Genomic DNA, 57,671 nt, shown 5'->3' with positions numbered 1-57,671 from the left:
TGTCCTCCAGTGCCCAGTGAAGCGCGGCGGTGACCATTTCCTCAACGACGGACATGCCGTCGATCAGGCAAATCGCGAAAATGTCGCCCTCGTCGGACCCGTTGCGATGCTGGGCGCTTGCATTCTCGAAGGTCTGCCGGGCTTCCTTGACCTGCGTCACGATACGGTCGAAGCCGATGGAGGTGATCCCTTCGATCCGCAAAGGCACTGTCAAGAAGTGGTTCTTCGGAAACAGCACGGCGAGGCACTGCCCTGTGTCGCCGTCCGGAGCGCCGATTTCCCCTGCGGTCGAACAGGCGGCATAGGGAAGGCCATCCGCGAATGCCGCCATTTTCCCGGTAATGAGATCGGGGGGAAAGGTGTCCTGCGAGAAAAACAGCAGGCAGAGGCCGAACTGCCCTGACCGCGCAGCCGCGCCGATATCAACCCAGAATAAGTGTTCGTGCGGCTGGCTGGTCGTGATGACCTCCACACCGCAGGCGTGCCGCGTCCCTGATCTCGGGTTCAATGTCTCCTCCCGGCGCCGGCATCTTCTTAGGTTGGGATGTCCGCCGCCAAGGCCAATTTGTAGCTCTTGAAGGAGAAGCTTGTAAAGCTGGTCTCACCCCGGCCTAAAGTACAGTGTACAGCCGCCCGCCACTGTTCTTTTCTACGATGTGAGGAACTTGAAGCAATTCGAGTGGGAGGACACGATGGAAATTTCCGGCACAAGGTTGATACCGGCCGGCAGGGAGAAGGTCTGGCAGGCCCTCAACGATCCCGAAGTGCTTAAGACCTGCATACCCGGCTGCGAGAGCCTGGAAAAGACATCGGATACCGAGATGAACGCCTCGGTCACGACGAAGATCGGGCCGGTCAAGGCAAAGTTCAAAGGTGCCGTCACGCTTGAAAACATCAACGCGCCGGAGAGCTACACGATCGTGGGCGAAGGCAAGGGTGGCGTCGCCGGATTTGCCAAGGGAGCCGCCGATGTCAGGCTTGAAGATGCGGACGGAGGAACGCTTCTCACCTATGAGGCCAAGGCCCAGGTTGGCGGCAAGCTGGCGCAGCTCGGCAGCCGGTTGATTGATTCGACCGCAAAAAAGATGGCCGAGGACTTCTTCACCAAGTTTTCCGATACGGTAGCGGACCAGGAAGCACCCGCATCCAGCGCGGCCCCGGTGGAAGAGCCCGCACCGTCTGTCGCAGATGCTGCGCCGGAAGAAGTTTCCATGCCGGCCGCCGCTGCGATGGAAACGCATTCCACCAAACCTGCAGAGCCTCGGGCCGACACCAATGAGCGGGTCTTCGGCGGACCGCTGATCTGGAGTCTTGTCGGTCTGGGCGCCGTGGTCATCATCTTGGCCGCCGTCTTCTGAAGCGGCGCGCTGTTTGAAATTACGCCGGCGCGAAGCCGGGTTTTCCTGTTTCGGGCCTGAGGTGGAGGCCCTGGAACCGTCTACTGGGAGAGGAATTTATGTCGAAGGTATCGTTTGTTTTGAACGGCAAGTCAGTGTCTGCTGATGTTGAGGACCGGACGTTGCTTGTATCGTTTATCCGGGATGTTCGTGGTCTGACCGGGACGCATGTTGGGTGTGACACGTCACAGTGCGGTGCGTGCGTTGTTCATGTTGACGGCAAGGCGGTCAAGTCCTGCACGATGTTGGCGGCGCAGGCGGACGGGTGTGAGGTTGTGACGCTTGAGGGGATCGGGTCTGCGGATGCGCTTCATCCTGTTCAGGCGGCGTTCCGGGAGCATCACGGACTTCAGTGCGGTTTCTGCACGCCGGGGATGATCATGAGCGCGGTTGACATGATCAGCCGTCACGGTGCTGGCAATCTTGACGAGGCGACGATCCGTGATGAGCTTGAGGGCAACATCTGCCGGTGCACGGGCTATCACAACATTGTCAAGGCGATCAAGGCGGCGTCGGACCAGATGGCGGGGATAGCGCAGGCGGCCGAATAGGGTCTTCGGGTTTGTTTTGAGAGCGGGTTTTCCGCGTGTTTGAGACGAGGGGACCGATCGGCCGGCGCAGCTCTTGAGGAGGGGGTGCGTTTGTGTCTGGTGAGTGTTTCCGGCTTCAGGTTTTGGGAGAGAGAAGATGGCGATTGAGGGGATTGGCGCACGCGCGCTTCGCAAGGAAGACAAGCGCTTCATCACGGGCAAGGGCCGGTATACGGACGACATGGTTCTTCCCGGGATGGGTCATGCGGCGTTTGTGCGGTCTCCGCATGCGCATGCGAAGGTGACGGGGCTTGATGCGAGCGCTGCGCTTGCGATGCCGGGTGTTGATGCGGTTCTGACGGGGGACCAGCTTGTCGGGGACGGGATCGGCAATCTGATCTGCGGCTGGATGATCCATTCCAAGGACGGCACGCCGATGAAGATGGGCGGCTGGCGGGCGCTTGAGCCTGAGGTTGTGCGCCATGTTGGCCAGGCTGTTGCGGTTGTTGTTGCCGATACGGCTGCGCAGGCGCGCGATGCGGCGGATGCGGTTGTTGTCGACTACGAGGAGCTTCCAGCTGTTGTCGATCCGGTTGCCGCGCTTGCGCCCGGCGCGCCGCAGGTGCATCCGGAGGCGGAAGGCAACCTGATCTACGACTGGGAGATCGGGGATGGGGCGGCTGTTGATGCGGCGTTTGCGGGCGCCGCGCATGTGACGAAGATGGAGATCCGCAACAACCGTCTTGTTCCGAACCCGATGGAGCCGCGGGCGGCGCTTGCCAGTTACGACGATGCGGAAGAGCATCACACGCTCTACACGACCTCGCAGAACCCGCATGTGGCGCGTCTTGTGCTGTCGGCGTTCTACAATGTGGCGCCGGAGCACAAGCTGCGTGTGATCGCACCGGATGTGGGCGGCGGCTTCGGGTCGAAGATCTACATCTACCCGGAAGAGATGGTGTGCCTTTGGGCGTCCAAGCGTGTGGGCCGCCCGGTGAAGTGGGTGTCGGACCGGACCGAAGCGTTCCTGACGGATGCGCATGGGCGCGACCACGTGTCGGAGGCGGAGCTTGCGCTTGATGCGGACAACCGGATTGTCGGACTTCGTGTGAACACGGTCGCCAATCTTGGCGCGTACATGTCGCTGTTCTCGTCGGCGGTGCCGACCTATCTTTATGCAACGCTCTTGTCTGGCCAGTACAACATCCCGGCGATCCACGCGAATGTGAAGACGGTCTATACCAACACGACGGCGGTTGACGCCTATCGGGGCGCGGGCCGTCCGGAGGCGACGTATCTTCTTGAGCGGATCATGGAGACGGCGGCGCGGGAGGTGGGGCTGTCGCCTGCGGACTTCCGGCGCAAGAACTTCGTGCGGGAGTTCCCGCACCAGACGCCGGTGATCATGTGCTACGACGCGGGCGACTATGACGTGACGCTGGATGCGGCGCTGTCGGCAGCCGACTATGCGGGCTTTGCGGCGCGCAAGGCGGAAGCGGCCTCGCGCGGCAAGCTGCGGGGGATCGGTCTTTCCTGCTACATCGAGGCGTGCGGGATTGCGCCGTCCGCTGCGGTGGGGTCGCTTGGGGCCGGTGTGGGTCTTTGGGAATCGGCCGAGGTGCGGGTGAACCCGGTCGGCACGGTGGAGGTCCTGACGGGGTCCCACAGCCATGGCCAGGGTCACGAGACGACGTTTGCGCAGCTGATCTGCGAGCGGTTCGGTCTTGACAGCGATGCGGTGTCGATCGTTCACGGGGATACGGACAAGGTCCAGTTCGGGATGGGGACCTACGGGTCGCGGTCCGGAGCGGTCGGCATGTCCGCGATCGTGAAGGCGCTGGACAAGGTGGAGGACAAGGCGAAGAAGATCGCGGCGCACCTGATGGAGGCGTCGGAAGGCGACATCCAGATCGAGGGCGGCGAGCTGAAGGTCGCCGGCACGGACAAGAAGCTGTCGTTCACGGAAGTGGCGCTTGCGGCCTATACGGCGCACAATCTTCCCGAAGGCATGGAGCCTGGTCTGAAGGAGGGGGCGTTCTACGACCCGTCGAACTTCACGTTCCCGGCGGGCACCTATGTGTGCGAGGTCGAGGTTGATCCGGAGACGGGCAAGACGGAGATCGTGAGCTTTGTCGCGGCCGACGACTTCGGCAAGGTGATCAATCCGATGATCGTGGAAGGCCAGGTTCACGGGGGTCTTGTTCAGGGGATCGGGCAGGCGCTTCTTGAGAACGCGGCCTATGACGAGAGCGGTCAGCTTCTGACGGCGTCCTACATGGACTACACGATGCCGCGGGCGGATGATGTTCCCTCGTTCAGCCTGTCGACGCACGAGACGCTTTGCCCCGGCAATCCGCTTGGAATGAAGGGGTGCGGCGAGGCCGGTGCGATCGGGTCACCGCCGGCCGTGATCAACGCGATCACGGATGCGATCGGGTCGAACGATCTGACGATGCCTGCGACGCCGGAGAAGGTGTGGCAGCTGTGCCGCTCGCAGGAGAAGCAGGCGGCCGAATAAGGTTGAAGAGAAACGTTCTTCGGGCAGGCGTTGCCTGCCCGCTCATCTGACATTGAGAGTTTGGGGAGACCCGTCATGTATGAAACAACCTATCACCGCGCCGGTTCGGTCGCTGACGCATCGGATCTGATGTCGAAGGCGGAGGACGGCAAGGTTCTTGGCGGCGGCCAGACGCTTCTGCCGACGATGAAGCAGCGTCTTGCGTCGCCGAGCGATCTTGTTGATGTGACGAAGATCGCGGAGATGAACGGCATCTGCGAGGGCGAGGGCAGCCTGTCGATCGGGGCTGCGACGACGCATGCGGAGGTTGCCGCTTCGGATCTGGTTCGCTCGAAGCTTCCGAGCCTTGCCGGACTTGCGGGCGGCATCGGCGATCCGGCTGTGCGGCACATGGGCACGATCGGGGGCTCGATTGCGAACAACGACCCGGCAGCGGACTATCCGGCGGCGCTGGTCGCGCTGGGGGCAACGGTGGTGACGAGCAAGCGCTCGCTCAGCGCCGAGGACTTTTTTGTCGGCATGTTCGACACGGCGCTGGACGAGGACGAGATCGTCGTGTCGGTGACGTTCCCGCTGATCGAGAAGGGGGCTTATGCCAAATACCCGAACCCGGCCTCGCGCTATGCCATGGCAGGGGTCTACGTGGCCCGGCACCTGGACGGCTCGGTCCGGGTTGCGGTGACCGGGGCGGGCCACTACGGCGTCTTCCGGGTCGACGGCATGGAAGCGGCACTGGCCGGCAACTGGTCGCCGGACGCGGTCGCCGCCATCAAGGTGGATGCCGGCTCCATGCTGCACGACATCCACGGCTCCGCCGCCTACCGCGCAAACCTCGTCACCGTCATGGCAAAACGCGCCGTCGAAAAAGCAGGCTGACAAAAGCTGAACCAATGTCATCCTTATGCGGCGCCCGCATTTCGGGCGCCGTTTTGCTTTGTCTGCCTTTTAAGACCTGCACAAATCTGAATTTGAGCCACGTTGCGTGGCCTGTGCCGTGCGTCACAGGTCCGGGCGCTTGCGGATCGCTATCTTTTGAGTGTCGGAAGGGCAGGTCGTGCACCTGTTCAACGGTATCTTCAGTCAAACCGCTTTAGACTGACGGAAACCGAAACCCCCGATCCGGGCAACAGGAGAGAATGATGTCAGCGCACGTGACGGCAAACGGCCATCAGGACCAACCCAGGGATCTGGACATTTCCACGCCCCGTTACGGGTCTGCCGCCCGTCTGCTTCATTGGGCCGTGGCCGTGCTTGTGCTCGTGACCTGGCCGCTCGGGCTCATGATCGGTTTTGCCAAGAAGGACGTGGTTTCGAGCTTCTACCTGCTTCACGAGAGCTTCGGGTTCGTGATCCTCTGGCTGATGCTTCTGCGGGTCGGCAACAAGCTTGTCGCCAAGGCGCCGCCTCACGAAGGCCCGGCCATCGAGCGCATTGCCGCAGCTTCGGTTCACGGGCTTCTCTATGCGTTCCTGATCATCATGCCTGTCTCGGGGTTCCTGGCGACCAACGCGCACGGTTTTCCGCTGAACTGGTTCGGGATCGTCGAGGTCTGGAGCCCGATCGGCAAGAGCCCCGACATTGCCTGGACGTTGTCCGCCATACACGAATGGAGCGCCTGGATACTGCTCGCTCTGTTCGCGCTTCACATCGGTGCGGTTCTGTTTCACCACATGCTTAAAAGAGACAAGACACTTTACAAGATACTTTAGCCTTTGAAGCTGCACCGAAGAAGCGCGTGGGCGGCCGGTACATTGGAGTGCCGGCCGCCGCCTTTCCTTGCCTCGCAAAAAAGAGCTCTGGTGCATTACCCGGTGTTGCCGGGAGTTTCCGATTCGAGCGGATCTTCATCTGATCGCCACAGGCCGACGGTCAATTCCTGCTGCCGCCCTCGGATCGCGACAGTCTCCTGGCGCGGCGGCACGAATTCCGTTCCGGACATGCCGGCGGTGTGTATCAGGTCGGATGAGAGCACAACCGATGCGTCGTGGTTCTTGGCCACTTCCAGCAGGCGGCTGGCCACGTTGACGCAGTCGCCTGTTGCCGCGATCTGCTGTTGCCTGTCATGGCCGAGGCGGGACAGGACAACCGGCCCGACATGCGCGCCCACCCGCACACGGCTGATGCGCGCACCCATGCCTGCGTTTTCTATCCACTCACGCACGGCACGCTCCAGCAGAAAGCAGCATCGGGCAGCGTTTCCCGGATCGTCTTTTGAGGCGTCGGGGATACCGAACCCGAGCATGGCGCCATCGCCCATGAAATCCAGCACGACCCCGTCGCACTGGCTGACGACATCGACGACAATGGTGTGAAAATCCTTCAGGAAGTCCCTCGTTCTGACCGGACCGAGTTCTTCGCTGAGGCCGGTATAGCCCGACAGATCGATGAACAGCATCGCTGCGGACTGCTCTTTGGGGTCGGCCAGAAAGGAAGGGTCTTCGGCAACGCGGCTTGCCAGTTTCGGCGACTGGAAGCGGCCCAGGGCTTCGCTTGCGCGCGCAAGTTTCTGGGAGCGTAGACGTTCGAACACCTGCCGGGAAAGAAGCAGGACGATGACCGGAGGCAGGCTCGCGGCGAAGGGAAGGGCGGCATTCAGCCATTGCCCTTGTCCGAACAGGACGATTGTGAGCGCGAGCCAGCCCGCAAGGAGGGCGAGATATAAAATGACTGCCGGCGCGAGCGGCAAAAAGGCAACGGAGGCAAGCCCCAGAAGCGTGATCGTCAGGGCTGCCGCTGCGTCGCTGAGACGTATTGCGCCGTTGCGCCGGAGCGCCGACCCGTCAATGAGATTTGCAATGCCCGTAGCCTGTATCTCGACCCCCGGCATGACCGGGTCGAAAGGTGTCGCGAACCGGTCGCCGACGGCCGTCGCCGTGACGCCGAGAACGGCAAGACGTCCCTCCAGGTTGACCGGATCACCGTTCAAGAGGCTTGCCGCGCTGATTGTTTCGATCGCCTCCGCCGGGCCGTAGTAATTGAGGGCAAGGTGCCAGCCGAGATCGAGGGGCTGGACGCGGCCGCCGATGCGGACCCCCTCCTCGGTAACGCTTGGTGTCTGGCCTGAAAAGCGTTCCAGGGCCTTGAGGCTGAAGGAGGGCTGTAGACCTGTTCCGGAAAGAAACAGGAGCGGTATGTGCCGCGGCGTACCGCCGCCATCGGTCACGATGTTCACGAGGCCCACGGAGGCGGCGTCCGTGAACCGGGCTTCAGGGCCAAGCGCTTCGCGCACCACGGGAACCGCGCTCGCCGTCTGTTCCGCTTCGCTGACACGGGCAGCGACCGCAATCACCGCCGGAAGTGTCTCCAGCGCCGCCGCAAGCGCGGCGTCATCTTTTGCCGTTGTTTCTCCCGACAGGAGAATATCGACAGCGAGTGCCTCCGCACCCGCTTCCCGGATCCTTATGATCAGCTCTGCAAGCGTATTCCGGTTGAGGGGATAGGTTCCGATCTCCGACACGGTGCGGTCGTCGATCGCGATGATGGCGATATCCTTCGGAGCCGGCCTTTTGCCGGCAAGTGTTATGCGCAGGTCAAGGAGCACCGTCTCGAAACGGTCAATGACGCTCGCCTTGCCGGCAAGGTGTTGCTGGCACAGCAGTGCCGCCCAGAACAGGCCTGTTAGCAGCGCTATCGCGGCAACCCAGCGCGGCAGCGCAGATGTCATCGCCCGAAGCGGTTCAACAGGTTCGTGACGCGCTGTGCGCCCCATTCGCGCACGACCAGCGGTTCACCGGGGGTGACGTCGACCCCGAACCCGGGACCGAGGACAACCGTGTCGCTGCCATCGGGCCGGGAGACCGAGACCTCGCCCTCGCTGACGAAGACGGCTGTTTTGCTATCTTCCACGTCAACGGCATATTCCGTTCCGCGAACGGCGGCGATCGCGTGCGGTGTCCGGATCTGGAACGGGCCGCTGCCCGGTTCAACCTCGATCAGGACCGCGTCTGACGAAACCTCGACATCGGTGGGCCGGCCATCGGGCGCCGCCGTCACGATGCCGAGCGCAGCCGCAGCTTCCGCTTCTATCACCAGACCGCCCGGACATTGATAGGCGACTCGAGGCGGATCCCCGAGATCGGTTGCCGTGCAGCCCGCAAGCGTTTGTGCCGCCGCGGGATGAGACAACACGATGACCAGGAGCGAGAGCAACGTTGGCAGGACGAAGTTTCTCATTGTCACCTCTTTGAAAAATGCTTTTCAATCGAGTCCGATTGGTATCATACCTGCATGTCGGTAGCAGACCGTGCTTAAAGTTGTAAGAAGCTGATTGCGTCAAATATAGGCAGAAAGAGGTTAGAACATGGAAGCCGACCGGGAATTCGACAAGGAGAAGCTGCTCGGCAAGAGTTTCGTGTTCGAAGCGCTCGATGAGCAGGCACGGCGCGACCTGGCGGCTTTCGCCTATGTGAAACGCTTCCGGTCGGGCGACGTGATCTTCTCCATGGGCGATCCGGGCCAGAGCATGATGGCGATCGCCGAAGGCTCGGTCCGTGTCACGATGCTGACGCCAAGTGCGCGCGAAATCACGCTGAACGATCTGCAGGCCGGAGACGTTTTCGGAGAAATTGCCCTCCTGGACGGCGGCGAACGTTCGGCCGGCGTCAAGGCGCTCACGAATTGCACGCTGATCGTTCTGGAACGAAGATCGCTCCTTGATGTGCTTGGACGCAATCCTGACCTTTCCATTCACCTCATCGAGCTTTTGTGCCAGCGGGTGCGCCGGTCGGATGAGCGCATGATCGAGATCGCGTTTCTGGATCTGCCTGCACGCCTGGCAAGGCTTGTCATCAGGCTGACGGAAGTTGCGCCCGGTTCCCCCGAAAAACCGATGAAGAAACTCTCCCAGTCCCAGTCCGAACTGGCGGGCATGATCGGCAACACCCGCGAGAACGTCAATCGTTGCCTCAGAAGATGGCAGAGGGCGGAACTGGTTACCCTGCGTGACGGCTGGCTGATCATCGACAACCGCGACGCCTTGCTGGACCTCGCCGAAGGTGACTGATCGCCTTGCGTCGCGATCCCGGAATGACAACGCAGTGTCGGGGAAAGGGAACGGCGATGTTCGGGATACGTCTTGCCGTTGACTCGCCAAGGAATTCCGCAAAGCGGGAAATTTCTGTATACAGCCCTGCGTTCAAATTTGTATATTCCGGGACCACGGTCCACTCAGTGGGAAGGATGACCCGTTGACACTTCAGCGCGGCGGCAAGACCGTCTATGGAGCAAATGTCGGAATACTGATGCTGGAAACGCGCTTTCCGCGCATTCCGGGAGATATGGGCAACGCCCTTACCTGGCCGTTCCCGGTTCAGTACAGAGTTGTGCGCGGGGCATCGCCCGATCTCGTGGTCAGGTCCGACGCGCGCCCGCTCCTCGACGCCTTCATTGCTGCGGCAAGGGATCTTGTTGCCAGCGGCTGCGACGGCATCACCACGAATTGCGGCTTCCTTTCGATTCTCCAGGATCAACTCGCCCGTGAAATAGACGTCCCCCTGGCGACCTCATCGCTGATGCAGGTTCCCATGGTCCAGTCGACGCTCCCCCCCGGAAAGCGGGTCGGCATTCTGACCATTTCCAGCGAAACACTCACCCCGGATCATCTGAACGCGGCACATGTCCCGCTGGATACGCCCGTTGTCGGGACAGAAGGCGGTAGGGTGTTCACGCGGGACATTCTCGGCGACGCCGCGGAAATCGACTTTGCCGCCTGCCGGGAGGACATGCGCGATGCGGCCCGGGATCTTGTTTCGAGGCATGACGACATCGGCGCGATCGTCCTGGAATGCACCAACATGGTGCCCTACGCCGCCGATATCCGCAGGCTGACCGGCCTGCCTATCTATTCGATCTACAACTACGTGCTCTGGTTCCAGCAGAGCCTGGCCCCGGCAAGGTTCCCCGAAGAGCTGGACGACCCGCGCTGGGGGTGAGAAGAGACACTGGGACCACTTGAAAACCAGCGCCGAATCGCCGCTTCAGAAACTCGGCACGTAGAGCTGCGAGTAGGCGAGGCGGACGAGCTCGATGGTCTCGCCGCTGCGCCGTTCGATGTGGCTGCGGAGCGCCTTGACGGCGGTGTCCGTGTCCCGGCTTTTCACCGCTTCGACAATCTTGCGGTGCGCCGGCAGGGACGGGTCAAGCTGCTCGCCGTCCTGCATCTGCTCGCGGATCTGCCGGAAATTGATCAGACGGACATAACGGATGCGTTCGTTCAGATTGCTGAGCAGCCTGACCAGCTCGCCATTGCCGGAAAGCGCGGCAAGGCGGAGATGAAACTCCTCGTCCTGTTGCAGCACTTCGGTGAGGTCGGTTGAGGTGAAATAGGTCTTCTCGAACTCGTCGAGATAGTCGCAAAGCGCCTGGATTTCGTCGTCGCTCGCGTTCTCGATGCCCCGTATGATTCCCTCGGTCTCAATGGCGCAGCGCGCCTGGTAGAGTTCCAGCACCTTGGCCGGCTCAAGCGGTCGGCAGAAGAAACCTTGTCCTTTTGCAAGCGTGAGGAAACCTTCTGCAACAAGGCGGTTGAGTGCTTCGCGCAGGGGTGTTCGGCTCGCGCCGAGTTTGGTGGTCAGAGCGGATTCATTGATGCGCTCGCCCGGCTTGAAGTCGAAATTGATCGCCATGTCGCGCAGCGTCTCGTAGACGCGGTCAACGCTGCTGAGGCGCTTTGTCATTGTGGTCCCGCCGTGCACATTCTGTTCGTCCGTCTCCTGATAGATCAAAAACCGCGCTTTGTGAACATTTGCGCCTTCACATTTGCCTACAGAGCTGTATACAATGTTGAGTGCAGGCCAAAAGCCTGCCTGACTGGCGTCTTGTCTGGGGGATATGGTGCAGAACAGTTTGAACGGCGCTGAGGCGATGGTGCGGTCCCTTGAGGCCCACGGTGTGCGTCATATCTTCGGACTTTGCGGCGACACCACGCTGCCCTTCTACGACGCCATGCACAATCTTGACCACGGCATCACCCATGTCCTGACGCGCGACGAGCGCAGTGCGGCCTATATGGCCGATGCCTATGCGCGCGTCACCGGGCGCGTCGGTGTTTGCGAGGGACCCTCCGGCGGCGGCGCGACCTACATCCTGCCGGGCCTGATCGAGGCCAACGAAAGCTCCTATGCTGTGCTGTCGATCACCACCGACATATCGGTTGGTTCCTATGGCAAGTATCCGTTGACCGAGGTTGATCAGGAAGCGCTGATGCGACCCCTCACAAAGTTCAACACGGTCATCAGGCGTGCCGATCACATTCCGCGCATGGTGCGCCAGGCTTTTCGCGCCATGACAACCGGCCGTCCGGGTTCCTCGCATCTCGGGCTGCCCTACGACATTCAATACGATCCGGTGCCTGCCGATGATATCTGGGCGGACGCCAAGCTCTCAACCTTTCCATCCTACCGTGCCGCGCCGGAGCCCGGAGCGGCCGAGGCGGCGGTCGAAGCCATCCTGACGGCGAAATCGCCGCTGATCGTGTGCGGCGGCGGCGTCGTGATCGCAGGTGCAATGGATGAGCTCGACCACCTTGCCAGCCGCCTGGACCTCGCGGTCGCAACCTCTATTTCCGGCAAGGGGTCTCTTGCCGACACGCACCCGCTCTCGCTCGGCGTCGTCGGGTCAAACGGGGGAACCGACGAAACCTGGGAAATGATGGAAGCCGCCGACCTCGTGATCTTCATGGGGTGCCGCGCCGGGTCCACAACGACGTCCCGCTGGGAAGCACCGAAACCGGGTCAACGCATCGTGCATTTCGACAGCGACCCCATGACGATTGGCGCGAACTATCCGACCGAGGTTGGCGTGGTCGCCGATCTGAAGCTGGCCTTGAGTGCGGTCAACGCCTGTCTCGACGCTCGTGACGGCGTGCTGCCAACCTTCGGTGGCGCAGCAAAGGTCGCCGATATCAAGGAGCGCAAGTTCGCAAAGTTCCAGGCACTGGTCCAGAGCGATGCGGACCTGATCATTCCCGAACAAATCATTGACACCTTGAACAAAACCCTTCCTCATGATGCGATCGTGGTTTCGGATCCTGGAACAAGCTGCCCCTATTACAATGCCTATTCGCAGCAACAGCACGCTGGACGTCAGTACATCACCAACCGTGCGCACGGCGCGTTGGGCTATTCGCTGTCGGCGGCCCTCGGGGCGTGGTACGGGCGGCCTGACAAGAAGGTCGTCGCCATGATGGGCGACGGGTCTTTCGCGTTTGCCTGTGGCGAGTTGGAAACGGTCGTGAGATCCGGAGCGCCGGTCACCTATGTCGTCTTTTCCAATTCCGCTTTCGGCTGGATCAAGGCGAGCCAGTATGCCGACTGTGACAGGCGCTACTACAACGTCGATTTCAATCGGACCGACCAGGCCGCCGTGGCCGCCGCATTCGGCTTGAAAACCTGGAAGGTCGAGAAGGCCGCGGATCTCGAAGCCGTCATGAAAGAAGCGATGGCCCATGACGAACCGACGCTTGTCGACGTGATCTGTCAGCCACTTGAAGAAGCCGCCGCCCCGGTGCGGCGCTGGATGGGGTAAGCGATGGGCCCGGCTGCGTCTCCCCATGTTGTCGTGATCGGTGCCGGCGTCGTCGGCGTCTCAACGGCAATCTGGCTGCGCCGGGCGAACATCCCCGTCACGATCGTCGACCGTGTCGAGGCGGGCACATCCGCTTCGACCTCCTATGGCAATGGCGGGGTTCTCGCGGCATGTGCCGTTGCGCCCGTGACTGCGCCCGGCCTGGTGCGCAAAAGCCCGAAGATGCTGCTCAATCCGGACTTCCCGCTGTTCCTGCGCTGGTCCTACCTGCCGAAACTGACACCCTGGCTGTTGAAATATCTGTCGCATGCCAATGACGGGGACACGCGCAGGATTTCCGAAGGCCTTGCACCGATCCTCTACGATTCCCCGTCCCAGCACGACGCCCTGGCAAAGGGGACGGGCGCAGAAGACTGGCTGGTCCATTCCGACTACAGTTTTGTCTATCCCTCGCGCGCCGCGTTCGAGGCGGACGAATACACCTGGATGATCCGGCGGATGGCCGGTTTTGAACCCGAGATTCTCGAAGGGGATGCGGTTCGCGAATACGAACCGAACCTTTCGAAAGACATGAAGCTCCTCGCGGTCATGCACGACCACGGCTTCGTTCGGGACCCGGGCCGCTATGTTGCAGCGCTTGCAGAGGAAGCCAGGAAGCTGGGAACCAACTTCGTCCAGGCCGAGGTGAAGGATTTCACCTTCTCCGATGGCCGGGTGACCAAGGTCATCACGGATGGCGACGACATCGACTGTACGCAGGTGGTGCTTGCGACGGGCGTCTGGTCCGGTTCACTGGCAAAAAAGCTCGGTCTTGCCGTGCCTCTGGAATCCGAACGCGGCTATCACATCGTTTTGCAGGATGCCGAAAACGGCCCGGCGACACCCATGATGGTCACCACCGGCAAGTTCGTCGCGACACCCATGAAAGCCGGGCTCAGATGTGCCGGCGTTGTTGAATTCGGCGGACTGGAGGCCCCTGCCTCCATGGCACCGCTGGAGCTTCTGCGCAGGACAGTTGCGCAAACATTTCCGAAATTGACGTTCGAAAAGGAAGAGAGCTGGCTTGGTCATCGCCCGGCTCCTTCCGACAGTTTGCCACTGATCGGAGAAATCGGGGCATCTGGCGTCTTTGCCGGCTTTGGGCACCATCATGTCGGCCTCACGGCCGGCCCCAAGACCGGGCGCATTCTGGCGGGTCTCATTTCGGGAGACCGCCAGAACATTGACCTGTCGGCCTACGATCCACAGCGGTTCTAGGCAGACGATACGCAAGCAGCGTGTCCCGCAGAAGCGGGGCATGAGGGGACAAAATAACGAGGAGGTTCTTCATGTCCGGAATAACGAAAATCCTTATGGCCGGCGTTGCCGTTTCCACACTGGCGGCAGGCTCCGTGTCTGCTGAAACCTGGGACATGCCCATGGCGTATGCGGCAACAAACTTCCACTCGGCGACCGGTGAGAAATTTGCCGAATGCGTGACACTCGGCACCGGTGGTGCCCTCGAAATCAAGACCCACCCCGGCGGCTCCCTCTATTCGGGTGCCGAAATCAAGCGGGCGATCCAGACGGGACAGGTTCCGATCGGAGAGCGGCTGTTGTCGGGACACCAGAACGAGAATGCGATCTTCGGGTTCGACTCTGTGCCGTTCCTTGCAACCTCTTTCGAAGATTCCGAAAAGCTCTGGGAAGTGGCGAAAGAGCCTCTGACCGAGATTCTCAAGGAGCAGAACCTGCACCTGCTTTATTCTGTGCCGTGGCCGGCGCAGGGCCTTTACTTCGACCGTGAAGTGAACTCACTGGAAGACGTCAAGGGCCTGAAATTCAGGACCTACAACAACGCAAGCGCGCGGATGGCGGAACTCGCCGGCATGCAGCCGGTGCAGATCGAGGCAGCCGAGATCAGCCAGGCTTTCGCCACTGGTGTCGCCCAGGGCATGGTCTCTTCCGGATCCACCGGTTATGACCGCAAGATCTGGGAAAGCCTGTCGCACTACTACGCCGCCGACGCCTGGCTGCCGCGCAACTATGTCATGGTCAACATGGACAGCTGGAACGCGCTGGACGACACCACCAAGAACGTGATCAACGGCTGTGCAGCGATGGCAGAATATGCCGGTGACTGGCGGTCCATCCAGTACAACGAGTTCACCGTCAACGAGCTTGGCAAGAACGGCATGACCACGGGCCGCGTCAGCGACACCATGGCCGAGGAACTGCGGACCATTGGCGAGACCATGACGGGTGAATGGCTTGAGACCGCCGGTGATCAGGGCAAGGCCATCGTCGATGCATTCAAGGCAAAACAATAGTCTGCCCGCATGACAACATCTGCCCGGCGGTCATCGCCGGGCACACTTGCCTATGAAGGGGGAAGGTGGTGGCTGTTTTCAGGCATTTGCGCACCGGTCTTGATGCGCTCTACAAATTCGCCGGGTATCTGGCGGCGGTTTTCCTGATTCTGATCCTCTTCTTCGTGGCCTCGCAGATGGTCGCAAGGTGGGGTGGCGGGATCATCACCGGCGCCCCTGACTTCACGGGCTACTGTATGGCGGCGGCATCCTTCCTGGCCTTGCCTTACGCCTTGAACAGCGGCAGTCACATTCGCGTCAACCTGTTGCTGACCGCGCTCGGGCGTTACCGCAAGTTCGGAGAGATCTGGTGCTGGGCAATTGCCAGTTACCTGACCTATCTGTTCGCGCGCTATGCCATCAAGTTCACCTATGAAAGCTACCGCTTCAATGAAATCAGCCAGGGGCATGATGCCTGGCCAATCTGGATACCGCAGATGTCCATGGCCATCGGAACCGTGCTTCTTGCGGTCTGCGCCTTCGACAACCTGGTAACAACGCTGTTCACGGGCCGGGACAATATCCATGCCCCTGGCGAGAAAGCGCAGGGGGAATAAGACATGGAAGAGATCTACCTCGTTCTCATTTTCCTGTTCGTCCTGTTCCTGCTTCTGGGGACAGGCGTCTGGGTCGGGCTTGCTCTTTTCGGTGTTGCCTATCTCGGGCTCGAAATGTTCACCTCGCGCCCGGCCGGCGATGCGATGCTGACGCGCATCTGGACCGGTTCGTCCAGCTGGACCCTGACGGCACTTCCGCTGTTCATCTGGATGGGTGAGATCCTGTTTCGAAGTCGATTGTCGCAGGACATGTTCCGTGGCCTCAGTCCGTGGATGCAGCGCCTTCCCGGAGGCCTGGTCCACGTCAACATCGTCGGCTGCACGATCTTTGCCGCTGTCTCGGGCTCGTCCGCGGCAACGCTGACAACCGTCGGCAAGATGTCCATTCCGGAGCTGCGCCAGCGCGGGTATCCTGAATACATGACGATCGGAACGCTGACAGGCGCGGCAACGCTTGGTCTGATGATCCCGCCGTCGCTGACGCTGATCGTCTATGGCGTCGCTGTCGAACAGTCGATTTCCAAGCTGTTCATGGCCGGTATCCTGCCGGGTATCGTGCTGGCAGGCATGTTCATGGCCTATGTTGCGGGCTGGTCATTCCTGCGGCCGAGTGAAGTGCCGAAGATTGCCAATCGCATGAGTTTTTCCGCAAAGCTGCGCGAAAGCCGGTTTCTGATCCCGATCATCCTGCTTATCCTTGTTGTGATCGGCTCCATGTATGGCGGTTGGGCTACGGCAACCGAAGCGGCCTCCATTGGTGTTATCGGGGCGTTCATCCTCGCGGCGGCGCAAGGATCGCTCAACAGGAAGACCTTTATCGACAGCCTGCTCGGAGCAACCAAGACATCGGCGATGATCGCGCTCATCCTCATGGGGGCGACGGCCCTGACACTCGCAATGGGCTTCACCGGACTGCCGCGAGCCCTGGCGGAATTCATCGAGAGCCTGCAACTCTCGCAGTTCTCGCTGCTGATGGCGCTGATGCTGTTCTACATCCTGCTCGGCATGTTCCTCGACGGGATTTCGTCCGTCGTGCTGACGATGGCGATCGTTCAGGAAATGGTCATTGGCGCGGGGATTGATCTGATCTGGTTCGGGATCTTCATCGTGATCGTGGTCGAAATGGCGCAGATCACGCCTCCGATCGGCTTCAACCTGTTCGTCATGCAGGGGATCACCAATCACGAAATGGGTTACATTGCGAAGACCGCAATCCCGCTGTTCCTGATCATGGTTCTCATGGTCTTCGTGATGATCTTCGTCCCCGAGTTGGCCACCTTCCTGCCCGAGAACATGCGCGGGCCTCGAGGATGACATTTGCCGGAGATGGCTGAATACCGTCTCCGGCACATACGGGAATACCTTTCAAGAGGATGTCGTCATGGCAAACGTGAAGATCATCGCCGCTGTGGATCTGCACCACAGGGAAGCCGATGCGTGTGTTGTTCAGGAAGCCATCATGCTGGCGCAGAGCCACGATGCCGGGGTCGAACTGGTTTTTGTGATCCCGGATCAGCAGAACACCTATGTCCAGGCCTATATCCCCGACGACATGCGCGACCAGGTGGAAACGGATGCCCGCAAGGACCTGGCCGCCTATGCAGACAAGTTTGACTGGAAGTCAGTTTCCTACACGACGGACGTCCTGCGCGGTGTCGTTTATGAAAAACTGATTGAACATGCCGACGCGCTGTCTGCCCGCTTCATCGTCATCGGTGCGAACCGGCCGAGCGTGAAAGACCTCTTCATCGGACCGAACGCGGCGCGTGTCTCGCGCTTTGCGTCCTGCTGCGTGCTGGTTGTTCGGCCGGAATAGCCGACGGGACGCAGCCAACTAAGAGCCTCACCGGGAGAGATGCGTGAGCGACCACAGAATTCAGACCATTCGGGTTCACCGGATCAACATTCCCGCAAAGGCTGTCCATTCGCATGGCAGCGGCGACGTTGCCGGGATCAACGTCGCAATCCTTGAAGTCACGACAGATACCGGCATTACCGGGTGGGGTGAAGCGTCGCCCTGGCCGGTATTTACCGGAACGGCTGAGGGGTGCGCCGCTGCCCTTCATGTGCATCTGCGCCCGCATCTGATCGGTCAGGATCCCGTGCAGGTCGAAAGGCACATGTCGATGGCGGACAAGATCGTGGTCGGCCATCCGGAAGCCAAGGCCGCGCTTGAAATGGCGCTTTTGGACATCACGGGCCAGATTTGCGGGCTTTCGGTTTCCGAACTCGTCGGCGGCAGACAGCGCGATGATATGGGCATGAGTTTTTCCATCGCAAATCCCGACTTCGCCAAGGATCTGGAAGACGTTGCCGCCATGTGGGCAGACGGGGTCCGGATTTTCAAGTTCAAGACCGGGTTTTCAGACCATCGTTTCGACCTCATGCGCCTCGAGAAAATGCGGGAGATCTATGGCGAGGAAGCCGATATCCGCATCGACTACAATCAGGGCCTGCCGGCCTATGATGCCGTGCGCCGGGTGCGCGACCTTGAAGCCTTCCGCCCGACCTTCGTGGAACAACCGGTCAAGATGCACGAGCGCGAGGTTATGGCGCATATCACGCAGGTGATCGACGCACCGATCATGGCCGACGAAAGCGTTTTCGATCCGAAGGGCGCGCTCTATGCGGCACAGATCCGCATGGCCGACATCTTCTCGCTGAAGATCATGAAGTCGGGGGGCATCCGCCGTGCGCTCGAGGTCGCCGCGATTGCGCGCGCCGCCGGGATTGAGGTCTATGGCGGCTGCATGTTCGAGACCGGTCTCGCACATACCGCCGGAGCGCATCTCATGGCAGCCGTTCCGGATCTGGTTCTTCAGTGCGAGTTCTACATGGCAACCTACTATGCGGAAGACGACATTCTGACAGAACCGTTCCCGGTCAGAAACGGGCGGGTCCATGTTCACAAGGGCAAGGGCCTGGGCGTTCAGGTGGACCCGGAGAAACTTGAAAAATACGCGGTCACCCCTGTGCTTGAGTGATTTGGAGGCGCTCGCGAGAGGTCGATGGCTCCATCGCACCCCCACCCCTGACCCCTCCCCACAAGGGGGGAGGGGAATTCCGCTCTACCGGAACATCACGCCGAGATCTGTTTTGAGTCAGTTTGAAACATCTTTAGGCAACGGCATATGCAGCCTCGTCCCCCTCCCCCCTGTGGGGAGGGGTTAGGGTTGGGGGTGCCGAAGCGGCTCGCGGTTCATGCGACCCCGACAGGCGCGCCGAAAGTCGAAAAGGATCTGCAAAAGATCCGCATTGCCGCCATTATCGTCTTCGATCCCGAAACAGGTTTCAGTTCGGGGGCGTCGTCCTGCTCGTTGCCGCTGCCCAGGTCTGGTAGTCGAGTTCCGCCGCTTCGATCGCCTTGCCGTTCACCAGCCGCCGGAGAAAGGCGATGCTGACGGCACGCGACCGGCTGTTGTAGATCGCGGCCCCGTCCTGGTCGCGGTCGGTGTCCTGGTCGAGCCCGAGTTTCTCGTAGAGCGCCTGCAACCGGCTTTGCACGCTGCGCAGCGAAATGCCGCGCCGTCTTGAAATCGTCCTGTCCGTCAGTCCGAGTGCGATATCGATCAGAACCTCATATTCGGCGTCGGTGAGGCCCTGCAGCCGGTCGTCGGCCCGTTGCTGAACACCGCGCACCGTTCGGTCGATGATGCACTGCTCTTCGACAAAGACGCCCTGCAGGGCCAGCTTCAGACGGTCTTCGGAGGCAGATTTGAGGATATAGCCGTAGGAGGCTCCCGGGGGAACGATCCGGGATATCCCGCGAACGTAAGCCTCGTCCGCATAGTTGGACCAGAACAGGATGCGCGTTTCCGGCTCCTGCCGCCAGATGGCGCGGGCCGCTTCCACCCCGGTCCGGTTCGGCATCTGCAGATCCATGACGATCGCGTCGGGCCGGTGCTTCGCGGCAAGCGCGATGCCTTCATCGCCGTTCTGCGCTTCGGTCAATTCGGTTACGTCCGGTAGTTCCCGTTCCACGACTTCGCGCAGGAAGGAACGGTGCAGGACATCGTCTTCAACTATCAAGATACGCATTGTTTTGTTTTTGGTCTTGTAAGGGGAAGGTGGGCGGATTGCCGAGCGGAAGGGACACGCGGACGCGGGTTCCCGACAAGTCGGCGCAGGGTTCGATTTCGAACTGTGCCGAAATCAGCGTTGCACGGGTGCGCATGTTCTCGATCCCGCCGAAATGGTCGCTGTTTTCGCCTGTGAGCCCGCAGCCGTCGTCGGATATTGCAAGGCTCAACAGATGCTCCGACTGCGAAAGCACGACGCGGATCCGGGCCGCGTCGGCATGTTTGATCGCGTTGTTGACCGCCTCCTGGGCGATCCGGAAGAGTGCGATCTGATGGGTTTCCTCAAGGGCATTGCCGGCCCCGTCGGTCTCGTCGGAAAACTCCACCGAGATCGGCCGTGCCTGCGAGGCGACGGCGCGTTCGAGCAGGGCTTCGATACCCTGTTCGAAGCCGAAAAGTTTCAGAACGCTTGGCCGGGCATCTTCGATGATGCTTCTGAGTTCCTGCAGGCATCCTTCCAGCCGGTCGGTAAGGGTGGTCAGAGTTTCACCCGGTATCTTCGGGGCCTGCCTGAGCCGGCGCAATTCGTGACTGAGCCGGGTCAGGTCCGCAAGGGTCTGGTCGTGGAGGTCCATGCCGATCCTCTGCCGCTCCAGTTCGAGCGCTTCGGTCAGCCTCAGGGCTCCAGCCCGCAGGCCTTCCGCATGTGCATGGATTTCCGCCTGCCGGATGGCCGCTTTGCGGGCACGTTCGCCCTGGTTCAGGGCGTGGATGTAGGAAGACAGCAGGTCGGCGACATATTGCGCGATCGTCACATGGCTGTCTTCGTAGATGCCGCGCGCATGACACGAATAAGACAGTGCGCCGATCACCTTGCCCTCCACCTGCAGCGGCACATGCAGGCGGCTGCGCAGGCGGGCGTCGAAGATCGGATCGCTGAACGCACCGTCGAAATGGAAGCGTTCGTCAAGCTGGGCGTCGGCGGTCAGAATGAAGTCTTCCTCGCCACGCAGGATGCTGCGGATCGGGCTGACGGAGATCGGTACCGGTTCCGGGGCGTCACCCCATCCGGTGTGAAGGCGGGCCTCGTAGGCGACATGCATATCGCGTTCACCAGTGAGGATGCACACGTCAATATGATCGTGCGGCAGAAAATATCCGACCTCTTCAGACACTTTCTGGATAAGCGACTGAAAATCAAGTTGCCCGGCCACTGCCCGTGAAATCAGCAGAAACCGCTGCAGCATGGCCTCGGTGCTAATGGCGTTTGCTCCGGTATGTGTTTTTTTGTCCGTCAAGGATACCGGTCTCCGCGTTTTCTCTCCTGCGTCATTTCCGCTGTGTCGCCGTCGAAACCATCATTCAAACCTGCGGGTTCCCGCAAGAGGTTTGTCGAAACTACAGCATACAACGTGCGGACGGCATGGAAAGCTCATTGGACAACAAAGCAAATGCCGCCGGATCGGCACCCCGAAACCGGTGGTCCAGGGAGACAGCGTCCATTGCATGATGGGATCGAAATTGCGTGCGACCGCATGCGGGATCTTGTAATCCCGATCTGCGGTCTGGAGCGCCTCTTCGAAAACTGCCTGTGGGCGGAGGGGCCGGCTTATTTTGCTGCGACGGACTGCGTGGTCTGGTCCGACATTCCAAACAACCGTATTCTGCAGTGGGTCGAGGGACTGGGAACACGGCCCCTGACGACGTCATCCAATCACGCCAACGGCAATACGATCGATCGCGAAGGCAGGCTCGTCAGCTGCGAGCACCTGACCCGCTCGGTGACAAGGCGCGAACACGACGGGTCCCGGACCGTTCTGGCAACGCATCATGACGGCAAACGGTTGAATTCGCCGAACGACGTCGTGGTGAAATCCGACGGCTCTATATGGTTCACGGATCCCAGCTACGGCATTCTGACGGACTATGAGGGTGAGCGCGCCGAGCCCGAGCAGGACGGTTGCTTTGTCTATCGGCTTGACCCGGAAACTGGCGAGGTTGAACCGGTCGTCAAGTCCATGGAAAAACCCAACGGGCTTGCCTTCTCGCTTGATGAAAAACGGCTCTACGTCTCCGACACGGGCGTTTCGCATCTTGCAGGCGGACCGCATCATATCAAGGTCTTTGATCTTGGGGTCTCCGGCCGTCCCGAAAGCGAAGACGTCTTTGCCGAAATCTCTCCGGGGGTGCCGGACGGGTTCAGGCTGGACGAGTTCGGCAACATCTGGACCAGCTCCGGCAATGGCGTTCAGGTGTTCGCGCCGGACGGATCTTATCTCGGGCGCATTGTCATTCCCGAAGCCGTCGCCAACCTGACGTTCGGCGGCGCGAAGAACAATCGCCTGTTCATTACTGCAACGACGTCCCTCTACGCGATTTATGTCGGCGTTCGCGGGGCAACCAGGAGGAAAGCTGTCTGACTATCCGGAATTAAGGACTGATGATTGGGAGGAAATCATGAGAATACGTCAATCGATACTTCTTGCGACCACCGCTTTGGCCCTGACGGTCGCGGCCGTGCAGCCGTCTGTTGCTGACACGTCCGACAAGCGGATCGCGCTTTCAAACAACTACGCCGGCAACAGCTGGCGCCAGGCCATGCTCAAGTCCTGGGGCAAGAACGCCGAGCAGGCGGTCAGCTCCGGGACGGTTGCTGCGGCAGACGCCTTTACCACCGCCGAGAACCAGGCGACGGAACAGGCGGCGCAGATCCAGAACCTGATCCTGCAGGGCTACGATGCCATCGTCATCAACGCGGCGTCACCGACGGCGCTGAATGGCGCAGTCAAGGAAGCCTGTGATGCCGGGATCGTCGTCGTCTCGTTCGATGGCGTCGTTACCGAGCCATGCGCATGGCGCATCGCGGTCGACTTCAAGAAAATGGGCGAGATCCAGGTCGATTACCTGTCCAACCGGCTGTCGGATGGCGGCGAGCTTCTGGAAATCCGCGGCCTTGCCGGTGTCTTCGTCGACGACGAAATTCACTCGGGCATCGAAGCGGGCGTCGCCAACCATGACAAGTTCAACATCGCCGGGTCCGTTCACGGCGAATGGACGCAGACCGTCGCCCAGAAAGCGGTTGCCGGTATCCTGCCGAGCATGCCGGAAATCGTTGCAGTCGTGACACAGGGCGGCGATGGCTACGGCGCGGCTCAGGCTTTCGCTGCGGCAGGACGGCCGACACCGATCATCATCATGGGCAATCGCCATGACGAGCTGACCTGGTGGAAGGAACAGAAAGATGCGAACGGCTATGAAACCATGTCCGTTTCCATCGCACCGGGTGTCTCGACACTGGCCTTTTGGGTTGCGCAGCAGATCCTTGACGGACAGGATGTTCCCAAGGAACTGATCGTGCCTTTCCTGCAGATCGACCAGGCGGACCTTGAAGAGGGGCTGGCCAACACCGAGCCGGGCGGCGTCTCCAACGTCGAGTATTCGCTCGACGACGCCAAGGCCTACCTGGAAAGCGTGAAGTAAGGCGTGCCGGTACCGTCCGTTCGATTTCCGGAGGAGCAATGACGACGGAAACTGTGAGCCCTCTGATTTCCCTGACGGGAATTCAGAAGGTCTTCGGGGCGGTACAGGCCCTGAGCGGTGTGGATCTGAACATTCACACCGGAGAGTGTCTCGGACTTGTCGGCCACAATGGCGCCGGCAAGTCCACCTTGATGAATATCCTGGCCGGGACCCTGGAGGCGAGCGGCGGCAGCCTGTCGATCGCCGGCAAGGATCTCGGCCAGGGTTATGCCGTCCAGGATGCCGGCCGGCTCGGCATCCGCTGTGTCTTCCAGGAACTGTCGCTCTGCCCGAACCTTTCGGTTGCCGAAAACACGCGCATCATTCACCCGGTGTTGAAGGGGTTTGGCTGGAGACCGCGTGCCGCCGCGCTGATCATCGAACAGCTAGATCTGATCTTTCCCGGACATGGCGTGAGTGCTTTCGATATTGTCGGTGACTTGTCGATTTCAAAACGCCAGATGGTCGAGATCGCGCGTGCTTTCACGGTCACAGATACCGCAATCCGGCTTGTCATTCTGGATGAGCCGACATCGTCGCTCGATGCGCGCGTGGCGGAACAGCTCCTGGACTATGTCGGACGGGTCACGGGTGAGGGTATCAGCGTGATCCTCATTTCCCATCTTCTGGGTGAAATCCTTCAAGTGTCCAGCAAGATCGCCGTCATGAAGGACGGCCGTGTGGTCGCCTTCAGGGATGCGTCGGAATTTGACCGAAGCAGCCTGGTCGAAGCCATGGGCAGCACCGTGGTCGCGGGCGTTGCCCCACGCAGGGACGCCGAGCCCCGCAAGGCCGTGAGCGAAGAACGCATCCACATGCGCCCGCCCGAACAGCCCGATGATCAAAGCATCAGGGCGCAAGCCGGGGAAGTTGTCGGGTTCGCCGGACTGGCAGGCCAGGGCCAGACGGAAGCGCTGCTGCAGATTTTCGACGGCCACGGTGTTCTGCCGTCAGGTGCGCAGGATGCGGGGTGCTGCTTCATTGCCGGGGACAGGCAGGTTGACGGCGTTCTGCCGCTGTGGTCGATCCGCAAGAACATCGGCATCTCCTCGCTGAAGAGACTGCTGTCGGGTGTCCTGATCCAGAACGGGAAGGAACGCGAACTCGCAGATGCCTGGAAAGACCGGATTGGTATCCGGGCACCGGATGTCGAAGCGCCGATCCTATCCCTTTCAGGTGGCAATCAGCAGAAGGTCCTGTTTGCCCGGGCGCTCGGATCTGCGGCGGATATCGTCCTGATGGACGATCCGATGCGCGGCGTTGATATCGGAACCAAGAACGAGGTCTACGCCATCATCCGTCAGGAGGCATCCCAGGGGCGCACCTTCCTCTGGTACACGACGGAAACGGAGGAGCTCGACTATTGCGACCGGGTTTACGTGTTCCGTGACGGGGTCATAAGTGAAACCCTGAACGGCAGCGACATCACCGAGGAAAATGTTCTCAAGGCCTCGTTCAAACAGGTAAGCGGGGCGGCATGAGCGGACTGGGATTTTTTGCTTCGGCCCGTTTCTGGCGGGGGGCATTGCCGGCGCTGTCACTGACCTTCGTTCTTCTCGGCGTATTCTGGCTTCAGCCGCGGGCGATGAGCTATTTCGGACTGAATCTCCTGTTCAATCTGGCCGTGCCGATTGCGCTTGCGACGATCGCGCAGATGTTCGTGATCGCGGTCAACGACCTTGATCTCTCGATCGGCAGCTTTGTGTCCCTGGTTGCCTGTATCGGTGCGACCTGGCTGAACGAAACACCGCTGCTCGGCATCGCCGCCCTGCTTGGATGCATTGCCGTTTATGCGGCCATCGGCGCGCTGATCTATATCCGGCAACTGCCGAGCATCGTGGTGACGCTTGGCATGTCCTTCGTCTGGTCCGGATGCGCGGTTCTGCTGTTGCCGACACCCGGGGGCAGCGCGCCCGACTGGATCCGGTCGCTGGTCACGCTGAAACCGCCCTATGTCCCGATGCCGCTGGTCGCGGCGGCGGTGCTCGCGCTTGTTGTTTATTTCGCGCTGATGCGCACGTCTTGGGGGGTCCTCATGCGTGGTGTCGGCGGCAACGAGAAGGCGATCACGCGCGCGGGCTGGTCCGTGCTCAAATTGAAGATGACCATGTATGCCCTGACCGCGGTCTTCGGCATTCTCGCTGGCCTGACGCTGGTCGGTCTGGCAACCTCTGCCGATGCCAATATCGCGCTCCGCTACACGCTGCTGTCGATTGCGGGGGTCATTCTCGGGGGCGGTGAATTCGTCGGTGGCCGGATCTCTCCCGTGGGTGCGGTTCTCGGCGCGATGACACTGACCCTGACGGCGTCGTTCCTGTCCTTCCTGCGCATCTCTCCGGACTGGCAGATCGGGGCGCAGGGTGCCGTGCTGATCATCGTGCTGGCGCTCAGGGCCATCGTCAACCGGCTGGAGGCGCGCAAATGAAACAGCTCCAGATATACATGCGCCAACACCCGTGGAGCTGGTCCTTCCTGGCGGCGTTCCTGACCTGGGCTGTCACGGCCGCCTATATCAGCGGCACCGGTGGCCTGGCGCTGGCCTCGACCGCGCTCTCCTTCTCCACCTTCTTCGTGATGGTCGGCATCGGCCAGATGTTCGTGATCACGCTCGGGCCCGGCAATGTCGACCTGTCGATCCCGTCGACAATTACCCTGTCGGCGGTCGTATCGATGATGGTGATGGACGGAACCAATGCAATGATCCTGCCCGGCATACTGGCCGCGGTAGCGGTTGGCGGTCTGGTGGGTCTCTTCAACTACGGCCTGATCCGGGTTCTGACAATCCCGCCGATCATCGCCACGATGTCGTCAAGCTTCCTGGTGCAGTCGAGTGCCATTGCGCTTGGACGTGGCGTCAAGATCAAGCCGCCGGCAGCACTGGAGTGGATCTCGACCGCGAAGATGATGGGCGTACCCGTTCTTTCGCTCCTCGTGATCGCCTTTGCGATCATCATGGCGGTTCTTTTGAACCGCACGGTTTACGGACGCTCTGTCACCGCCTTCGGCCAGAACACGCGCGCGGCCCGGCTTGCCGGCGTCCCGATCGAGCGGATCCGCTATCTCACCTACACGCTGTCCGCCGTGCTCGCCGCCGTGTGCGGCGTCTTCCTGGCCGGGTTTTCCGGGGGCTCGTCGCTGAATATGGGCGAGGAATACCTGCTTGCCTCGATCGCGGTCGTGGTGATCGGCGGATCGTCCATTGCCGGCGGCAATTCCAACGTCCCGGGCATCTTCGGGTCCGCGCTGTTCCTGTTCCTGCTCGTCGCCATGCTGAATACGTTCGGCGCGGCCGCTGGCTTGCGGCTGATCCTCACCGGACTGATCATCGTCGGCGTTGTGACCTTTGCAGGCGGGCGCAAGGAAAGCCGCTAGAGCGGTTCAAGCTCTGGCAGTCATCGTGTTTCAACAAAAAGGCCGGAGCCCCAACAAAAGGCCACGGCTTCTTGCGCTTTCAGACGGCTTAGAGCCCGAGCATCTTTCGGATTTGCTCCTGGTCGGTATCGCCTCCGGCGAAGTCGTCGAATGCCTTGTCCGTGACCTCGATGATGTGGCTCTCGATAAAGGGCGCGCCCTCGGCGGCCCCTTGCTCTGGCGACTTCAGGCAGCATTCCCACTCCAGAACCGCCCAGCTGTCATAGCCATACTGGGCGAGCTTGGAGAAAATACCTGAAAAATCCACCTGGCCGTCGCCGAGCGAGCGAAAACGGCCGGCGCGGTTCACCCAGCCCTGGTATCCCGAATAAACGCCCTGACGGCCGTCCGGATTGAACTCGGCATCCTTCACGTGATAGGCACAGATCCGTTCATGGTAGATGTCGATGAAGGCCAGGTAATCAAGTTGCTGCAGCAGGAAGTGGGACGGATCGTAATTGATCTGGCACCGCGCATGTCCCCCCAGTGCCTCCAGGAACATTTCGAACGTGATCCCGTCGAACACGTCTTCACCCGGATGGATCTCGTAACCGACATCGACGCCGTTATCCTCGTAGACATCCAGGATCGGCTTCCAGCACCGGGCGAGTTCGGCAAAGGCTTCTTCGATTAGGCCAGCCGGCCGCTGCGGCCAGGGATAGAGATACGGAAACGCCAGTGAGCCGGTGAAGCTGACGGAAGCGGTAAGACCCAGCCTCTTGCTGGCAACCGCGGCCTTCTTCATCTGATCGACCGCCCATTCCTGGCGCCCGGCGGGATTCCCATGAAGATGCGCCGGGGCGAAGCCGTCAAAGGCGAGATCGTAGGCCGGGTGGACGGCAACCAGCTGGCCTTGCAGATGGGTCGACAATTCGGTGATCTCGACACCGGCATCTGCGCAGATCCCCTTGATCTCGTCGCAGTAGGTCTGGCTCTCGGCCGCCTTGTCGAGATCGAAGAGCCGGCTGTCGAAGGTCGGGATCTGAACGCCCTTGTACCCGAGGTCCGCTGCCCATTTCGTGATAGCGGGCAGACTGTTGAAGGGCGGCTCGTCACCGCCGAATTGCGCCAGGAAAATTGCCGGTCCCTTGATCAGTCCTGCCATTTTCGTCCTCCCAGTTTGTTTTGAACAGGCAGCGTTGCCGCGCCTTCAGGTTCCTTCAGGTGCATATGTGAAGTGTTCGAATTCCGCCGCGTTGCCTCCGCCGGTCACGTCGAAGGCAAGCATTCCGACGAAAGCACCGGTGAAGGAGGCATGTTCTCCACGGCCACCTTCGTCCGAAATGACGCTTGCATCAAGCTCCGGACCGGCGGGCTTCCAGTCGCCCTTCTGCCGCCAGTAGAACTGTTGACGAGCGCCATCGATTTCAACGGCAAGGTCGATGGGGCCATCTTCGATCGGCACAAACTCGGCCGGAAATGTCATGCGTCCGTCGGGCCAGTCGCCGGGACAGGACATCAGCATCAGGCAGCGGCCCAGGGCTTCGGTCCGGCTGATCGCAAGCAGGTGAAATTTGTGCCGGTTGTAGTAGGTCGTGAGCCCCGCCGCCTGCTGATAGGAGTCCGGTTCGAACGAAGTCAGCCTGGTCTCGGCACGATACGCGTGGTGTTCCTGCCGCCGCGCAACAAGGGCCTGTTCGTTCCAGCTGCCGACGCTTTCCCGTCCGATGAGACGCAGGGTGGATCCGGTCAGCGAAAACAGCCGGTCCGGGTAAGGTGTCCTGAGCCACTGGAATTCCTCCGGCAGGATTGTGCCGTTGAAAACACGTTCGACTCTTTGAGACGGCCTTGGCGTTGCGTTCCCGAGACCGGCGACCTCGACCTGAGGCAACGGGCTGCCGTCCACCAGAAACAGCCAGTCGTCTTTCCAGACACACTTTTGCAGGCCCGTTTCCCGGCCCATGGGCGAAAAGCGTCCGGGCAACGGCCGCGAACAAAGATGCGTGTGATAGGTTTGGCCGTCGGGCGTCTCGACGATCTGGCCATGCCCGGCCCTCTGCAGCGGCCAGTCGCGTGCGTCTTTTGCCGTGATGAGATGCGTGTCGGGATGCAGCTCGTAAGGGCCATCGATCGAGCGGGACCGAGCCATGGTGACCGCGTGGTTGTATCCGGTGCCGCCTTCCGCGACGGTCAGATAATACCAGCCATTGCGCTTTAACAGATGCGGTCCCTCCGTCAGGCCGAGGGAACTGCCTGAGAAGATTTTTTTCGGCTCACCGATCAGGCCTTCTTTTTCAGACCACTCCTGAAGCAGGATGCCGTCAAAGGCGGAGGATTTCGGCTTGCCCCCGACCGAGCTTGAAATGTGGTTCCACTGGAGGACCAGGTACCATCTTCGGCCATCGTCATCGTGAAACAGGGACGGGTCGAACCCGTGCGACGAGAGATAGATCGGGTCGCTCCAGGGTCCGTCGATCGATGAGGAGGTCACGACATAGTTGTGCGCATCCTTGAAGTTGCCGTCCAGGCGTTTGACGTCGGTATAGACCAGCCAGAACCATCCGTCCGCATGGCTCAGGCAGGGAGCCCAGATACCGCCGCTGTCAGGGTTGCCGCGCATGTCGAGCTGTTTGGCCCTGTTCAGAGGCCGGCTGGCCAGTTTCCAGTTCACCAGGTCTTTCGACTTGTGGATCTGGACGCCCGGGTACCATTCGAATGTCGATGTGGCGATGAAATAGTCATTGCCCACACGGCAGATCGACGGATCCGGATTGAAGCCCGGCAGAATCGGATTGCGGATCATTTGCGCGAGGGCCCCGGACGCTCGGAGGAGGCAGCCCAAAGATTGACATTCGCCTCAACCGTGGTGTCCTCGATTTCCTGCAGCTCGGATTCGCTGAACGCCATGTTCTTGACCACCGCCGCACAGTCGATCACCTGCTCCGGACGGCTGGCGCCGATGAGAGCCGTGGTCACGCGTCCGTTGCGCAGGACCCAGGCGAGGGCCATCTGGGCAAGAGTCTGCCCGCGCCGTTCGGCGATCGCATTGAGCGCGCGGATCGCAGCGAGCGTTTGTTCACTCAGAAACTCGTTCCGGAGCGACTTGCCCTGTGTCGCCCGGCTGCCTTCGGGGATGCCCTTGAGATACTTGTTGGTCAGCATGCCCTGCGCCAGTGGCGTGAACGCGATGGATCCGATCCCAAGGTCGTCCAGAGTGTCGAGCAGCCCGTCCTCTTCGACCCAGCGGTTGATCATCGAGTAGCTCGGCTGGTGGATCAGGCACGGCGTGCCGAGGTCCTTCAGGATCGCGGCCGCTTCCCTGGTCCGTTTGGAATTGTAGGACGAGATGCCGACATAAAGCGCCCGCCCGGACCGGACGATATGGTCGAGAGCCATCATGGTCTCTTCCAGCGGCGTGTCCGGGTCGAAGCGGTGCGAATAAAAGATGTCGACATAGTCGAGCCCCATCCGCTTGAGGGACTGATCGCAGGAGGAGATCAGGTATTTCCGGCTGCCCCATTCTCCGTACGGGCCGGGCCACATGCCGTAGCCTGCCTTGGACGAGATGATCAACTCGTCCCGGTACGGTGCGAAGTCCGTTTTCAGGATGTCCCCGAACGCCTCTTCTGCCGAACCGGGAGGCGGGCCGTAATTGTTGGCAAGATCGAAATGCGTGATGCCCTGATCGAAAGCGGTGCGCGCAATGTCGCGTTTGAGTGTATGCGCGGTGTCGCCTCCGAAATTATGCCAGAGGCCGAGCGAGATCACCGGCAGTTTCAGGCCGGATCTCCCGCAGCGGCGGTATTCCATGGTGTCATAACGTGCTTGCGCGGCTTGCCAGGTCATGAGGTTTCCTACTACGCCAAGAGGTCTTGCGCCGCCTGGGGTCCAAGAGCCTCGGGCCGGTCGCATGTGGTGAGAATATCCTTGTACTCACCCGTCTCGCCGGAAGCGAGAATAGATGTCATAACATCCACGACATGCAGCGAAAATTCCAGCGAACACCGGTGCGGCCGGTTCTGCAGGATCGCGAGCCCCATGTCGGCGAGCCCCGCCGCCCTGTAGTTGGCATGCGATCCGTCATTGGCGACAGAGAATGGATGCTTCCAGTCTTCCGACACCGTGACGAAACTGTCCTTTGCGGTCATGCGGATTTCGCCGCCGAAGAAATTCGGGTCCGGAACGTGAAGTGTACCGTCGCGGCCGTAGAGTTCCATGTTGGAATGACCGTGCTGCCAGACGTCCCAGCTTGCGCAATAGGTCACCTGCGCCCCGGATTGGAACTGCATGACGGCGTGGATCGTCGTCGGTGTCTCGACCTTGATCTTTTCGCCGTGGCGCGGCTCGGAGGTGATCGTGCGGTATTCCGATCCCGAGGAGCTCATGGCGGTGACGCGTTTGACCGGACCCAGCAGCTGGACGAGGTTGGAAACATAGTATGGACCGAGATCCAGGATCGGACCGCCGCCCGGTTGGAAGAAGAAGTCCGGATTGGGATGCCACATTTCCATGCCCGGGCTCTGCACGAAGCATGTTCCCGATGTGACAAGACCGACCGCGCCATTGTCAATCAGATGCCTGGCCAGCTGGTGTGATCCGCCCAGGAAGGTGTCGGGCGCAGAGCCGACGCGGAGCCCTTTTTCCGCTGCCAGTTTCTGAAGCGCCTGGCCTTCCGTCACGCTCAACACGAACGGCTTTTCCGAATAAACGTGTTTCCCGGCCTTCAGAATGTTGCTGGAGACCTCGTAATGCGCGGCCGGCACGGTCAGATTGACGATGATGTCGATGTCGCCCGCGGCGAGGAGACCGTCGACGGTTTCAGCCCTCAGATTGAATTCCTCCGCACGCGACTTCGCCGCGTCTTCGTTGAGGTCGGCGCAGGCGCGCACTTCGATTCCCTTGAACAGGGGGGCCAGACGCATATAGGCAGCGGAGATGTTTCCGCATCCCAGGATGCCGATACCAAGCTTGTCTGTCATGTCTGATCCTTAGAACTTCCGGAATGCTTCGATCGAACGGCTTGCGAAACGTTCGACGTTGGAGGGGTTGTCGTGTTCCATCACGAAAAGGTCGACGCCGGCTGTGCGCAGTGCGGCCGTGAGGCCCTTCCAGTCCATGACACCGTGGCCGACATCGGCCCAGCCGTCCTCGTCGGTGCACTCTCCTTCCCGTGCAATGTCCTTGACGTGAGCGGTGGTGATACGGTTCGCATAGCGCTCGATCCAGGTCAGCGGGTCCTGGCCGCCGCGAACGATCCAGGCAATATCGGCCTCCCACTCGATCGACGGCGCGCTTTCAAGCAGGATGTCCATCGGCAGCCGGCCATCGGTGCAGGCAGTGAATTCGAAATCGTGGTTGTGCCAGCCGAAACGAAGTCCGGCATCGCGCAGCTTCTTGCCGATGTTCTCCAGGTTCTGGCCGACGGCCACCCAGGCGTCCGGATTGGTCACGCGCTGCTCTGGCGGAAGTGCCGGACAAAACAGGCGTTCCATGCCAAGCGTCTTCGCCGTTTCAATGACGCTGCCAAGATCGTCGGTAAACTGTTCCAGCGGAAAAAAATGGCCGGACGGCATTGCAAGACCGTTCTGATCGAGCAGTCCCTTGAAGGCACCAGCATCTTCATAATTGCCGCCGAAGCCTTCCACCTGGGTGTAGCCGAGGCTGGCAATGTTAGCGAGCACCTTGTTCCAGGGGGTGAAGTTGCGGGCCGAGTAAAGTTGGAAAGAAACGTCCATGACGGGTGTCCTGAAGGTTGGAGAATGTCTGTCAGAGGCGGTTTTCGGTTGTTTTGTCAAAGAGATTGGCGCGCTCCGGATCGAAGCCAATGGCGATGCTGTCGCCGTCACGCACATCTGCCTGTCCGTCCATGCGAACCCAAAGGGACCGGTCCCCGGTCGAAACCCGCGCGAGCGTGTCCGATCCGAGCGGTTCAACCAGTTCGATCTGCCCGTCCAGGCGGATTTTCGCTTCCGCCGCTTCCGGGCCGGTGCTCATGTGTTCCGGGCGAATTCCGAACCACGCGGTTCCCTGGACCGGTGCAGCGTCCCGAAACCCGTAGCCGTCGAGCGAGAACGCGTGATCGCCGGTGGAAAAGCGCAGCCCGTCTCCTGCGATGATTTCGCCATCGAAGAAGTTCATGGTGGGTGAGCCGATGAACTCGGCAACGTATTTGTTCGCAGGCCGGTTATAGATTTCGTTCGGCGTTGCGAGTTGCAGGATCTGGCCGCCGCGCATGATCGCGATACGGTCCGCGAGTGTCATGGCTTCGATCTGGTCGTGGGTAACGTAGATCATCGTGTTGCTCAGCTTCTGATGCAACTGCTTGATCTCGACCCTCAGGTCGGCACGCAGCTTTGCATCGAGGTTCGAAAGCGGCTCATCGAAGAGGAAGACATCGGCGTCGCGCACAAGGGCGCGCCCGATCGCGGCGCGTTGCCGCTGTCCGCCCGAAAGCGCGGCCGGCTTGCGCTTCAGCAAAGGTTCGATCTGGAGGACTTTCGCGGCGCGGTTCACCCGTTCCTCGATTTCCGCCTTGGGCAGGCCGGCGTTCTTGAGGCCGAAACTGAGATTGCCGGCAACGGTCATCTGCGGGTAGAGCGCGTAGCTCTGGAACACCATGCCGATGCCGCGTTTCGACGGTTCTTCCCAGGTGACGTTGCGGCCACCGATAAAGATCTGGCCGTCCGAAACATCCAGAAGCCCGGCAATGCAATTGAGCAGCGTTGACTTGCCGCATCCGGAGGACCCGAGCAGAACGAGGAATTCACCGCGCCCGACATCGAGATTGAGATCCTTCAGAACGTCCAGGGCGCCGAAGCTGAGCGCCAGGTTCTTGATGGAGATGCTGTGGTTGTTTTCCATGGAACGCCTCTTCAGCCTTTCACGGCGCCGGCGGCGATGCCGCGGACAAAGAGTTTGCCGGAGATGAAATAGATGGTGAGCGGAACCAGTCCGGTCAGGATCGTCGCCGCCATGTTGACGTTGTATTCCTTCACGCCCTGTGTGGAATTGACGATGTTGTTGAGCTGAACGGTCATCGGGTAGAGATCCGGCTTGGTGTAGATGACACCGAACAGGAAGTCGTTCCAGATACCTGTCACCTGCAGGATCATCGCGACCACGAAGATCGGCAGGCTCATGGGCACCATGATCCGGAAATAGATGCCCCAGAAACCCGCCCCGTCGACGCGGGCGGCCTTGAACAGTTCCTGCGGCACCGATGCGAAGTAGTTCCGGAACAGGAGCGTGAGGATCGGCATGCCGAAAATCGTGTGCACGATCACGAGACCCGTGAGGCTGCCGTAGAGACCGATTTCGCGCAGCATGATCACGATCGGATAGATCATCACCTGGTAGGGAATGAAGGCCCCCACGATCAGGATGGTGAAGAAGGTCTCCGAGCCCTTGAAGCGCCAGTTCGCGAGCGCGTAGCCGTTGACCGACGCGATCGCGATGGACAACAGGACCGAGGGGATGAGGATCCTGACCGAGTTGAAGAACCCGCGCGAAAGCCCGTCGCAGTTAAGACCGGTACAGGCCTCGGCCCAGGCCTTCACCCAGGGCTGGAAAGTGATTTCGACGGGCGGCGAGAAGATGTTCCCGAGGCGGATCTCCGGCATGCCTTTCAGCGACGTGACGATCATCACGTAGAGCGGCAGCAGATAGTAGAGCGACACGATGATCAGCGTGCCGTAGATCATGATGTTGCGGCGGGACAGGGCCTTGCGCGGCTTGCGTCCGCGCGGTCCGGTCATCTCCGGCTGAGCGGATGCAAGCTGGAGTTCCGCTGAGGTCTTGGTGACGTTACCCACGGCGTTTCCCTCCGAATTCGAGATAGGCCCAGGGCACGACAATGATGATGACAGAGAGCAGCATCATCGTCGACGCGGCAAAGCCCTGTCCGAGGTTTTGCGACAGGAACATGGCGTCGTAGACATATTTCGCCGGAACTTCGGAGGCAATTCCCGGACCGCCGCCGGTCTGGGCCACGACCAGATCGTAGACCTTGATGATGCCCGATGCGATCAGCACGATGGCTGTGATGAAGATGCCGCGCATCATCGGAATGACGATGAAGATATAGGTCTTCCACATCGGAATTCCGTCGATCTTTGCCGCTTTCCAGATGTCTTCGTCGATCCCGCGCAGACCGGCAAGCATGAGGCACATGATCAGGCCGGTCCCCTGCCACAGGCCTGCAATGAGAATGCCGTAGATAACGATTTCCGGATCGTAGAGCGGATCGAAGGAAAAGGTCTCCCACCCGAGGTTGCGCACCACTTGCTGGACCCCGAAGTCCGGGTTGAGAATCCACTGCCAGGCAAGGCCGGTGACAATGAAGCTCAACGCGAACGGATAAAGCAGAACTGTGCGGAACGTGTCTTCAAAGCGGATTTTCTGGTCCAGAAGTGCCGCCAGGACAAAACCGATCAACAGCGAGAACACCAGCGAAAACGCGCCGTAGATGGCGAGGTTCTCGATGGAGATCAGCCACTTGCTGCTGCTCCACAAGCGATCGTACTGGGCAAATCCGACGAATTTTTCCTTCGGCAGAAGTTTCGAGCTGGTGAACGAGTAGAGAACTGTCCAGGCAGTGCCGCCGATGAAGACAACGAGTGCTGTCGTTATCATCGGTATCGCGGCCACTTTGGCACTCAGGTTCTTGTGCCACCTTGTCGGCCCGGTAGCTGCAGCCATGGCGTTGTGTCCTTGTCGAAGAGGTCATCCGGCACGCACCAGGGGTTCCCTGCGCGCAAGACTGCGCGCAGGGCTGGAGGACGCCGCCCGGACGAGCGTTGACGACGACTGTCCGGGAGGCGGAGCGCTGTCGGATCAGTCGGCGCCGCTGATGATGGACGCAAACTGTTTTTGCGCGTCTTCAGCCGACATGCCCGGATTGTTGAAGAACTCGACGAACAGGTCGTTGACCTGGGTCAGGCTGTCTGCCGAAAGCAGCTGGTCCGGTGCCTGGATGATGTTGCCGCCGGCCAGGATGTCGAGACCTTTGCGCATGCAGTCATTGGCGGCATTGAGGTCGACATCGCCGCGCACCGGCAACGAGCCTTTTTTCAGGTTGAACGCAACCTGTGTTTCGGGCGAAATCATGACCTTGGCAAGTTCACCCTGCGCAGCCGTCACGTCAGCATCGTCTACTTTGGGGAAATAAAATGCATCCCCGCCCGTCATGATGACTTCGTTGACGCCGAGGCCCGGCAGACAGGTGTAGTCCTTTCCGGCCACTTGCTCCGCAACGGCAAATTCGCCTTGTGCCCAGTCACCCATGATCTGACCGGCGGCCTTGCCGGTGATCACCATGTTGGTGGCATCGTTCCAGTTCTGGACATTGGAGTTTTTGGCCATGTCGCGCGCCTTGTCAGCCGCCGCGAACACCTTCGCCATTTCCGGCCCGCTGGCCAGGTCTGCGTCTTTATCTCCGAATACGGCGGTATAGGCCTCAGGACCAGCCAGGGCGACAAGAAGAACCTGGAATGCCAGCGTCGTCTGCCAGGGCTGTTGTCCCATCGCCAGCGGTACGATGCCGGCTTCCTCGAGTTTCGGCGCGGCCGCGACGTATTCGTCCCAGTTCGTCGGCACGGCAAGTCCGGCGTTTTCAAACACGGAGTTGTTCAGCCAGAGCCATTGCTGGGAGTGGATATTGACCGGAACGCAATAGATCTTGCCGTCGAGCGTGCAGCTGTCCAGCAGGCTTGAGGGACGAACGATCTCGGCCCAGTTGCCTTCAGAGGCGATGTCGCTGAGGTCGCGCATCAGCCCGGCTTCGACAAGCTCTTCCGCCTGGCGGCCGTGGTTGAACTGGGTGGCACCCATCGGGTCGCCGCCGGTGATACGGCTGATCATGATCGGTCGGGCGGTGCCGCCGGAGCCGGCGATGGCACCGTCGACCCACTTGTTGCCGGTCGCGTCGAATGCCTTTGCAAACTCGGCAACGGCCGCGGCTTCGCCGCCGGATGTCCACCAATGCGTGACTTCAAGGTCTGTCGCGTGAGCGGCAGTGGCGGCACAAAGAGCCGTGGATGCGGCAAAGATTACGCGTAGTGCTTTCATATTCTCCTCCCATCGAACCGGAAACTGTTCGATTGATCTTCGAATGTGGCTGACGCCTCATTTTGTAATCGATTACAATTTGGTGTATCATTCTCATGTAATCGATTACATTTATAATTCTAGGGAAACGGTTTGATGTCAACCCGGAATATGCACAAAGGCAAAACAATCGGTCCCGGGGAGCCGGTTCAGCAGAAAAGTGTACGCATTCGCGACGTGGCTGTTGTTGCAGGCGTGTCGACGGCAACCGTCAGCCGGGCACTCAGCAATCCGGACCTTCTGACCGAGACCACGCGCAATGCCGTCTTTGCGGCCATCCGGGCCACGGGCTATCGCGTGAACAGGGCCGCGCGCACCCTGAGAACGCGACAAGCGGGCGCTATCCTCCTTCTGGTCCCCAACCTCGGCAACCCATTCTTCTCCCAGATCCTGGCCGGTATCAGCGAGAAACTCGGCGACCACGACATGTCGGTCCTGATCGCCGACACCAAGGATCTCGTTACGGAAGGCAAATTCCTGGTGGACCATTTCCTGAACGCCCAAATTGATGGTGTTGTTTGCCTGGACGGGTCATTACCCGAGGCCGAACTGGAGCAATTCAGAAGGAACGGTGTTGCCGACAAGATCGTCTTCGCCTGCGAGTGGGTCCATAGCGCTGGCTTGCCGTCGGTAAGAAGCGACAATGTCGAAGGCGCCCGCCTCGCGGTTCGCCATCTGCACGAACTCGGACATCGGAAGATTGCGCATGTAACAGGGCCGGGCGACAATGTTCTGACCTACGCCCGGCGGCAGGGAATGCTGGAAGAGCGAGCAAGGCTTCAGCTGCCTGTGCGCGACGAGTGGATTGTGCGGGGCGACTTTTCGCTCGAATCCGGCAGGCGCGCAGCCACGCAAATCCTGGGTTTGGCTGAAAGGCCGTCAGCGGTCTTCTGTGCTTCCGATCAGGTGGCTTTCGGTCTCATGTCGACACTGGAGGCAAACGGACTGAGCATTCCGGACGATATCTCGGTGGTCGGTTTCGATGATATCGAACTGTCCGACTTTTACATCCCGGCCTTGACGACGATCCGTCAGGATCGCCGGGCGCTCGGGACAAAGGCCGCGTCTTTGCTGTTGGAATGTATCGAGCCGAAAACCACGGTGCGGTCCGACAGGATGAAACCTGTCGTCGTCGGTGTCGAGCTTGTTGTTCGAAACAGCACGGCACCGCCGAAAAGCAAGGCTCGGGTCTCCTGCAAATGATCACCGCAGGTTGTTGAAGGCGGGCCTGTGCGGCGCGTTTAACGTTTTTTTGGGCGCGTTTTGCGACTTTTCCGTTTTTCGGCAGGTTTCATGCCGGGTTGTATTGGCCGTTCATTATGAAACATCCGTACCGTCAGCTTTCCCTGGAATCGATCTGAATTATCCTGATTGCAGACTGCAAGGTGGACTAGGAAAACTTTACCCTGCGGAAAATAGTTCACATTGTAAAGTTGTAGTCAAGTTGTATTGGCCTTCGTATTTATTGCATTCATTAATTCTGACAACATGCCAATTGTAAAAATTATCGGTAGTTTAGCTCTTAATTAACTTGGAGAGGGCATCTTCATAGCCAAAATTAACGTGGGTGGCCTGAATGCATAGATCAGTTTTTGGCCTGGCAGTATCGCTGGGCATGATATTTTTCCACACGGGTGGTGCGGCTGCTGAAGCCGGCCTGACCGTCGTCGGCACGGGTGATGGACTGGAAATGCTCCGTGAGATCGGCGAAGGCTTTTCGGCGCAGCATCCGGAAATAGAACTTTCCATTCCGCCGAGCATCGGATCGGGTGGCGGTATCGCTGCGGTCAGCTCGGGAGCTGAAAGGCTTGGGCGCGTCGCGCGGCCTCTCAAGGAAAGTGAAGTCGCATTCGGCCTGGTTTACATACCGATCGCGAAAATCCCGAGCGCCGTTTTCACACATCCTTCGACAGGTGTCTCTTCCCTGTCGAGCGGGGACCTTGTAAAGCTCTATTCCGGCGAGATCACCAACTGGTCCGAACTTGGCGGCGCCGATTTGCGCGTCAAGCTGGTCAGGCGTGAAGATGCCGACAGCACGCTTCAGGTGCTGCGCGGATCGATGCCGGGTTGGGAGGATCTGAAATTCTCGGCCCGCTCCAAGACGGCAGTCACAACCCAGGATGCCATCAACACCGCGATGGATGTGGAAGGTGCGATCGCGTTTGGTCCTTATTCCCAACCGCTGGAATCCGGTCTCTCGGTGCTGAAGGTCGACGGACACCATCCCACCGACGAAGACTATCCGAGCGCGGTCACGCTTGCCTTGATCTACAAGGACGGCACAATGGACGGCGAAATGGAAGCCTTTGTCGACTTCAGCCGCTCGGAAAAGGCACATACTCTGATAGAGAATTACGGCGGCGTTCCTGTAACCAATTGATGCGCTAAGCAACCATGATACGGCACTCCTCACTATTCTGGCATTTTACATACGGCGCTGTTTTCACAGCGCTGTGTGCCTTTGCCGGTCTGATCGGCCTTGTGGCTTATCAGCTTGAGGACAGTATGACCCGCCAGCAGGGAGAATTGCTGAAGCTGTCTCAGACCCGCCTGCTCGAAATGCTTACTGCCGACGTCAAGCTGGCGGGGAAGCGGCTTGAGTTCCTGTTCGAGGACAGGGTGCGCAGGGTGAGCGCCATCGCGTCCGACCCCAACATCGTCAAGGCGATCGAGTCGCGCAACAATGTCGCCATGTCGGAGCTGCTCGGGCCGTTCGCGGAACTCGATGACATTGATGGCATTGTCGTTCTTGACGACAAGGCAAGGGTCATCGGAGCCTAGTCATACGAAAGCGACCTCGTCTCGCTCGGATCGAAACTCCCGTCTCTCGCCTTTTTCGACGAGATCGAGCGGTCGCTTGCCGAAAGCATGCCGGGCGAGTCGCTGACCTATTCCGGCGTTCTTCCGAAGGACCAATCCCGGGTATTTGTGCCCGGCAGGAACGTGAATGCTGTTTCACAGGTCATTTTCGTGCCGGTTTATGATGATTTCGGGTACGTGATCGGCGGTCTTCTTGCGCAAAGATGGCTCCGTGAGACCGAGCCGATGCTCACCAACCTCACTGATATCAACGCCTTCGGCCTGGCAGTTGTTCACGACGGCGAAATCATCTCCAGAGCGAGTTTCGACGGCAAGATCAGCGACATAGATCGGTCTGCCGACAACCACAACATTACGTCCAACGGCAACAACGTTATCAAATGCGGCATACCCATCAGTCCGCTGTCGATCTGCGCCCTGCTGCCGATTGAGCAGTTGACGGAAACGCAGAACGAACTCACCAGGATCGGCACGGAAGAAGAAGCAAAACTTCTCAAGCGCCTGTTTCTCTTCGGGCTTCTGGCCCTGCTCGCCTTCGCCGCCGTCGCATTCCTTCTGTCCCGCCAGATCACGCGTCCTCTGACCAAGATCACCCGGGTTCTGTCCGGCATCGCCGCAGGAGACTTCGAGAACCAGGTGGTCGGGACGGAACGTCTTGACGAGGTCGGGGACATCGCGCGCTCGGTCGTCTCGCTGCAGCGATCCGTAAAGGAACGGGACGCCTTGCGCGTCAGGGTGCACGAAAAGAACTCGATCCTGAGATCTCAGGAAGCCAAGTTGCGGGAACAGAACGTTTTGTTCGATGCCGCGCTGAACAACATGTCGCACGGCCTGTGCATGTTCGATTCCAAGGGCAAACTGATCGTTTCCAACCAGCGTTACGCGGAACTGTTTGAACTCGATGCGGACATCGTCAAACCCGGAATGACATCGGCCGAAATTGCCGATGTTCTCGACGTGGAACTTGTCGAAACGGAAGCGCCGGTTCCGTCCGCGCTCAGTTTCTCGCTCGTGCGTACGAAAGGTGCAACCCAGAGCACGGAAATGGTCAAGATCCGCTCCGGGCGGATCGTCCTTACAACACGGCAGCCGCTATGCGACGGCGGCTGGGTGGCCATCTCCGAAGACATTACCGAACGCCAGGAGGCACGGGATCGTCTGGCATTCCTCGCCCGTCACGACATGCTCACCCAGTTGCCCAACAGGATTGAGTTCAAGGATCAGCTGGAAGCGCTGCTGAACCGCCAAAAAGTTCAGGGCGGCGAATTCGGCATCCTGTGTCTGGACCTGGATGAATTCAAAACGGTGAACGACTCGCTGGGTCACCCGATCGGCGACGAACTCCTCCGCCAGGTCGCGGAGCGGCTGAGAGAACTGATCAGCGAGCGCGAACTCGTCGTTCGGCTGGGCGGCGATGAATTTGCAATCCTGACCAACCTTCCTGCGGACTTGTATGCCATTGATGAACTGGCCCAATCGGTGATCTGGGAACTTTCCAAGCCGTTCCAGGTGGCCGATCATGAAATTGTTATCGGGGTCAGTGTCGGCATTTCCGTTTCCAGGGGCGGTGTTGTCGAAGCCGACGAACTGTTCAAGCAGGCTGACCTGGCTCTCTATCAGGCAAAGGAGGACGGGCGGAACACGCATCGCTTCTTCGAGGCCGAAATGGGAACCGCGGTCAACGAGAGAAGAGAACTGATTACGGATCTGCGCCACGCGATCTCGAACGACGAACTCGAACTATACTTCCAGCCGCAATACTCGCTGGCAAACCACACCGTGACCGGTTTCGAAGCGCTGGTGCGCTGGCGGCATCCGGAGCGTGGCATGGTTCCTCCGATGGAATTCATTCCGCTCGCGGAAGATACCGGCCTGATCGTGCCTCTCGGGGAGTGGGTTCTGAACGAGGCCTGCCGGCAGGCGGCACATTGGCCTGATCATCTCAGAGTGGCGGTCAATCTGTCCCCGCGCCAGCTGCGTGGACATTCCTTCGGGCCTGTGCTGATCAGCGCACTCACCAGGTCTGATCTGCGCGCGGACCGTCTTGAACTGGAGGTGACGGAAAGCGTTCTTCTGATTGAATCCGATGAAATTCTCGACGCCCTGCATCAGGCCAAATTGCTCGGCGTGAAGATCTCGATGGATGATTTTGGAACCGGCTACTCGTCGCTGAGCTATCTGCGCAGATTCCCGTTCGACAAGATCAAGATCGATCAGTCCTTCGTCAGATCAATGGCGTATTCGGACGAATCCGTTTCGATCGTCAAGGCTGTCATAGACCTTGCGAAAAACCTCGACATGACGACGACGGCAGAGGGCGTCGAAACCGAGCTCTTGCTTGAGATGCTGAAGGATATCGGCTGCACGGACGCACAAGGGTATTTCCTCGGACACCCGATGCCGGTGACGGATCTGGACGAGCTTCTGTTCGAATGCCGGGAAGTCATGTCCACGGCGGCGCAGTAGCGCCGGGCAATCCGATTTGAACATCACGCAGGTTGGTGGACGGCATGCCGGCCTAGGTAGCAACGGCGTTCCGTCAGCCCCGAACGTCCGGGTAACCCCTGTTCAACCGGCCGCAGTCGCAGCGAAGGGGGTCTTTGCCTTCCTCAGCAGGGAAGAGGCGAGCAGTTTCAGATTGCCGCTTTCCTCCGCCACAAAAAACGGATCCGCATAGAAAGTCGCGCCGGCTTGCCTCGCAACATCCCGGGTCGCTTCAACATGCGAGGGAGCGCCTGCGGAATAGATCACATGGTCAGGCGTCAACTCGCCAAGCAGCTCATAGGGTCGCGCCGCCATCACGGTGTCACCGTCGCCGTCGCTGGCCGTCAGTGTCACGGAAACACTGCGATTGCGAAGCCATCGGATGGCATCGCGCATGTAAAGCCCGTCGCGGGTCCTTGAGCCGACAATCAGTCTCAGATCCCGGTCCGGCTGACCCAGAATGGCCGCAACGGCGATCGCCCAGATCGGCGCAAAGCCCGTTCCGGTCGATGTCAGCACAATAGGCTCCGGCTGCCGCCGCAGGAAACCGTTGCCGAACGGGCCGCGCAGTTTGACCTTGTGACCGGGCGCGATCTCCGTGCCGAGTTTCGAGGACACGATGCTGTTGGGGTAAACCTTGATGTGAAAGACGATAACGTCCTCTTCTGCATCGAGATTGAGCGGTGTGGTCGGGCTGTAGTCCCTTGCCGGGTAGCCGGAAAACGTCGCCCGAAGATATTGTCCGGGCAACCAACTGACCGGCCTGACCGTTTTGACCCGGACTTCGAGGTAATCGTCCTTGATCTTCCGGATGTTAGCGACCGTGCCTTTTACCGTCTTGACGATGGGCACGGGGTCGTACGAGATTTCCGCGTCGCCCTCCAGGACGGCAAGACAGCCGAGGACGGTGCTCTTTTCTTCCGTGCCGAAGGAATCGACCTTGCCGTTCAGCACGCGCACACGGCAGGTTTCGCACTGGCCTGAACAACAGTCATGCGGCAGGACCAGACGCCCGCCGAGGCCCGCGTCTATCAGGGTGTCACCGACATTCGCCTTTATTTTCTTTCCGTTGATGGTAACGGTGCAGGTGCTTTTCGACATGAGGGGTGTCCGTGCTGGTGCGTTGCTTTGTCAGTTGAATGTCAGGCGAACCGGGCGCGAGTGGCGGGTGTGGCGCGTCTGGTTGTGGTCGAAGACAGAAAGCCAGACGAAGAGCCCGTCCTCCATGGGCAGGTCCTGGTCGTTCCCTGTATCCATGTCCCTGATCACTTCCAGCGTCCAGTAGCCGTCTTGCCATTTCGCGCCGCCGTCGAGATCGGCACGGCTGCCGAGATATTCTCCTGTTATCAAGACGCCGGGAATGACGGTGTTGACCGGGATTTCTGCATCCTTTTCAGCAGAATATGGAACGCTCTCGGCGTCGAACATCCACCATTGAGAGCCCTCGTCGTCGGTTGCTTCGATCGACATGTCGAGATGACCCATAAGGGCGGCAGTCTTCCTGAAGTCGACCGGAAGACGCAGAACGTCCACGGTGCCCTGATAGTCCGAGCCAGCCTGTTTCTTGTAATTGTAGACGTAAAAGGATTTTCCTTCGTCGGCACCGTATCCGGCGCTGTAGCGTTTTTTGCCGGCAACCTGCGCCTCGCTTGGCTCAAGCGGTGTGCCGAACCACATGTCATCGACCTTGCCCAGCATGCCGCCGCGCGAGGCCTTCCACTGCCAGACGTCGATGAGGCTGCCGTCCGTTGTGTAATGCAGACCCCGCTTGTGCAGGGAAGCCGGCTTGTCTCCCAGAGGCTTGGGACCCATGTGTGTGGAGTCGCCGCCGCCGAAAGCATCTGTCTTGGAAAATGCGACGGAAAACTTGTCCTCGTAATAGGCGGTCTCGTCCGAGATGTCGGCCCGGTTGTTGAGCATTTTCCAGCCGGCCTCGGTCTTGACGAGCGGATGCCGTTTCAGGGACCGGTTTGCATCCTCCCAACGGAAGGCGAAGGCTATCTTGTCGCCGACCTGCGCCGCGCGCACCTCGACGGTGGACTCGCCTGTACCTTCCAGCCCGGCGCCCTGGTGCGTGCGGACGAACACCGGTCGCGCGTCCTGCCACGCGTCGTCGTCGAGCACACCGTCGAGTTCCGGAAGCGCTGATGCCTGCGAGACATAGAGATCTCCGCGGGTACTGAGATCAAGCGCGACCGCACCTGCAAGCACAACGCCGCCGAGAGCCAGGGACTTCAGCAGTGGATAGCGCCCCATACCGGCAAATTGACGCAGAGGTTGCGGCCTGAACAGGCGCAGCAATTGCGCGACGCCGCCGTAGAAGTAGTGAAGGACGACATGTGCCACGATGTAGCCCATGACGGTCAGGGCGGAAATGTAGTGCACGGTCACCCACAGGCCGCCGTGCCCGAGATAGAGAAGAACGCCCGTCACCGTTAGCGTAAGCACGGCGCCGAACAGCAGCCAGTAGGCAATGACGTTCACGGCTGCAATGCGCAGCTTGTTGCTTGCCGGAAGTGACAGGACAACGATCTTCTTGGACGAGATGCGCCGCTTGAGACGAGCCGCCGACATATAAGCCGCGTATGAAAAAATCAGCGCCAGAACAAAAACGGCGGAAAGATAGTGCCACGTCCAGATCTCGCCCTGGGGCAGGATCGGTTCGAATATCGGGGAGAACCAGGCACCTTCGGCATCCGCGGACAGCCTTAGCCCGGTTACGAGACTCGTGACGATTGCGATGACAAGAGTCCAGTGCAGCAGGATCGTGCCCAGGTCGCTTCGCACGATCGCCTTCTTGTCATCAGGCCCGCCTGAGCGTTGACCGGATCGTTCGCGATTCGAACTTGAAAACGTGCGTTCTGTCGAGGTTGGCGGCGGGGTAAGTTCCAGGCTGTGATCGTTCGCTTGGTCCGTCAATTTGCTCTCCACACACGCAGTAATGGCAAGAATCACGAAAACATCCGAATTCGAGCAAAACTGATTTTTTTCTATAGTAGCAAGTTAACAGAACATTAATTTAACAAAAAAAGAAATAGAAAAATGAGAAGCATACCCAAGTTTATGCAAATCCGAACTTAATGAATGCATTGTCCGTGTTCATGAGTTACGTATGGGAAGTTATAACCAATAATTGTATATCAGGTTGTATTGGTTTCTGAAAAAATGCCAATAGTTTACCGCGTTTCTGCGTGAATACATTTGCTATTCTGGGATATCACAATGTTTGACCTTGTCAGTATGGTCACTGCTGTGCGTGGAAGCAATCCCGTGGGAGCCGGTCAGGAAGCTCGTTTCCGCTCGCAGGAGACGCAGGGGAGTTCCGCGCTTGCGCGGAAATCTTCGCCGCACGTTTTTTAATTTCGCCTGCGAGACAAAATGCATCCGGTAAATGATCCAGGTCATACGCCCGTTGTCATTTGGCGGTTAACTTCGTTCAGGTTGATATCTGAGGACAGGTGTTTTGGCGCCGGCAGGTTGTGCCGAAACGGAATTGATGCCTAAGATATTGCATTGGGGTGCAGTGGACAGCGGCCGCTGACTGCTCACTTAAAGACTGAGTTTAAACGCGATTCATCCCCGGGGAGTAGCAATGCTCGTCTCTCATACCCGCATCGTCGACATCGTGGGCGACATCATTCGGATACAGGTTTCGGCGTCCAGATCCGAGTCGGAAGGGCGGCCTTGCCTGGGGGACCTTGCCCTGGTTGAAACCGGCGAAGGCGCTTCGTCGCTTGCCCAGGTGATCAACATCGAATCCGACATGGTATCCCTGCAGGTCAATTCCGGCACAAAGGGTCTGGCCAACAATGCGTCTGTGCGGTTCCTCGGCGAGCCGGCGAAAGTCACCTATTCCGACAATATTCTTGGCCGGGTCTTTGACGGCGCCGGCCATCCGATCGATCAGGGCCCCGACCTGTCCAGCGATCCGACCGTGCCGATCGGCGGACCGTCCGCCAATCCGATGAAGCGTGTCCTGGCGTCGCGCATGATCCGCACGGACGTGCCGATGATCGATATCTTCAATTGCCTGGTCGAAAGCCAGAAGATCCCGATTTTTTCCGTGTCCGGCGAGCCTTACAATCCATTTCTGGCGCGTATCGGAATTCAGGCGGATGCCGACATCGTCGTCTTTGGCGGCCTTGGACTGATTTTCGATGACTACGCCTTTTTCAGAAAACAGTTCGAGGACGCCGGGGTCTTCCCGCGCACCGTGATGTTCATCAATCAGGCGTCCGATCCCGTGGTTGAGCGGCTGCAGGTGCCCGATATGGCACTGGCTGTCGCGGAGAAATTCGCGGTTGAAGAAGGCAAGCGTGTGCTTGTGCTCCTGACGGACATGACCGCCTTTGCCGATGCCATGAAGGAAGTCTCGATCGCCATGGAGCGGGTCCCCGCGAACCGCGGATACCCTGGAGACCTCTATTCCCAGCTTGCACGGCGTTATGAAAAAGCGTGTGACTTCAAGGGGTCCGGCTCTGTAACGATCCTCACCGTCACGACGATGCCCGGCAACGACGTCACGCACCCGGTTCCGGACAACACCGGCTACATAACCGAAGGCCAGTTTTATCTCCATAGCGGTGTGATCGATCCCTTCGGCTCGCTGTCCCGCCTCAAACAACATGTGATCGGCAAGGTTACCCGCGAAGATCACAACCAGATCATGAATACGATGATCCGGTTCTATTCAGGTGCCCGCGACGCCGAACAGAAACAGTCCATGGCGTTCGAACTGTCTGACTACGATCACCAGTTGCTCAAGTTCGGTGCGCTCTTTCGCAAGCGGTTTATGGACATCGAGGTGTCCAAACCTCTCGAAGAGGCCCTGGACCTGTGCTGGCAGACGCTTGCCGAGTGCTTTGAACCCGAACAGCTTCTCATGAAGCAGGGGCTGATCGACAAGTATTTCCCGAAAAGCCCGTCCGGGATCGCCAGGATCGATGACGAGGCGGTCGCCTGATGGCCAGGCTCGCGCTGAACAAGTCTTCCCTTGCCCGGGAGAGCACGCAGCTTGCCGAATACCGGCGTTTTTTGCCGTCCCTGGAATTGAAGCGCCTGCAGATCATGGCAGAGCGTGCCAAGGCGAAGGAGACCCTTGCGCGGCTCGAGCGCGACTATGAGCAGCGGTTCATCGATCTGGCAGCGTCCTTGCCGATGATTGCCAACACTCATGTTCCGCTCGAAGGGCTGGTGACACTCAAGGACGCTGTGCGCGGCGAGCAGAACCTCTCCGGGACCATTCTGCCGGTTCTTGAAGACATCGATGTCGAGACGAAGTCCTATTCGCTTCTGGCACGTCCGCACTGGGTTGATCCCTATGTCGAAGGCATGCGGGATCTTCTGCGCATGAACATCGAACGTGACGTCGCGCGCGAGCGTATCACCAGGCTTGTCGAGGCGGAGGCCGTGATCTCCAGGCGTGTCAACCTGTTCGAGAAGGTTCTGATCCCGAGGGCGGAACGGAACATCAAGAAGATCCGCATGGCGCTCGCCGACGCGGAACGCGATGCCGTCGTGCGCGCCAAGATTTCCAAGCGCAAGACAGCTGCCCGCAGCGCAGAGGAAAGGATGGCTGAGCTTTGACCATCGTTCCGCTCACCAAGGTCAATCTGGTCGGAATCCTGGACGACAAGGAAAAGGTGCTGGATGCGGCCCAGTCATTTGGCAAGCTGCACCTGATCCCGTTGAGCTCGGCGCAAAAGGAGCTCGAGGCGGTTCCCGCCGGATTGGGCCGCGAATCCGTCGAAGCCTTGCGTTGGCTCGTGGAATGTCCCGTTCAGCGCCGGCCCGTGACAGAGCCCGACGATTTCGATCTCGATACCGTGGTCTCGCAAACGCTGTCGAACCGTAAGGCGCTGAAGTCATGCCGGGATCAGCTTGAACAACTGGGCAATCGGATCAGGGATGTGGAACCGTGGGGTGAATTCAGCTTCTCCGAACTGGCTGAGATCGGCGACAACCGGCTGTGGTTCTACGTCGTTCCGGCCGGCAAGCTGAAGCAGGTCGACCCTGCCGGCAAAATCATGGAAATCGTCCACCGGGACAAGTACCGGGCCTATGTGGTTCTGCTGTCTCCCGAAGAACCGCCGGCCGGGGCCATGCCGGTGGCGCGCGTGCATGTCGGCGCGCTTTCGCTCTCGCAGCTCAGACGCCGTTATGAGCAGGCCGCCGTCGAACTTGAGGAACTGGACCTGCAGCGCCAGCTGCTGACGAAGTGGCGTTTCCTGCTGGCGCAGAACCTTGCGGCTGCACGGGATCAGTCTCGCCGGCGCCGCGCCGCACTGGAGACCGCGGACAGCGACCGGCTGTTCGTGATGCAGGCCTGGGCGCGAAAGGACCAGAAGGACGAGATTCAGCACCTTGCGGACAGTCTTGGTCTTGCTGTCCTATTTGACCAAGTGTCCGATGAGGACAAACCTCCGACCCTTCTGGAAAACGCGCGTCCGATGGAAGGCGGCGAAGATCTGGTCGAATTCTACCAGACCCCCGGATACAGGGACTGGGATCCGTCCGCCATCGTCTACGTGTCCTTCATTCTTTTCTTCGGCATGATCATGACCGATGCCGGCTACGGGTTGCTGCTGTTGCTCCTGCTGTTCCTGTTCCGCCGGCGGTTCACCGGATCTCCTCTCGGACAGCGCATGTTCCGCATGTCCGTCTGGCTGATGATCTCCACCACGGCCTTCGGGATCGCAACGGGCAGCTATTTCGGGATCTCCCCGCCTCCCGGCACCTTTCTCGGGCATCTCAAGGTCATGAACCTGAAGGATGTCGACACGATGATGAAAATCACGCTGACGATCGGCGTGGTTCATATCGTCCTTGCCAATCTCTTGCGCGCCGTGCACGAAACGACGCCAAGCGGCCGCTTCCAGCCTGTGGGCTGGTCTCTGGTCGCGCTCGGAGGGCTCGCAACATTCCTGGGCCAGGAGACGGTCCTGGCCACGTTGGGTCCGGTGGCCGTTGTCGCGGGACTGCTCATGGTCGGTTTCTTCGGCAGTGACCGCAAGGTGAACTCGGTCAAGTCCGGCGGCCTGCGGCTCTTTGATGGCCTTGCGGCACTCGCCCGCATCGTGAACATCTTTTCCGACGTGCTCAGCTACATGCGGCTGTTTGCGCTGGGCCTGGCGGCCGCGTCGCTTGCGGAGACCATCAACTCGCTGTCCGGACAGTTGAACGAGGCCGTGCCCGGGATCGGTATTCTGATCGCGATACTGGTTCTGGCCATCGGCCACGCCATCAATATCGGGCTCGGCCTGATCGCCGGCTGTGTTCACGGACTGCGCCTGAATGTCATTGAGTTTTTCAATTGGGGTCTGAAAGACGAGGGCAAGCCCTTCCGGTCTTTCAAGAAAGAGGAGACACGCCTGTGAACGAATTCGTTGTGGCTCTCGGTTGGTTTGGACTTTATGCGCCGGTGGCGCTCGGCGCGATCGGAAGCGCCTGGGGGTGTGCGCTCGGCGGCAGCGCTGCCATTGGCGCCATGCTGGACAGTGACGGCGGGTATGGCCGGTTCATTGGCGTATCGCTCATGCCGTCGTCGCAGGTGATCTACGGCATTGTCATCATGTTCTCGTTGCAACAGTCGAGTGTCGACGCGGCGAACGGGGCGGCTCTCTTCGGGATCGGCGTCCTGTCGGGGTTCACCATGATGATCACCGGTATCCGCCAGGGCGAAGTGCTCGCCTCCGCGATCCACGCGTCCAAGGCGAAGCCGGAGATTTTCGGAATATCACTGGCGCCGGCGGCGGTGCTGGAAGGCTTCTCGGTTTTCGCGCTGGTGTTTGCACTGGTTCTGGCCGGTTCGATCCCGAGTTAGGAGGCTGTCATGTCCAAGGAAAACGGATCGGCAGATCTTGAAAACGCAGCCGGGGCCGGCGTCCAGGCCCTGATCGACCGTCTGAAGTCCGAAGGCGTCTCCGCCGGACAGTCGGAGGGCGACGAGATCCTGTCCAAGGCCAGGGCCAAGGCGGACGAAATCGTCTCGGACGCACAGAAACGGGCCGAAGCCATGCTTGCGGAGGCCAGGGCCGAGGCGGCGAAGGAAAAGGCGGCGACCGAGGACGGTCTCAAGGTCGCGGCCCGCGATCTGGTCCTGAGCCTCAGGAATGAACTCGGCGACAGGATCCAGCAGGAAGCCGGACGCCTCGTCGGTACCACGCTCGGCGACGAACAGTTCCTGGAAAAACTCATCCTGGCGATGGCGGGCAATGCCAAGGACAACGCGTCGGTCGTTGATTCCGAGCCCATGGAAATCGTGCTTCCCGAGAAGGTCGTAACCTTCGAGGAACTGAAACAGTCGCCGGAAGCGGTCGAACCTGGAACCCTGACCCATTTTGTGATTGCCCTGGCCGGAGAAACCTTGCGCGACGGCGTCACCTTCTCCACGGCGCCGGGCTTTGACGGGATCAAGGTGAAGCTGACAGACCGGAATGTTTCGATCGATCTCACCGAAGAAGCAATCGCCACCTTGTTGAAGCGGCATCTGCAGCCGCGACTGCGTGCGGTCATGGAAGGGGTGCTCAGGTAGCCATGTCCCACCCGCACCAGTACATTTCGCTCGTCACCAGCCTGCCGCATCTCGGCGAACTTTTCACGCGGAAGGAAGTGCCGATTTCACAGTTCCGGTTAAAGCAGCGCCTGTCGATGCTCGAAGACGCGCATGAGCGCCTGCTGAAGGAACTGGTTGAGATCACCGCGTGGGCAGGAGTTGCGAAATACGACCGGGACCTTGAGGTCATCGCGCGGGCGAAACAGGTCATGAACGATCTCAGCGATTACCCGGATCTTCAGCACCTTGTCGGCACGCGCATGGAAACCCGTACACTGATTGCAGCGTTGCGCCGGCGGCACGCGGGCCAGGAAACCTCAGGTGACATAGCGGTGTGGGGATATGGCCGCTGGTGCGGCCGGATCAAGGCCAACTGGAGCGACCCGTCATTCGGCCTGGGCCACTTCATGCCCTGGATCGCGGAGGCGCACCGGCTGATGCGCACCGGTGATCACATTGCCCTTGAGCGCCTGACCCTGACTGAAGTGTTCCGGCAGCTCGATCACTATGGCGCGTTGCACGAGTTCGATTTCGAAGCCGTTGCCATCTATGTGCTGCGGTGGGTGATCGTGGAACGCTGGTCCGGATACGGCGAAGAGGATGCAAAGGCCCGGCTGCAAGCGCTTGTATCCGCGGCGCTCAGCGGGACTGAACCACCTGAACCGGCTGCGGCGGCAAATGATTTTCTTTCAGACAAGACGCCATCCTTGGAGGGAGCCTCTTCATGACCAGCCATGTCCAGCTTCCGGAACCGACTGCCCAGATCATTGCCGTTCAGGATGATCTGGTAACGCTTGCCCCGCTCGAAGACGCTCCACTGATCAAGAACGAAGTGGTTTACATCATCCCGCATGGTCCGGAGCGTGACGGTAAACCGAGGGAATACCTCAAGGCCGAGGTGCTGCGTGTGCGCGGCAAGTCGGCGGAGGCACAGGTCTTTGAAAGCACTTCGGGCGTAAGGGTCGGCGACAAGGTCATCCAGAGTGGTGAAATGCTGTCGGTCGCGTTGGGTCCGGGCTTGCTCAGCACTGTTTTTGACGGCCTGCAGAACCCGCTGGCCGACATTGCCGCCGAACACGGGTTTTTCCTGCCGCGGGGCGTTTTGACCAACGTGCTCGACGAGAACAGGAAATGGGCATTCGAACCGAAGGTGAAGGCCGGCGATGCGGTCAAGGCGGGCGGCACGCTGGGCACCGTCCCTGAAGGCCGCTTTGAACACAAGGTCATGGTTCCGTTTTCCCTGCGTGGCAACTGGTCCGTCGAACGTATTCGCGAGGGCACCTTCACGATCAGCGAGATCGTCGTCACGCTGAAAAACGATCGCGGCGAGACCCGGGACCTGACCATGGTTCAGCACTGGCCGGTGCGGCGCGCCATCCCTGAAGGCCTCGTCAAGGCCGGGCAGAGCGAACGTCTTTATCCGAGCGAACCGCTGATCACCACGCTGCGTCTGATCGACACGTTCTTTCCGATAGCGCGCGGCGGGATGGGCTGCATCCCCGGTCCCTTCGGTGCGGGAAAGACGGTTCTGCAGTCGCTGATTTCGCGGTTCTCTGCGGTCAATATCGTGATTGTCGTCGCATGCGGCGAGCGTGCGGGCGAGGTGGTCGAAACCATTACCGAATTCCCGCATCAGCCGGATCCGTCGGGCGACGGCACGCTGATGGATCGGACCGTTATCATCTGCAACACCTCGTCCATGCCGGTGGCGGCGCGCGAGGCGTCGATCTATACCGGTATCACCCTCGGCGAATACTACCGCCAGATGGGATATGACGTCCTGCTGATCGCGGACAGCACGTCGCGCTGGGCCCAGGCGATGCGTGAAACCTCAGGACGCCTGGAGGAGATTCCGGGCGAAGAGGCTTTTCCCGCCTATCTCGATTCCTCGATCAAGGGCATCTACGAACGGGCCGGCGTCCTGAAGACGGCCACCGGCGATACCGGCAGCCTCACCATGATCGGAACCGTTTCGCCCGCAGGCGGTAACTTTGAGGAGCCGGTGACCCAGTCGACTCTCGGCACCGTCAAGACCTTCCTCGGGCTCTCGTCGGAGCGCGCTTACAAGCGTTTTTACCCGGCGGTCGATCCGCTCCTGTCCTGGTCGCGCTACCATGCACAGCTTGGAGACTGGTACGCGGACAACATCGGGCCCGACTGGGTGCCGAGGGTCGAGGAAATGATCGAGCTTCTGCGCAGGGGCGACGAGATCACCCGCATGATGCAGGTCACCGGCGAAGAGGGTGTTTCAACGGAGGATTTTGTCCTGCAGCAGAAGGCGCTGTTTCTCGATATGGTCTATCTTCAGCAGGACGCATTTGACGACGTCGACGTGTCTGCGCCTCTGACGCGCCAGCAGGAAACCTTCAATCTGGTCTACAGGATTGCGACCTCGGATTTTGCATTCGAGGACAAGGACGCCGTGCGAAAGTTCTTCACCGAACAGACGTCCCTGTTCAAGAACCTCAATTATTCCGCGGATGGCAGCAACGAGCGCGAGGAGCTGCGCGCGCGCATCGAAGCCTTGTTGCACGAGGCTCCGGGTGTTCTGGACGCAGCGTCATCTGACTGATTTATAAACCAGCTTTTGCCCTCTGCCCTGCGGGCAAGTCCCGGCAGCACGATCTCTTGCGTGTAAAATTGCACGGAAATGGGGCTTGAACAAAAAATAACCTTGACCAGTGGTGCGGCTGCTTTCTAAATTTTCTTGACCATTTGGTCAGATCGATTGTCGAGAAGGCAAAATGCCCCTACGGTCGGTCTTGGCCAGTTTGCTGCGGCCCGGGATAACGGTTGGGACCCGTTGGTCCAGGCGGTTTGCAGTGGTGCACATAAACAGAGAAGGATCCGGTCAGATGAGCAGGATCCATAACCAGTAGGGGAATGGCAATGAAGACGTTGAAAAGTCTTGCGCTTGTATCTGCGTTGGGAGCAGGCCTGATTTCGGGTGCAGCCCAGGCAGCGGACGAGCTGACTTTGCAGCTCAAGTGGGTCACTCAAGGCCAGTTTGCAGGTTACTACGTTGCAAAAGACAAGGGATTTTATGACGAGGAAGGACTTGATGTAACCATCAAGCCAGGCGGTCCGGACATCGCGCCGCCGCAGGTGATCGCCGGTGGTGGTGCTGACGTGATCATCGACTGGATGCCGTCTGCCTTGGCCTCGCGCGAGAAGGGCGTGCCGCTCGTCAACATCGCACAGCCGTTCAAGAAGTCGGGGATGATGCTGACCTGCCGCAAGGACACGGGCATTGCGTCGCCGGAAGACTTCAAGGGCAAGACGCTCGGCGTCTGGTTCTTCGGCAATGAGTATCCCTTCCTGTCCTGGATGAGCCAGCTCGGCATTCCGACAGACGGCAGCGATGGCGGCGTGACGGTTCTGAAGCAGGGCTTCAACGTTGACCCGATCCTTCAGAAGCAGGCCGACTGCATTTCCACCATGACCTATAACGAGTATTGGCAGGTGATCGACGCGGGCATTCCGGAAGAAGAACTCGTTGTCTTCAAATATGAAGATCAGGGTGTCGCGACACTGGAAGACGGTCTTTATGTTCTGGAAGACAGCCTTGAAGATCCGGAAATGGTCGACAAGCTAGCCCGCTTCGTGCGCGCTTCCATGAAGGGGTGGGCTTACGCGGCTGAAAACCCGGAAGAGGCTGCTGAAATCGTCCTTGAAAACGACGCCACGGGCGCTCAGACCGAAAAACACCAGATCCGCATGGTTGGTGAAATCATCAAGCTGGTCGATGGCTCCGACGGCAAACTGGACACGGGCGCTTATGACCGCACGGTGAAGTCGCTGCTTGCCGGTGGTTCCGATCCGGTTATCACCAAGGAGCCGGAAGGTGCGACCTCCACGGCGGTGACGGACAAGCTCTGAACCTGTCTCAGATACGTGACGAAAAGGCCGCCTGCCCTGGCGGCCTTTTTGCTTTATACAGGATCATCCGCGCAGCCGAATGAACATGCACACACCGCCGTGGGGGCAATGCCGATGAAGAAATCCGCTGTTGTACTCGGTGCCTACGGTTTCATAGGAACGGCTTGTGTGAAGGCTTTGCAACGCCGTGGCTTTGCCGTTACCGGCGTTGGCAGATCGAAAACAGCGGCGGCAAGGGTTTTGCCCGGCATCGACTGGGTATTCAGGGACATCACGGACGTTTCGGCGAGCGACTGGAAAAACCTCCTTGAGGATGCGGAAGTCGTCGTTAACGCATCGGGCGCCTTGCAGGACGGCGCGCGTGACAATCTGACGGCCATCCACGAAACGGCGATCCGGAACATTTGTGAGGCCCTGGCGGGCAGCGACACAAGGGTCGTTCAGATATCGGCCGCAGGTGTGTCCGAAGAGGCTCCCACAGACTTTTTCCGAAGCAAGGCGCGGGGTGATGCGATCCTGATGGCGTCCGGCCTTGACTGGATTGTTCTGCGCCCGGTTCTGGTTGTCGGCGCCCAGGCTTATGGCGGCACTGCCTTGCTGCGGGCGGCGGCCGCCTTTCCGCTCATACAGGCCATGATCGCGCCGCAGGCGGTGATCAGAACCGTTGGAGTTGATGATCTGGCAGCGGCCGTCGCTGAGGCTGCGGAGGGCAGGCTCGGAAGCCGATTTGTCGCCGACCTTACCGAAGACGGGGAGCAGACCTTCGCCGAGCTGACGCGGACCTTCCGAAACTGGCTCGGTTATCCGGGCTGGAAGCGTCGGCTGACATTGCCCGAGTGGGCGGTTGGCATTGCCGGCAAGGTTGCGGACGCTCTTGGATGGCTCGGCTGGCGCTCTCCTCTCATGACGAACGCGCTCCTCTCATTGAAGGACGGCATCACCGGAGATCCCGAGGCCTGGAAGAACCTGGGCGGCCACCCTCTCAAATCCCTCGGCGAAACGCTGGAAAGTCTGCCGTCCACGGCACAGGAACGCAGCTTCGCGCGGCTTTACCTGGTGCTTCCGCTTGCGATCGGATGCCTGTCGCTGTTCTGGATCCTGTCGGGCGCATTCGGGCTCGTCTCACTGGGGGCTGCAAAAGCCGTTCTGACGGATCAGGGAGTTTCCTCCGCACTTGCGGCAACGGCGGTCATCGGCGGATCAATCATCGATCTGATCCTCGGCATCGGTGTGCTCTTCCGGCGCTGGACGAGGGCCGCGTGCCTGGGGATGATCGCGGTTTCCTTTGGTTATCTGGGGGCAGGGACACTGCTGACACCGCATCTCTGGCTCGACCCGCTCGGGGTCTTCGTCAAGGTGCTGCCGGCCGTCATGCTGGCGCTTGTGGTCTCTCTCGTCTTGGAGGAGCGCTGATGTGGTACGAATTGCTCCGCTTCGCACATGTGATCGGGGCCTGCGTTCTTCTGGGAACCGGCGCGGGCATCGCCTTTTTCATGGTGATGTCGAACCGGTCCGGCAATCCGGCCCTGATTGCGCATGTCGCAGGTATCGTCGTGCTGGCCGACACGGTGTTCACGGCAACGGCTGCGGTCCTGCAGCCCGTTACCGGTTACCTATTGACGCGCGAGGTTGGCTGGCCGCTCACCGAAGGCTGGGTGATCCTGTCGCTGTGCCTTTATGTCGTGGTCGGAGTTTTCTGGCTGCCAGTGGTCCTGATTCAGCTCAGGATGCGCAACCTGGCCGTGGTTGCGGCTCGAAACGCAGAAGCACTTCCCGAGGCGTATCACAGGCTTTACCGGATCTGGTTCGCCTTCGGCTTTCCCGCCTTTGTTTCGGTGCTTGCCATCGTCTGGCTGATGCTGACGCGCCCTGATCTGTCTGGCTGGCTCTGAAGAGCCCTGGATCAGGTCAGTCGGACGGCCGGCGCATGAGGATCCACACCATGGCGCCGATAAAGGCAAAGGTACCAAGGTTCAAAAACGTATCAACCGGATCACCGATCAGCATGTTCGGTCTCCTTCTTGCTGTCCTGCAGGAGTGCCTTCGTCAGACATACCATCAAAAGCACCGTAATGAACACGAACGGCAACGCGCCGAGGGCGATCAGGGTTTTGACCGCGTTCATCGATCCGGAAAGGATCATGGCGGCGCCCAGTATCCCGAGAAGTCCGCCCCAGATAACCCGGACCTTGGCGCTCGGATCGGGATTCCCGCCGGTTGAAAACATGCCAAGCACGAAGGCGGCGCTCACCACGCTCGTGACAATGAAAAGAAACGCGGCGGCGATCGTTGCAACAGTCGTGATTGTCGCAAACGGCAGCCGGTCGAGCAGCGCGAATGTCATGCGTTCGACGTTGGTCTGCGTCAGGGCAAGCAGTTCACCCTGGCCGTTCAGCGTTTCATAAAGGCCGACCCCGCCGAAAGCACCGAACCATATCGTTGAAAACAGGGTCGGGCCGATCAGAACCCCGAGCACAAATTCGCGGATTGTACGGCCCTTGGAAATGCGGGCGACGAAGACACCGACGAACGGTCCCCAGGCAATCCACCAGACCATGTAGGTCAGCGTCCAGTCCCGGAACCACTGGGTGGTCTCGTCGCCGAAGAAGGTGAAGGTCTGCAGGCCGCGCGGGATCACCTCCGCGACATACATTCCGATCCCGCTGACAACGGAATTGAGCAGGAATTCGGATGGCCCCAGAATGATCGTGTAGGCGACCAGCGCGATCGCAAGGCCCATCGCGATATTGGAAAGCTTGGCCATTCCGCTGCCGAGATCGACCAGAAGCGGCGGAATATAGGCCGCGATCATGACGACAAAGACACCCCAGACCAGATAGGCGGGTGTCGCCCCGCCGCCGAAAAGAACGGTGACCCCGTCGGCGACCTGAAACACCCCCATGGCGACCGATCCGCCGACGCCTATGGCAATCGCCGCAATTGCCATGAAATCGGAAAACCAGCCAACGGCATTTGCCCATGTTTCTCCCGGGAACAGGTTCTTGACCGGGGCGCTGACCAGCATCGGCGTCCCGCGCCGGAAGCTGAAATAGGCAATCGTCAGTGCG

The 57,671-nt window shown here is 60.0% G+C and carries 51 protein-coding genes (2 of these 51 running past the window's edge); 33 read left to right on the top strand and 18 right to left on the bottom strand.

Annotated features, from left to right (window positions below; genetic code table 11):
- Nucleotides 1-508: the start of an FIST N-terminal domain-containing protein gene (locus tag RDA78_RS05215; RefSeq protein ID WP_434054293.1), read on the bottom strand. It extends 689 nt beyond the left edge of the window; only the first 508 of its 1,197 coding nucleotides appear in the window; it begins with the start codon at nt 506-508; the stop codon falls past the left edge of the window.
- Between the two features lie 184 nt (nt 509-692).
- Here RDA78_RS05215 and RDA78_RS05210 point away from each other — a divergent pair, with 184 nt between their 5' ends.
- From RDA78_RS05210 to RDA78_RS05190, 5 genes are all read left to right on the top strand, one after another.
- Complete coding sequence (locus tag RDA78_RS05210) at nt 693-1,358, top strand: SRPBCC domain-containing protein (RefSeq protein ID WP_434054292.1); 666 nt, start codon at nt 693-695, stop codon at nt 1,356-1,358.
- A gap of 98 nt (nt 1,359-1,456) precedes the next feature.
- Nucleotides 1,457-1,948 (top strand): (2Fe-2S)-binding protein, encoded by a 492-nt coding sequence (locus RDA78_RS05205; RefSeq protein WP_434051743.1) that lies wholly within the window; start codon nt 1,457-1,459, stop codon nt 1,946-1,948.
- Between the two features lie 136 nt (nt 1,949-2,084).
- Nucleotides 2,085-4,445: a xanthine dehydrogenase family protein molybdopterin-binding subunit gene (locus tag RDA78_RS05200; protein WP_434051744.1), complete on the top strand. Its 2,361-nt coding sequence runs from the start codon at nt 2,085-2,087 to the stop codon at nt 4,443-4,445.
- Nucleotides 4,446-4,520: 75 nt separating this feature from the next.
- Entirely contained in the window at nt 4,521-5,321 is an 801-nt protein-coding gene (locus RDA78_RS05195) for an FAD binding domain-containing protein (RefSeq protein WP_434051745.1), read from the top strand.
- A gap of 263 nt (nt 5,322-5,584) precedes the next feature.
- A complete protein-coding gene (locus RDA78_RS05190) occupies nt 5,585-6,154 on the top strand; it encodes a cytochrome b (protein WP_434054291.1) in 570 nt (189 codons plus the stop codon).
- A gap of 95 nt (nt 6,155-6,249) precedes the next feature.
- Here RDA78_RS05190 and RDA78_RS05185 read toward each other — a convergent pair whose 3' ends face one another.
- Nucleotides 6,250-8,154: a CHASE2 domain-containing protein gene (locus tag RDA78_RS05185; RefSeq protein WP_434054290.1), complete on the bottom strand. Its 1,905-nt coding sequence runs from the start codon at nt 8,152-8,154 to the stop codon at nt 6,250-6,252.
- Entirely contained in the window at nt 8,106-8,618 is a 513-nt protein-coding gene (locus RDA78_RS05180) for a FecR domain-containing protein (protein WP_434054289.1), read from the bottom strand. Before RDA78_RS05180 ends, RDA78_RS05185 begins: the two co-directional genes overlap by 49 nt.
- 127 nt (nt 8,619-8,745) lie before the next feature.
- Between RDA78_RS05180 and RDA78_RS05175 the strand changes: the two genes are divergently transcribed.
- Together RDA78_RS05175 and RDA78_RS05170 are read left to right on the top strand one after the other, a co-directional pair.
- Nucleotides 8,746-9,447, top strand: a complete 702-nt coding sequence (locus RDA78_RS05175) for a Crp/Fnr family transcriptional regulator (RefSeq protein ID WP_434054288.1) — start codon at nt 8,746-8,748, stop codon at nt 9,445-9,447.
- A 184-nt stretch (nt 9,448-9,631) separates the two neighbouring features.
- On the top strand, nt 9,632-10,375 hold the full coding sequence (locus tag RDA78_RS05170) for an aspartate/glutamate racemase family protein (RefSeq protein ID WP_434054287.1): 744 nt from the start codon (nt 9,632-9,634) through the stop codon (nt 10,373-10,375).
- Nucleotides 10,376-10,420: 45 nt separating this feature from the next.
- On the opposite strand, the gene RDA78_RS05165 is transcribed toward RDA78_RS05170, so the two are convergent.
- Nucleotides 10,421-11,119 (bottom strand): GntR family transcriptional regulator, encoded by a 699-nt coding sequence (locus RDA78_RS05165; protein WP_434054286.1) that lies wholly within the window; start codon nt 11,117-11,119, stop codon nt 10,421-10,423.
- A gap of 157 nt (nt 11,120-11,276) precedes the next feature.
- Between RDA78_RS05165 and RDA78_RS05160 the strand changes: the two genes are divergently transcribed.
- The 7 genes from RDA78_RS05160 to RDA78_RS05130 all read left to right on the top strand — a co-directional run bounded on the left by RDA78_RS05160 (nt 11,277) and on the right by RDA78_RS05130 (nt 18,857).
- Nucleotides 11,277-12,968 carry a thiamine pyrophosphate-binding protein gene (locus RDA78_RS05160; protein WP_434054285.1) on the top strand — a complete coding sequence of 564 codons (1,692 nt, stop codon included), beginning with the start codon at nt 11,277-11,279 and terminating at the stop codon, nt 12,966-12,968.
- A 3-nt stretch (nt 12,969-12,971) separates the two neighbouring features.
- Nucleotides 12,972-14,225, top strand: a complete 1,254-nt coding sequence (locus RDA78_RS05155) for an NAD(P)/FAD-dependent oxidoreductase (RefSeq protein WP_434054284.1) — start codon at nt 12,972-12,974, stop codon at nt 14,223-14,225.
- Nucleotides 14,226-14,296: 71 nt separating this feature from the next.
- A complete protein-coding gene (locus RDA78_RS05150; protein WP_434054283.1) occupies nt 14,297-15,277 on the top strand; it encodes a TRAP transporter substrate-binding protein in 981 nt (326 codons plus the stop codon).
- A gap of 68 nt (nt 15,278-15,345) precedes the next feature.
- Nucleotides 15,346-15,873, top strand: coding sequence for a TRAP transporter small permease (locus RDA78_RS05145; RefSeq protein ID WP_434054282.1), 528 nt, complete (start codon nt 15,346-15,348; stop codon nt 15,871-15,873).
- Between the two features lie 3 nt (nt 15,874-15,876).
- Nucleotides 15,877-17,187, top strand: coding sequence for a TRAP transporter large permease (locus RDA78_RS05140; RefSeq protein ID WP_434054281.1), 1,311 nt, complete (start codon nt 15,877-15,879; stop codon nt 17,185-17,187).
- Between the two features lie 67 nt (nt 17,188-17,254).
- On the top strand, nt 17,255-17,689 hold the full coding sequence (locus RDA78_RS05135; protein WP_434054280.1) for a universal stress protein: 435 nt from the start codon (nt 17,255-17,257) through the stop codon (nt 17,687-17,689).
- 43 nt (nt 17,690-17,732) lie between these two features.
- Nucleotides 17,733-18,857 (top strand): enolase C-terminal domain-like protein, encoded by a 1,125-nt coding sequence (locus RDA78_RS05130; RefSeq protein ID WP_434054279.1) that lies wholly within the window; start codon nt 17,733-17,735, stop codon nt 18,855-18,857.
- 307 nt (nt 18,858-19,164) lie between these two features.
- Here the strand turns inward: RDA78_RS05130 and RDA78_RS05125 are convergent, their stop codons facing one another.
- On the bottom strand, nt 19,165-19,911 hold the full coding sequence (locus RDA78_RS05125) for a response regulator transcription factor (RefSeq protein WP_434054278.1): 747 nt from the start codon (nt 19,909-19,911) through the stop codon (nt 19,165-19,167).
- Nucleotides 19,892-21,190, bottom strand: coding sequence for a GAF domain-containing sensor histidine kinase (locus RDA78_RS05120; RefSeq protein ID WP_434054277.1), 1,299 nt, complete (start codon nt 21,188-21,190; stop codon nt 19,892-19,894). Before RDA78_RS05120 ends, RDA78_RS05125 begins: the two co-directional genes overlap by 20 nt.
- A 237-nt stretch (nt 21,191-21,427) precedes the next feature.
- On the opposite strand from RDA78_RS05120, the gene RDA78_RS05115 reads away from it, so the two are divergent.
- From RDA78_RS05115 to RDA78_RS05095, 5 genes are read left to right on the top strand one after another with little or no spacing between them, the layout of a single operon-like run.
- Nucleotides 21,428-22,312 carry an SMP-30/gluconolactonase/LRE family protein gene (locus RDA78_RS05115; RefSeq protein WP_434054276.1) on the top strand — a complete coding sequence of 295 codons (885 nt, stop codon included), beginning with the start codon at nt 21,428-21,430 and terminating at the stop codon, nt 22,310-22,312.
- Nucleotides 22,313-22,349: 37 nt separating this feature from the next.
- On the top strand, nt 22,350-23,372 hold the full coding sequence (locus tag RDA78_RS05110) for an ABC transporter substrate-binding protein (protein WP_434054275.1): 1,023 nt from the start codon (nt 22,350-22,352) through the stop codon (nt 23,370-23,372).
- A gap of 38 nt (nt 23,373-23,410) precedes the next feature.
- Nucleotides 23,411-24,892, top strand: coding sequence for a sugar ABC transporter ATP-binding protein (locus tag RDA78_RS05105; RefSeq protein ID WP_434054274.1), 1,482 nt, complete (start codon nt 23,411-23,413; stop codon nt 24,890-24,892).
- Between the two features lie 5 nt (nt 24,893-24,897).
- Nucleotides 24,898-25,836: an ABC transporter permease gene (locus RDA78_RS05100; protein ID WP_434056103.1), complete on the top strand. Its 939-nt coding sequence runs from the start codon at nt 24,898-24,900 to the stop codon at nt 25,834-25,836.
- Entirely contained in the window at nt 25,833-26,783 is a 951-nt protein-coding gene (locus RDA78_RS05095; protein ID WP_434054273.1) for an ABC transporter permease, read from the top strand. Before RDA78_RS05100 ends, RDA78_RS05095 begins: the two co-directional genes overlap by 4 nt.
- An 88-nt stretch (nt 26,784-26,871) precedes the next feature.
- Here the strand turns inward: RDA78_RS05095 and RDA78_RS05090 are convergent, their stop codons facing one another.
- The 9 genes from RDA78_RS05090 to RDA78_RS05050 form a co-directional block, all read right to left on the bottom strand.
- Nucleotides 26,872-27,927, bottom strand: a complete 1,056-nt coding sequence (locus RDA78_RS05090; protein WP_434054272.1) for a sugar phosphate isomerase/epimerase family protein — start codon at nt 27,925-27,927, stop codon at nt 26,872-26,874.
- A gap of 45 nt (nt 27,928-27,972) precedes the next feature.
- Nucleotides 27,973-29,565, bottom strand: a complete 1,593-nt coding sequence (locus tag RDA78_RS05085) for a glycoside hydrolase family 43 protein (RefSeq protein ID WP_434054271.1) — start codon at nt 29,563-29,565, stop codon at nt 27,973-27,975.
- Nucleotides 29,562-30,608 carry an L-glyceraldehyde 3-phosphate reductase gene (mgrA, locus tag RDA78_RS05080; protein WP_434054270.1) on the bottom strand — a complete coding sequence of 349 codons (1,047 nt, stop codon included), beginning with the start codon at nt 30,606-30,608 and terminating at the stop codon, nt 29,562-29,564. Before mgrA ends, RDA78_RS05085 begins: the two co-directional genes overlap by 4 nt.
- Nucleotides 30,609-30,619: 11 nt before the next feature.
- Nucleotides 30,620-31,741: a Gfo/Idh/MocA family protein gene (locus RDA78_RS05075; protein WP_434054269.1), complete on the bottom strand. Its 1,122-nt coding sequence runs from the start codon at nt 31,739-31,741 to the stop codon at nt 30,620-30,622.
- A gap of 9 nt (nt 31,742-31,750) precedes the next feature.
- On the bottom strand, nt 31,751-32,497 hold the full coding sequence (locus RDA78_RS05070; RefSeq protein WP_434054268.1) for a sugar phosphate isomerase/epimerase family protein: 747 nt from the start codon (nt 32,495-32,497) through the stop codon (nt 31,751-31,753).
- Between the two features lie 31 nt (nt 32,498-32,528).
- Entirely contained in the window at nt 32,529-33,623 is a 1,095-nt protein-coding gene (locus tag RDA78_RS05065; protein WP_434054267.1) for an ABC transporter ATP-binding protein, read from the bottom strand.
- Between the two features lie 11 nt (nt 33,624-33,634).
- The gene (locus RDA78_RS05060; RefSeq protein WP_306142785.1) at nt 33,635-34,516 is read right to left on the bottom strand and encodes a carbohydrate ABC transporter permease; all 882 of its coding nucleotides are present in this window, start codon (nt 34,514-34,516) and stop codon (nt 33,635-33,637) included.
- Between the two features lie 49 nt (nt 34,517-34,565).
- Complete coding sequence (locus tag RDA78_RS05055; protein WP_434054266.1) at nt 34,566-35,459, bottom strand: carbohydrate ABC transporter permease; 894 nt, start codon at nt 35,457-35,459, stop codon at nt 34,566-34,568.
- A gap of 135 nt (nt 35,460-35,594) precedes the next feature.
- The gene (locus tag RDA78_RS05050; protein WP_434054265.1) at nt 35,595-36,827 is read right to left on the bottom strand and encodes an ABC transporter substrate-binding protein; all 1,233 of its coding nucleotides are present in this window, start codon (nt 36,825-36,827) and stop codon (nt 35,595-35,597) included.
- 135 nt (nt 36,828-36,962) lie between these two features.
- Here RDA78_RS05050 and RDA78_RS05045 point away from each other — a divergent pair, with 135 nt between their 5' ends.
- The 4 genes from RDA78_RS05045 to RDA78_RS05030 all read left to right on the top strand — a co-directional run bounded on the left by RDA78_RS05045 (nt 36,963) and on the right by RDA78_RS05030 (nt 42,152).
- On the top strand, nt 36,963-38,069 hold the full coding sequence (locus RDA78_RS05045) for a LacI family DNA-binding transcriptional regulator (RefSeq protein WP_434054264.1): 1,107 nt from the start codon (nt 36,963-36,965) through the stop codon (nt 38,067-38,069).
- 373 nt (nt 38,070-38,442) lie between these two features.
- Entirely contained in the window at nt 38,443-39,246 is an 804-nt protein-coding gene (locus tag RDA78_RS05040) for a PstS family phosphate ABC transporter substrate-binding protein (protein WP_434054263.1), read from the top strand.
- A 125-nt stretch (nt 39,247-39,371) separates the two neighbouring features.
- On the top strand, nt 39,372-39,647 hold the full coding sequence (locus RDA78_RS05035; RefSeq protein ID WP_434054262.1) for a hypothetical protein: 276 nt from the start codon (nt 39,372-39,374) through the stop codon (nt 39,645-39,647).
- 87 nt (nt 39,648-39,734) lie between these two features.
- Nucleotides 39,735-42,152: a putative bifunctional diguanylate cyclase/phosphodiesterase gene (locus RDA78_RS05030; RefSeq protein ID WP_434054261.1), complete on the top strand. Its 2,418-nt coding sequence runs from the start codon at nt 39,735-39,737 to the stop codon at nt 42,150-42,152.
- A 102-nt stretch (nt 42,153-42,254) separates the two neighbouring features.
- Here the strand turns inward: RDA78_RS05030 and RDA78_RS05025 are convergent, their stop codons facing one another.
- Together RDA78_RS05025 and RDA78_RS05020 are read right to left on the bottom strand one after the other, a co-directional pair.
- Nucleotides 42,255-43,271, bottom strand: coding sequence for a 2Fe-2S iron-sulfur cluster-binding protein (locus RDA78_RS05025; protein WP_434054260.1), 1,017 nt, complete (start codon nt 43,269-43,271; stop codon nt 42,255-42,257).
- Nucleotides 43,272-43,301: 30 nt separating this feature from the next.
- Complete coding sequence (locus tag RDA78_RS05020) at nt 43,302-45,089, bottom strand: ethylbenzene dehydrogenase-related protein (protein WP_434054259.1); 1,788 nt, start codon at nt 45,087-45,089, stop codon at nt 43,302-43,304.
- A gap of 673 nt (nt 45,090-45,762) precedes the next feature.
- Here RDA78_RS05020 and RDA78_RS05015 point away from each other — a divergent pair.
- The 10 genes from RDA78_RS05015 to RDA78_RS04970 all read left to right on the top strand — a co-directional run bounded on the left by RDA78_RS05015 (nt 45,763) and on the right by RDA78_RS04970 (nt 56,495).
- Nucleotides 45,763-47,133: a V-type ATP synthase subunit B gene (locus RDA78_RS05015; protein ID WP_434054258.1), complete on the top strand. Its 1,371-nt coding sequence runs from the start codon at nt 45,763-45,765 to the stop codon at nt 47,131-47,133.
- Nucleotides 47,133-47,756, top strand: a complete 624-nt coding sequence (locus RDA78_RS05010) for a V-type ATP synthase subunit D (protein WP_434054257.1) — start codon at nt 47,133-47,135, stop codon at nt 47,754-47,756. Before RDA78_RS05015 ends, RDA78_RS05010 begins: the two co-directional genes overlap by 1 nt.
- The gene (locus RDA78_RS05005) at nt 47,753-49,546 is read left to right on the top strand and encodes a V-type ATP synthase subunit I (protein WP_434054256.1); all 1,794 of its coding nucleotides are present in this window, start codon (nt 47,753-47,755) and stop codon (nt 49,544-49,546) included. The genes RDA78_RS05010 and RDA78_RS05005 overlap by 4 nt, the downstream gene beginning before the upstream one ends.
- Complete coding sequence (locus RDA78_RS05000) at nt 49,543-49,992, top strand: ATP synthase subunit C (protein WP_306142732.1); 450 nt, start codon at nt 49,543-49,545, stop codon at nt 49,990-49,992. The genes RDA78_RS05005 and RDA78_RS05000 overlap by 4 nt, the downstream gene beginning before the upstream one ends.
- 9 nt (nt 49,993-50,001) lie before the next feature.
- Nucleotides 50,002-50,703, top strand: a complete 702-nt coding sequence (locus RDA78_RS04995) for a hypothetical protein (RefSeq protein WP_434054255.1) — start codon at nt 50,002-50,004, stop codon at nt 50,701-50,703.
- Between the two features lie 2 nt (nt 50,704-50,705).
- Nucleotides 50,706-51,452: a hypothetical protein gene (locus RDA78_RS04990; RefSeq protein WP_434054254.1), complete on the top strand. Its 747-nt coding sequence runs from the start codon at nt 50,706-50,708 to the stop codon at nt 51,450-51,452.
- Nucleotides 51,449-53,296, top strand: coding sequence for a V-type ATP synthase subunit A (locus tag RDA78_RS04985; RefSeq protein ID WP_434054253.1), 1,848 nt, complete (start codon nt 51,449-51,451; stop codon nt 53,294-53,296). Before RDA78_RS04990 ends, RDA78_RS04985 begins: the two co-directional genes overlap by 4 nt.
- Before the next feature lie 317 nt (nt 53,297-53,613).
- Nucleotides 53,614-54,603 carry an ABC transporter substrate-binding protein gene (locus tag RDA78_RS04980; RefSeq protein ID WP_434054252.1) on the top strand — a complete coding sequence of 330 codons (990 nt, stop codon included), beginning with the start codon at nt 53,614-53,616 and terminating at the stop codon, nt 54,601-54,603.
- A 114-nt stretch (nt 54,604-54,717) separates the two neighbouring features.
- Entirely contained in the window at nt 54,718-56,016 is a 1,299-nt protein-coding gene (locus tag RDA78_RS04975) for an SDR family oxidoreductase (RefSeq protein WP_434054251.1), read from the top strand.
- A complete protein-coding gene (locus tag RDA78_RS04970) occupies nt 56,016-56,495 on the top strand; it encodes a DUF2269 family protein (RefSeq protein WP_434054250.1) in 480 nt (159 codons plus the stop codon). The genes RDA78_RS04975 and RDA78_RS04970 overlap by 1 nt, the downstream gene beginning before the upstream one ends.
- A gap of 101 nt (nt 56,496-56,596) precedes the next feature.
- Here the strand turns inward: RDA78_RS04970 and RDA78_RS04965 are convergent, their stop codons facing one another.
- Nucleotides 56,597-57,671: the 3' portion of a BCCT family transporter gene (locus tag RDA78_RS04965; RefSeq protein ID WP_434054249.1), read on the bottom strand. It continues 437 nt past the right edge of the window; 1,075 of the gene's 1,512 nt are visible here — the last part of the coding sequence; the start codon falls outside the window, past its right edge; it ends in the stop codon at nt 56,597-56,599.

The sequence above is a fragment of the Roseibium sp. genome (assembly GCF_051016195.1).
GTDB lineage: Bacteria > Pseudomonadota > Alphaproteobacteria > Rhizobiales > Stappiaceae > Roseibium.
Note: the sequence above shows the minus strand (reverse complement) of the source record. Positions and strands in the feature narration are given on the sequence as shown.

Coding starts and splice junctions, on each gene's coding strand:
- RDA78_RS05085 (WP_434054271.1), bottom strand. CDS start 29,565: ATGATCCGCAATCCGATTCTGCCGGGCTTCAATCCGGATCCGTCGATC.
- RDA78_RS05180 (WP_434054289.1), bottom strand. CDS start 8,618: ATGAGAAACTTCGTCCTGCCAACGTTGCTCTCGCTCCTGGTCATCGTG.
- RDA78_RS05065 (WP_434054267.1), bottom strand. CDS start 33,623: ATGGAAAACAACCACAGCATCTCCATCAAGAACCTGGCGCTCAGCTTC.
- RDA78_RS05165 (WP_434054286.1), bottom strand. CDS start 11,119: ATGACAAAGCGCCTCAGCAGCGTTGACCGCGTCTACGAGACGCTGCGC.
- RDA78_RS05205 (WP_434051743.1), top strand. CDS start 1,457: ATGTCGAAGGTATCGTTTGTTTTGAACGGCAAGTCAGTGTCTGCTGAT.
- RDA78_RS05210 (WP_434054292.1), top strand. CDS start 693: ATGGAAATTTCCGGCACAAGGTTGATACCGGCCGGCAGGGAGAAGGTC.
- RDA78_RS05195 (WP_434051745.1), top strand. CDS start 4,521: ATGTATGAAACAACCTATCACCGCGCCGGTTCGGTCGCTGACGCATCG.
- RDA78_RS05050 (WP_434054265.1), bottom strand. CDS start 36,827: ATGAAAGCACTACGCGTAATCTTTGCCGCATCCACGGCTCTTTGTGCC.
- RDA78_RS05175 (WP_434054288.1), top strand. CDS start 8,746: ATGGAAGCCGACCGGGAATTCGACAAGGAGAAGCTGCTCGGCAAGAGT.
- RDA78_RS05115 (WP_434054276.1), top strand. CDS start 21,428: ATGCGGGATCTTGTAATCCCGATCTGCGGTCTGGAGCGCCTCTTCGAA.
- RDA78_RS05060 (WP_306142785.1), bottom strand. CDS start 34,516: ATGACCGGACCGCGCGGACGCAAGCCGCGCAAGGCCCTGTCCCGCCGC.
- RDA78_RS05055 (WP_434054266.1), bottom strand. CDS start 35,459: ATGGCTGCAGCTACCGGGCCGACAAGGTGGCACAAGAACCTGAGTGCC.
- RDA78_RS05070 (WP_434054268.1), bottom strand. CDS start 32,497: ATGGACGTTTCTTTCCAACTTTACTCGGCCCGCAACTTCACCCCCTGG.
- RDA78_RS05155 (WP_434054284.1), top strand. CDS start 12,972: ATGGGCCCGGCTGCGTCTCCCCATGTTGTCGTGATCGGTGCCGGCGTC.
- RDA78_RS05090 (WP_434054272.1), bottom strand. CDS start 27,927: ATGGCAGGACTGATCAAGGGACCGGCAATTTTCCTGGCGCAATTCGGC.
- RDA78_RS04970 (WP_434054250.1), top strand. CDS start 56,016: ATGTGGTACGAATTGCTCCGCTTCGCACATGTGATCGGGGCCTGCGTT.
- RDA78_RS05150 (WP_434054283.1), top strand. CDS start 14,297: ATGTCCGGAATAACGAAAATCCTTATGGCCGGCGTTGCCGTTTCCACA.
- RDA78_RS04985 (WP_434054253.1), top strand. CDS start 51,449: ATGACCAGCCATGTCCAGCTTCCGGAACCGACTGCCCAGATCATTGCC.
- RDA78_RS05125 (WP_434054278.1), bottom strand. CDS start 19,911: ATGCGTATCTTGATAGTTGAAGACGATGTCCTGCACCGTTCCTTCCTG.
- RDA78_RS04980 (WP_434054252.1), top strand. CDS start 53,614: ATGAAGACGTTGAAAAGTCTTGCGCTTGTATCTGCGTTGGGAGCAGGC.
- RDA78_RS05135 (WP_434054280.1), top strand. CDS start 17,255: ATGGCAAACGTGAAGATCATCGCCGCTGTGGATCTGCACCACAGGGAA.
- RDA78_RS05140 (WP_434054281.1), top strand. CDS start 15,877: ATGGAAGAGATCTACCTCGTTCTCATTTTCCTGTTCGTCCTGTTCCTG.
- RDA78_RS05010 (WP_434054257.1), top strand. CDS start 47,133: ATGGCCAGGCTCGCGCTGAACAAGTCTTCCCTTGCCCGGGAGAGCACG.
- RDA78_RS05185 (WP_434054290.1), bottom strand. CDS start 8,154: ATGGGGCGCACAGCGCGTCACGAACCTGTTGAACCGCTTCGGGCGATG.
- RDA78_RS05040 (WP_434054263.1), top strand. CDS start 38,443: ATGCATAGATCAGTTTTTGGCCTGGCAGTATCGCTGGGCATGATATTT.
- RDA78_RS05025 (WP_434054260.1), bottom strand. CDS start 43,271: ATGTCGAAAAGCACCTGCACCGTTACCATCAACGGAAAGAAAATAAAG.
- RDA78_RS05190 (WP_434054291.1), top strand. CDS start 5,585: ATGTCAGCGCACGTGACGGCAAACGGCCATCAGGACCAACCCAGGGAT.
- RDA78_RS04995 (WP_434054255.1), top strand. CDS start 50,002: ATGTCCAAGGAAAACGGATCGGCAGATCTTGAAAACGCAGCCGGGGCC.
- RDA78_RS05015 (WP_434054258.1), top strand. CDS start 45,763: ATGCTCGTCTCTCATACCCGCATCGTCGACATCGTGGGCGACATCATT.
- RDA78_RS05200 (WP_434051744.1), top strand. CDS start 2,085: ATGGCGATTGAGGGGATTGGCGCACGCGCGCTTCGCAAGGAAGACAAG.
- RDA78_RS04990 (WP_434054254.1), top strand. CDS start 50,706: ATGTCCCACCCGCACCAGTACATTTCGCTCGTCACCAGCCTGCCGCAT.
- RDA78_RS05110 (WP_434054275.1), top strand. CDS start 22,350: ATGAGAATACGTCAATCGATACTTCTTGCGACCACCGCTTTGGCCCTG.
- RDA78_RS05045 (WP_434054264.1), top strand. CDS start 36,963: ATGTCAACCCGGAATATGCACAAAGGCAAAACAATCGGTCCCGGGGAG.
- RDA78_RS05095 (WP_434054273.1), top strand. CDS start 25,833: ATGAAACAGCTCCAGATATACATGCGCCAACACCCGTGGAGCTGGTCC.
- RDA78_RS05105 (WP_434054274.1), top strand. CDS start 23,411: ATGACGACGGAAACTGTGAGCCCTCTGATTTCCCTGACGGGAATTCAG.
- RDA78_RS04975 (WP_434054251.1), top strand. CDS start 54,718: ATGAAGAAATCCGCTGTTGTACTCGGTGCCTACGGTTTCATAGGAACG.
- RDA78_RS05035 (WP_434054262.1), top strand. CDS start 39,372: ATGACCCGCCAGCAGGGAGAATTGCTGAAGCTGTCTCAGACCCGCCTG.
- RDA78_RS05030 (WP_434054261.1), top strand. CDS start 39,735: ATGCCGGGCGAGTCGCTGACCTATTCCGGCGTTCTTCCGAAGGACCAA.
- mgrA (WP_434054270.1), bottom strand. CDS start 30,608: ATGACCTGGCAAGCCGCGCAAGCACGTTATGACACCATGGAATACCGC.
- RDA78_RS05075 (WP_434054269.1), bottom strand. CDS start 31,741: ATGACAGACAAGCTTGGTATCGGCATCCTGGGATGCGGAAACATCTCC.